The organism is Microlunatus antarcticus, assembly GCF_014193425.1.
Taxonomy (GTDB): domain Bacteria; phylum Actinomycetota; class Actinomycetes; order Propionibacteriales; family Propionibacteriaceae; genus Microlunatus; species Microlunatus antarcticus.
This window is the reverse complement of the sequence record NZ_JACHZG010000001.1, coordinates 2,331,145-2,388,815: the sequence shown is the minus strand read 5'-3', so window position 1 is coordinate 2,388,815 and position 57,671 is coordinate 2,331,145. Positions and strand designations below refer to the sequence as shown.

Genomic DNA, 57,671 nt, shown 5'->3' with positions numbered 1-57,671 from the left:
CCGAGGCCGTCCGCCTCGTCTCGGAGCTGTCGACCGACGAGTCGCCGTCCTTCGTGGGCGGCGTGCTCGGCGCGATCGTCAACAGCAAGTCCGCCGGGCCCGGGGCGTCGGTCGCCTCGTAGGCCGGGGAGGAAGTTCCCGGGCATTACTGAGGAAAGTCAAAGAGTTCACTTCTCACCCCGACAGGTGATTGTCACCTGTCACACCCCACCCGTACGTTTCGGACCCTGAAGCCAGTCAACAGGCCCGGTACAGGGCCAGGGGAGTGACGTGCGAAGAGAAGCAAGAGCAGTGCTGGGCCTCGGCCTGGCGACGGGCCTGATCCTGACCGGAGCGGTCACCTCGGCGACCGCAGCGCCGCCCGTCGGGGCCCCGTCGGCAGCGCCCGCGGCCGCACCGAAGGCCAAGGGCTCGGACGCCCTGCCGAACCCGCTCGACGAGAAGCAGCAGGCCCTGCGCAAGCAGGCGCTGAACCTGGTCCTCACGGGGCAGGCCAAGGTCCAGAAGATCAACGGCTCCTACGTCGTCAAGGTCGGCCAGAAGCAGGCCGGGCTCAGCGCGAGCCAGCGGTCGCGCGTGGCCTCCGGCGGCGCGGTCGCACCCAAGATGGTCGACCAGTACGTGGAGCTGGGCCGGGAGAAGACCGACAAGATCTTCGTCGTCCTCACCGAGTTCGGGAACAAGCGCGACCCGCGCTTCCCCGACCGCGACACCGACCCGCTCACCGAGGGCCCGACGACCTTCGAGGGCCCGCTGCACAACGCGATCCCCGAGCCCGACCGCGCGACCAACAACAGCACCGTGTGGCAGAAGGACTACTCGCCCGCCTACTTCAAGAAGCTCTACTTCGGCGAGGGTGCGGGCGTCGAGTCGCTCAAGACCTACTACGAGAAGCAGTCCTCGGGCCGCTACTCGGTCGACGGCACCGTCACCGGCTGGGTCAAGGTGCCCTACAACGAGGCGCGCTACGGCCGCTCGACCGACGACCCCCAGGACGCGAACGGCGACGACCCCAACGTCTGCGCCAGCAACGTCTGCGACAACAGCTGGGCCCTGATCCGCGACGGCGTCAGCCAGTGGGTCACCGACCAGAAGCGCCTCTTCGGCCGCACCGACGCGCAGATCAAGCGTCAGCTGGCCGAGTTCGACCAGCAGGACCGCTACGACTACGACGGCGACGGCAACTTCAACGAGCCCGACGGCTACATCGACCACTTCCAGGTCGTGCACTCGGGCGGCGACGAGGCGGACGGCGACCCGATCCAGGGCGAGGACGCCATCTGGTCGCACCGCTGGTACGCGTACGGCACGGACGCCGGCACGACCGGCCCCTCGGCCAACAAGCTCGGCGGCACCGAGATCGGTGACTCCGGCCTGTGGGTCGGCGACTACACGATGCAGCCGGAGAACGGCGGGCTCTCGGTCTTCACGCACGAGTACGGGCACGACCTCGGCCTGCCTGACCTGTACGACACGGTGGGCGGCGACCAGCCGATGGAGTTCTGGAGCCTGATGGCCCAGAGCCGGCTGTCGGCCCCGGGCGACCAGGGCATCGGCACCCGCCCCGGCGACCTCGGCGCGTGGGAGAAGCTCCAGCTCGGCTGGCTCGACTACGAGGTGGGCGTCGCCGGTGAGCGTCGCAACTTCAACCTCGGCCCGCACGAGTACAACTCCGCCAAGGCCCAGGCCCTGGTGACGGTCCTGCCGCCGAAGAAGGTCACCACCGCACTTCCGACGCCTCCCGAGGGCACGCAGCAGTTCTGGAGCGCGCAGGGCGACAACCTCGACAACACCCTCAGCCGACGGGTGACCCTGCCCGCCGGCAAGGCGACGCTGACCTTCAAGGCCAGCTGGAACATCGAGACCGGATACGACTACGGCTACGTCCAGGTCGACGACGGGTCCGGCTGGAAGGCCGTCCCCGGCAGCATCACGGACCCCGCGGTCGGCAACGGGATCACCGGGCTGTCCAAGGGCTACGTCCCGGCGACGTTCGACATGTCGGCCTACGCCGGCAAGACGGTCGGGCTCCGCTTCCGCTACGCCAGCGACGGCGGTGTCCAGGGTGACGACGCGTCGAAGCCCGCCGGGCTCTTCGTCGACGACGTCAAGCTCGTCTCGGGCACGACGACCGTCCTCGCCGACGGCGCCGAGAAGGGGCTGGACGGCTGGACCGCCGACGGCTTCAGCGTCGTCGGGGCCACCACCAGCTCGGCGTTCCCGCAGTACTACATCGCCAGCAACCGCACCTACACCTCGTTCGACCAGTACCTGAAGACCGGTCCGTACGACTTCGGGTACGGCTCGACGCTGCCGGACAAGGTGGACCACTTCCCGTACCAGGACGGTCTGCAGGTGAGCTACTGGGACGGCAGCTACACCGACAACAACGTGTCGGCCCACCCGGGCAACGGAGAGATCCTCGTGGTCGACGCGCACCCGACGCCGATCAACCGGATCGACGGCAAGCCGTGGCGCGCTCGTGTGCAGATCTACGACGCGACGTTCGGGCTGCAGAAGGCCGACTCGTTCACGCTCCACGTGAACGGCCAGCCGAGCTACGTCCGCGGCCAGGACGCCGTGCCGACCTTCGACGACACGAAGTCCTACTTCCGGGCGGCGACCCCGCTGGCCGGGGTCCGCGTGGCCAACGCGGGGGTGACCCTGACGGTCCAGCAGCAGGAGGGCACGTCGCTGCGGGTCGGCCTCGGGACCAGCACGTCGGTCTCGTCCGACGCCACCCTGGCCGCCGCGCGCAAGGCGGTGACCAGCCGGAGCTGACAACGCTCTGAGCAGCACCAGGGAGTGGCCCCGCACCGGACCGGTGCGGGGCCACTCCCGTCTCACCGACGAGTGCTCAGCGGGCGTCGGCGAGCCCGTGCGTCCGCCGCACCAGGCGGACGACCTGGCTCGCGGTGGCCCGGAGCGCGGCAGCCGTGACGATCGGGTCCATCGCCTCGAGCGGGGTCCGGGGGACCGGGTGGACGCCGAACGCGGCGTCGACGCGCTCGCCGACCGCACCGAGGGGGTGCTCCACCCGGCCGGCGAGGACGACGACGGGGACGCCGCGGGCGCGGGCCAGGTCGGCCACGCCGACCGGTCCCTTGCCCAGCGCGGACTGGGCGTCGAAGGAACCTTCGCCCGTCAGCACGAGGTCGGCTCCCACCAGGGCGTCGTCCAGGCCGACGAGCTCGGCCACGCGGGCGAAGCCGGGCACCAGGGTGGCCCCGCAGGCCAGCAGCGCCGCACCGAGACCGCCGGCCGCACCCGACCCCGGCGTGCCCACCACGGCGCTGACCTGTTGTCCGGAGGCGGCGGCCAGCAGCGGCGCCCAGCGGGTCAGGTGCGCCTCGAGCGCCTCGACCTGCGTCGGGTCGGCCCCCTTCTGCGGCCCGAACATCCGCGCCGCACCGGTCGGGCCGAGCAGCGGGCTGGTGACGTCGGTGAGCACCTCGACCCGGCTCAGGTCGGGCAGGTCGTGGACGGCCACCACGTGCGGCAGCAGGTTCCCCGCGCCGGCCGACCCCTCAGGGACCAGCTCGAGCCGCGCGCCGAGCGCGGCGAGCAGCCCGGTGCCGCCGTCGGTGGTCGCGCTTCCGCCGAGCCCCACGAGCACTCGCGGGGCACCGGAGGCGAGGGCGGCGGCGACCTGGAGGCCGAGCCCGGACGAGGACGCCCGGTAGGGGACCGTGGCGTCGACCGCGCCCACGAGGTCGAGCCCGATGGTGCGGGCGGCCTCGACGACCGCGGTCCCGTCGTCGAGCACGGCGTAGCCGGTCCGCAGCGGTCGGCCGAACGGGTCGACCGCGTCGACGAACGTCTCGTGGCCACCGCCGACGAGCAGCGCGTCGACCAGGCCCTCGCCGCCGTCGGCGACCCCGACGACGACGACCTCGGCGTCCGGGACCGCGGCGCGCACCCCCTCCGCCACCGCCTCGCCGGCCTCGCGGCTGCTCAGCGACCCCTTGAACGAGTCGAACGCGGCGACGACCTTCACCCCGTCAGCCTCCCTCACGCGCCTCCGGACGCAGAACGGGGAGGATCCAGCACCTCAGCGGTGCAGGATCCTCCCCGTTCGTACGCGGGTACGGAGTCAGGCGTCCGTGCGGACCTTCTCCGCCACCTGGCCGGCCAGGTCCGACTCGACCTGACGGAGGGTGGCGATGCGCTCCTCGAGCTCGGCGACCTGGGCCTCGGCGTCGGCGAGGACGCGCTCCGCCTCGGTCCGGGCCACGTGCGTGACCTTGTCGGCCGTCTGCTGGCTGTCGAGCAGGAGGCGGTACTCGTACGAGCGGAGGCTGTCGCCGCCCTCCCCGTCGAGCCCCAGCGAGGGCTGGACCTCCGGGTCGGTGAGGCGGCCGCGGATCTGGTCGAGCTGGCCGCGGAACTCCGCGGTCACCGCATCGATCCGCTTCTCCAGGCCGTCGACCAGGCTCACGAGCTCGGCCTGCGTCCGGTCGGACCCTGCCCGGTACGTCCGCGCCCGGTCCTGCGCGGCGGTCAGGACGTCGAGCGCCGCGACGGCCTGCCGGGTCACCGGGTCGTCCCAGGTCTCGACCTCGGTCTGCTCCGCCTTCGGGCCCTCCAGGCCACGCGCCTCGCGGCCCGTGTCCTCGGCCAGCGCCGCGGTGCCGTCGCCGGCCGCGGCGGGCTGCATCTCGATGGTGTTGCGCAGCGGCACCTCCTTCACCAGGAAGACGGTGACCAGCGTCAGGACGGCGGCGGCCGCGGCGATGAGGAACAGCTCGCCGAACGAGTCGCCGTACGCGGCCCGGACGACGGCCTCGACCGGGGCCGGGAGGTCGTTCAGGTCGAGCGACCCGTCGCCGGCGCCGGCGCCGCTGACGCCGATGGCGCTCAGGCCGGTCGCGGTCCGCCGGGCCACCTGGGTGGCGAGGATGGCGCCGAGGACGGCGACCCCCACCGCGCCGGCGAGCGAGCGGAAGAACGAGACCGCGGCCGAGGTGGCCCCGACCTGCGTCACGTCGACGGTGTTCTGCACGGCCAGGACGATGTTCTGAACCAGGGCACCGATGCCGACACCCATGATCGACATGAAGATCGCGATGTGCCAGTACGGGGTCGTGTGGCTGATCGTGCCCATCAGGAGCAGGCCGGCGAGCAGCGCGATCACGCCGACGACCATGAGCGGCTTCCACCGACCGGTGCGGCTGACCAGCTGGCCGCCGAGGGTCGAGACCAGCAGCTGGCTGATGATCAGCGGGATGGTCATCAGGCCCGCGCGGGTCGGGCTGTTGCCGCCGCCGAGCTGGAAGAACTGCGTGAGGAACGTGCTGCTGCCGAACATCGCCATGCCCACGCCGAGGCTGGCCAGGATCATCAGGATCGTGGTCCGGTTGTTGAGGATCCGGAGCGGCACCATCGGCTCGCTGACCCGGAGCTCGACGAGCACGAGGGCGACCACCGCGGCGAGGAACCCGACGAGGTAGGCGCCGGACTGCCAGGAGATCCAGGCGTAGTCGTTGCCGGCGAAGGTGATCCACAGCATCGGGAGCGCGGCGACGACGGCGACGAGGAGCGCGCCGACGTAGTCGATCTTGACGTGGCGACGGACGGTCGGGAGCTTCAGCGTGAGCTGCAGGACGACGAGCGAGATGACCGCCAGCGGCACGCAGACGAAGAAGCACCAGCGCCAGCCGACCGTGTCGGTCAGCACGCCGCCCAGCAGCGGGCCCGACACGGTGCTCACCGCGAGCACGGCACCCATGTAGCCGCTGTAGCGACCGCGCTGGCGCGGCGGGATGATCGAGCCCATGATCGCCTGGATGACGGCGATCATGCCGCCGAGGGCCAGGCCCTGCAGGGCGCGGAAGACCATCATCGGCGGGACCGTCTGGGACAGCCCGGCGCCGACGGAGCCGATCACGAACAGCACGATCGACAGCTGGATGAGGAACTTCTTGTTGAAGAGGTCCGACAGCTTGCCCCAGATCGGGGTGGTGACGGTCAGGGCCAGCAGCGAGGCCGTGATGACCCACGTGTACTGACGCTGCGTGCCGTGCAGGTCGGACATGATCGTCGGCAGCGCGGTGGAGACGATCGTGGTGCTGATCATGGCGGTGAACAGCGCGGCGAGCAGGCCCGCCATCACCTCGAGGATCTCGCGGTGGCTGTAGACCTTGGCCGCCCCGACCGGCGCGGGTGCGCTGGTCGAGGTGGTGGGGGAGGGCGCCGCGGCGCTGCTCCTCGTGGTGACGCTCATGCTGCTTCTCCTGCGGGTGCGGATTCGACCTGGTCGAGCAAGGTGATGGCGGTGGTCCCGGCGAGCACCTTGGGGGGTGTCAGCGGGTGGGCTGTCGGGGCGGCGGCGAGGCTGAGGTCCAGGCGGCTCAGCACCTGGGTGGCCAGGGCGGCCTCCTCGTCGTCCCAGTCCGGCAGCGCGGCGACGACGCGCTGGAGGGTGTAGCGGCGGTGCTCGGCAAGCCGCTCGCGGCCGAGGTCGGTGATGCCGATCCGGCTGGCGCGGGCGTCGTCGGGGTCGGTGTGGCGCTCGACCAGGCCGTCGGCCTCGAGGGCGGCGACGGCGCGGGAGGCGACCGAGGGGGCCACCATCAGGTGGGCGGCCAGGTCACCGGGGCGCTGGTCGGCGGCGGATACGGCCTTGAGGATGCCGGAAAGGGTGCCGGTCATCGTCTGGCCGTGGTCCTTGGCGGCGACGTAGCGGACCGTACGGACGACCGAGTCCAGGGCGGTCAGGAGCTGGGCCGCGCGGCGTTCGGAGAGACTCACTTCAAAACTTCCTTTAGTTGCTGTACGCAAGCATACGTCACAACTTATGGACCCTAAGCAATATTCCGAGCGCTGGGCGGTGTGCCGACCGTCACCTCTGCTCCTCCGTCCGGACCCTCCCGGTCCCGCCGCCTCTCCGCGACGCGGCAGCCGCGGACCGTGCGCACAGCCGCGTACGCCGCGACCTGCGCGGGTGTGCCGGAGGTGCGCGGCGAGGGTCCCGGAGCGGCCCGCGAGCGGCTGCGGACGAGTCGAGCGCGGGGGCGGCGCGCTGGTATCTTGACGTGACACCACCCTTTAAGACCTGTCCCGTGAGGCAGGAAAGGACGGTTGATGACCTCGACCCACGGCCCCACCCCTTCGACCCCCAGGCCCTCGGCCTCCAGCCCCCCACCCGGGGCTGCGCGGAGCTCGTCGAGGCGTCCGGCCCCCGTTCCCGCGCTCCTCGTCCTCGAGGACGGCGCGACGTTCACCGGTTCCGCGTTCGGTGCGGTGGGGGAGACCTTCGGCGAGGCGGTGTTCTCCACGGCCATGTCGGGCTACCAGGAGACGCTGACCGACCCCAGCTACCACCGCCAGGTCGTCGTCGCGACGGCCCCGCACATCGGCAACACCGGCTGGAACGACGAGGACGACGAGTCCTCCCGCATCTGGGTCGCCGGCTACGTCGTGCGCGACGCCGCCCGCGTCTCCTCGAGCTGGCGGTCGCGTCGCAGCCTGTCCGACGAGCTGGCCGCCCAGGGGATCGTCGGCATGGCCGACGTCGACACCCGGGCCCTCACCCGGCACCTGCGCGAGCGCGGAGCGATGCGGGTCGGCGTCTCCAGCGTCGAGACCGACCCGGCCGCCCTGCTGGCCCGGGTCCGTTCCGCGCCCGAGATGAGCGGCGCCCACTTGGCCGACGAGGTCAGCACGGACGAGGCGTACGTCGTGCCCGCGCAGGGCGAGACCCGCTTCCGCGTCGCGGCGGTCGACCTCGGCATCAAGTCCATGACGCCCTTCCGCCTCGCGGAACGCGGCATCGAGGTCCACGTCCTGCCGGCGACGTCGACCTGGGAGCAGGTCCAGGCGGTGCGCCCGGACGGCGTCTTCTTCTCCAACGGCCCCGGCGACCCGAGCGCGACCGAGGACGTCGTCGCGCTGCTGCGCTCGGTCCTCGAGGCGGAGGTGCCCTACTTCGGGATCTGCTTCGGCAACCAGCTCTTCGGGCGCGCGCTCGGCTTCGGCACGTACAAGCTCGGCTACGGCCACCGCGGGATCAACCAGCCCGTCATGGACCTCTCCACCCGCCGGGTCGAGATCACCGCGCACAACCACGGGTTCGCCGTGGACGCCCCGCTCACGGGCCGCACCGAGACGCCGTACGGCTGGGCCCGGGTCAGCCACGTCGGGCTCAACGACGACGTCGTCGAGGGTCTGGCGCTCGAGGACGAGAACGGCGCGCTGCTGTCCTTCTCGGTGCAGTACCACCCGGAGGCCGCGGCCGGTCCGCACGACGCCTCCTACCTCTTCGACCGCTTCGTCGAGCTCATGTCCGCCCGTTCGCAGACCCCCGAACACCCCAAGGGAGCGGTCGCCTGATGCCCCGCCGTACCGACATCAGCTCGATCCTCGTCATCGGGTCCGGACCGATCGTCATCGGCCAGGCCTGCGAGTTCGACTACTCCGGCACCCAGGCCTGCCGCGTCCTGCGGGCCGAGGGGTTCCGGGTGATCCTCGTGAACTCCAACCCGGCGACGATCATGACCGACCCCGAGTTCGCCGACGCGACCTACGTCGAGCCGATCACGCCCGAGTTCGTGGAGCAGGTCATCGCCCTCGAGCGGCCGGACGCGCTCCTGGCCACGCTCGGCGGGCAGACCGCCCTCAACGCCGCGATCGCCCTCCACGAGAACGGCGTCCTGGCCAAGTACGACGTCGAGCTCATCGGCGCGTCGGTCGAGGCCATCCAGCGCGGCGAGAACCGCGAGCAGTTCAAGGCGATCGTCGAGGGCCTCGCCCCGCCGACCGACCCGACCGACCCGGGCTTCGGGGTGGCCCGCAGCTACGTCTGCCACACGATCGACGACGTTCTCGGTGCGGCCGGCGAGCTCGGCTACCCGCTCGTCGTGCGGCCGAGCTTCACCATGGGCGGTGTCGGCTCGGGCTTCGCCCACGACGAGGCGGACCTGCGGCGCATCGCCGGCGCCGGCCTCGCGGCGAGCCCGACCACCGAGGTCCTCATCGAGGAGTCGATCCTCGGGTGGAAGGAGTACGAGCTCGAGGTCATGCGCGACCGCGCGGACAACGTGGTGATCGTCTGCTCCATCGAGAACTTCGACCCGATGGGCGTGCACACCGGCGACTCGATCACCGTGGCGCCGGCCATGACGCTGACCGACCGCGAGTACCAGCGGATGCGCGACCTCTCCATCGGCATCATCCGCGCCGTGGGCGTCGACACCGGCGGCTGCAACATCCAGTTCGCCGTGGACCCGGCCACCGGGCGCATGATCGTCATCGAGATGAACCCGCGCGTCTCGCGGAGCTCGGCGCTCGCGTCGAAGGCGACGGGCTTCCCGATCGCCAAGATCGCGGCCAAGGTCGCCATCGGCTACACCCTCGACGAGATCCCGAACGACATCACCGGCGTCACCCCGGCGAGCTTCGAGCCGACGCTCGACTACGTCGTGGTCAAGATCCCGCGGTTCGCGTTCGAGAAGTTCCCGCTCGCCGACACCACGCTCACCACCCACATGAAGAGCGTCGGCGAGGCCATGGCCATCGGCCGCAACTTCACCGAGGCCCTCGGCAAGGCTCTGCGGTCGCTCGAGGACCCCAAGGCGCCGTTCCTGTTCACCACGCCCGGCGCCTCGGCGGACGAGCTGCTCGCGATCGCCGCCCGCCCGCACGACGGGCGTCTCGGCGTGGTCATGCAGGCCATCCGGGCCGGCGCGACGCCCGAGCAGGTGAACGCGTCCACCCACATCGACCCGTGGTTCGTCGACCAGCTCTTTCTCGTCTCCGAGATCGCCGACGAGGTGCGCGACGCCCCCGAGCTCTCCGTCGACGTGCTTCGTACGGCCAAGCGCCACGGCCTGTCGGACGCCCAGGTCGCCCGCCTGCGGAACCTCTCCGAGGACGTCGTCCGCGGTGTCCGCTGGGCTCTCGGCGTGCGGCCGGTCTACAAGACCGTCGACACCTGCGCCGCCGAGTTCGCGGCGCGGACGCCGTACCACTACAGCTCGTACGACGTCGAGACCGAGGTCGTCCCCCGGACCCGGCCGGCGGTGCTGATCCTGGGCTCGGGCCCGAACCGCATCGGCCAGGGCATCGAGTTCGACTACTCGTGCGTGCACGCCGCGCTGGCGCTCTCCGGTGCGCCCGACAACGACGGCCTCGGCTACGAGACCGTCATGGTCAACTGCAACCCGGAGACGGTCTCGACCGACTACGACACCGCGGACCGGCTCTACTTCGAGCCGCTGACCTGCGAGGACGTCCTCGAGGTCGTGCACGCCGAGCAGCAGGCAGGCCCCGTCGCCGGCGTCATCGTCCAGCTCGGCGGGCAGACCCCGCTGCGGCTCGCTCAAGCGCTCAAGGACGCGGGCGTCCCGATCGTCGGCACCAGCCCCGAGGCAATCCACCTCGCCGAGGAGCGTGGCGCCTTCGGCGAGGTGCTCGACGCGGCCGGGCTCCCGTCGCCGAAGCACGGGCTGGCCCGCAGCTTCGCCGAGGCCAGCGCCATCGCCGCGGACATCGGCTACCCGGTGCTGGTGCGCCCGTCCTACGTGCTGGGCGGCCGCGGCATGGAGATCGTCTACGACGAGCCGACCCTGGCCTCCTACATCGACCGCGCGACGGAGGTGTCGCCCGCGCACCCGGTGCTGGTCGACCGCTTCCTCGACGACGCCGTCGAGATCGACGTCGACGCGCTCTACGACGGGACCGACCTCTACCTCGGCGGCGTCATGGAGCACATCGAGGAGGCCGGCGTGCACTCCGGCGACTCGGCGTGCGCGCTGCCGCCGATCACCCTCGGCAGCGAGGTGATCGACCGGATCCGCACCTCGACCGAGGCCATCGCCCGCGGGGTCGGCGTCCGCGGCCTGATCAACATCCAGTTCGCGCTGGCGGGGGACACCCTGTTCGTGCTCGAGGCCAACCCGCGGGCCAGCCGTACGGTGCCCTTCGTCTCCAAGGCCACGAACACGCCGCTGGCCAAGGCCGCTGCCCGCGTGATGCTCGGGACCCCGATCGCCGGGCTGCGGCGCGAGGGCCTGCTGCGCGCCGTCGGCGACGGCACCGACGAGCGTCCCGGCGCCCCGATGGCGGTGAAGGAGGCGGTCATGCCGTTCAACCGGTTCCGCACCGTCGAGGGCACGTCCGTCGACACGATCCTCGGCCCGGAGATGCGCTCGACGGGCGAGGTGATGGGCCTCGACGTCGGCTTCGGCACGGCGTTCGCCAAGAGCCAGGCCGCCGCGTTCGGCTCGCTGCCCACCGGCGGCACGGTCTTCGTCTCGGTCGCCAACCGCGACAAGCGCTCGATCATCTTCCCGGTCAAGCGGCTGGCCGACCTCGGCTTCCGGATCCTCGCCACCGCCGGCACCGCGTCGATGCTGCACCGCAACGGCGTCGAGGCGGAGAGCGTCCGCAAGTTCAGCCAGGGCCCCGGCCCGGCCGGCGAGCCCACCGTGGTCCAGCTGATCCTCGACGGGGGGATCGACCTGATCTTCAACACCCCGGCCGGGCTCAGCCCGGACGGGCGACCCCGCTTCGACGGGTACGAGATCCGTACGGCCGCGGTCCTGCGGAACATCCCGTGCATCACCACCGTGCAGGGACTCGCGGCGGCGGTCCAGGGCATCGAGGCCGTCCGCGCGGGCCACATCGGGGTCCGGTCGCTGCAGTCCTGGGCCCGCGGCACCGAGGAGCTCGAGCGGGCGGCGGACCAGGCCGCGACAGCGGCACCCTCGCTGGCCGGGGCCGACCGCTGAGCGTGCGCGGCGCGGCGCTCGGGCCGGGCTACGAGCGGGTGCTGCGGCCGGTGATGTTCCGCGCGTACGCGGGGGACCCCGAGCGCGTGCACCACACGACGCTGCGCTCGCTCGAGGTGCTGGAGCGCCGCCCGGCGGCGCTGGCGGCCCTGCGGCTACTGACTCGCGGTCCGCGGCGGCCGGTCGAGGCCTTCGGGCTGACCTTCCCCGGGGTCGTCGGGCTCGCGGCTGGCATGGACAAGGACGGGGTCGCCCCGCACGCCTGGGCCGCGCTCGGCTTCTCCCACGTGGAGCTCGGCACGGTGACCGCGTCCGCGCAGCCGGGCAACCCGCGCCCGCGGCTGTTCCGGCTGCCGGCCAGCGGGGGCCTGGTCAACCGGATGGGCTTCAACAACGCCGGGGCACCGGCCCTCGCCGCCCGGCTCGAGGCCGCCGGCGTCCGCCGGGGGGCAGCGGCGCCGGGCATCCCGGTCGGGGTGTCGCTCGGCAAGACCAAGACCACGGCGCTCGCCGACGCGGCGCAGGACTACCTCACCTCGTTCGCCGCCGTCGCCCCGCACGCCGACTACGTCGCGGTGAACGTCTCCAGCCCGAACACCCCCGGCCTGCGGACCCTCCAGGAGGCCGGGGTGCTGCGCGACCTCGTCGCGGCTCTCGTGGCGGCGGCCCGGGTGCAGGACCCGGTTCGGCCGGTCCCCGTGCTGGTCAAGGTGGCCCCGGACCTGTCCTTCGACGCCCTCGAGGACGTCCTGGGCGTCTGCCTCGAGAGCGGCGCCGCCGGCCTGGTCGCCACGAACACGACGCTCACCCGCGAGGGCCTGGCCGACTCGGACCGGTGGCGGGCGTCCGAGGCGGGCGGGCTGTCGGGGTCCCCGCTGACGGCCCGGGCCCGCGAGGTCGTCGCCTTCCTCGCCGGCCGGACCGAGCTCCCCGTGATCGGGGTCGGCGGCCTCCGGACGGCGGACGACGCCCGCGCGCTGCTCGACGCCGGCTCCCGGCTGCTGCAGGTCTACACGGGCTTCGTCTACCGCGGCCCGGCGCTGCTCCGCGAGATCGAGGAGGTCCACGCATGAGGGAGTCCTACGGGGTTCGGCTGGCCCGCGTCGTGGCCGAGCGCGGCCCGCTGTGCGTCGGCATCGACCCGCACCCGGGGGTGCTGCGCGCCTGGGGCCTGGACGCCGACGTCGCCGGCCTCGAGCGGTGCGCCCGCGGCATGGTCGAGGCCCTGGCCGGGACGGTCGCCGTGCTCAAGCCGCAGTCCGCGTTCTTCGAGGCGTACGGCTCGGCCGGCGTGGCCGTCCTCGAGCGCACGCTCGCCGACGTCGCGCAGGCCGGCGCCCTGTCCCTGCTGGACGTCAAGCGCGGCGACATCGGCTCGACCATGGACGCGTACGCCGCGGCCTACCTCACCGACGGCTCGCCGCTGGCGGCCGACGCCGTCACCCTGTCGCCGTACCTCGGCTTCGGCTCGCTCGACGGCGCGATCACCGCCGCGCAGGCCCACGGCCGGGGCGTCTACGTGCTCGCCCTGACCAGCAACCCCGAGGGTCGGCAGGTGCAGCACGCGACCGCGTCCGACGGCCGGAGCGTCGGGCAGGTCGTCGTCGACGAGGCCGCCCGTCGCAACGCCGGCCCGGGACCGGGCGACGTGGGTGTCGTCGTCGGCGCGACCATCGGGCGTACGGGCACCCGCTTCGATGCGCTGAACGGCTCGATCCTCGCGCCCGGGCTGGGTGCGCAGGGCGCGACGGCCGGCGACCTGACGGACGTCTTCGGCGCCGCGCTGCCCCTCGTGCTGCCCACGACGAGCCGTGAGGTGATGGGGGCCGGACCCGACCCGGACCGGCTGCGCGACGCGGCCGCCGCCGTGGTGGCGTCGGTCACCGGCGTGCTCGGCCCGCGTTGAGGCCGGTCGCCGGAGCGGTGCGCGGGCTGAGATAGGTTCTGATCCGCTGGGCCGCAGGCGCGCGCCCGCAGACCGTGGTGAGCCCGACGAGGACGTGAAGGACGCTGGTGAGCATCCCCCCGCTGAGCGACGAGCAGCGCCAGCAGGCGCGGCACGCGGCCACCGAGGCCCGCCGCCGCCGAGCCGAGGCGAAGCAGGCGCTGCGTACCGGCGAGCAGACCCTCGCGCAGGTCCTCGCCGCCGCCGAGCAGGACGACGTCATCGCCCACACCAAGGTCGTCGACGTCCTGAAGGCTCTCCCGCGCGTGGGCGCCGTCCGCGCCGCCAAGGTCATGGAACGTCTCGAGATCGCGCCGAACCGCCGGCTCCGCGGGCTGGGCAAGCACCAGACGGCCGCCCTGGTCAGCGAGTTCGCCCGCTCCGACGCGCCCGCTTCAACAGCCGTCCCGCCGGCTGCCGAGTGAGCCGCGCCGACCTGACCGTCCTGTCCGGCCCGACCGCCGTCGGCAAGGGCACGGTCACCGCGGCGCTCGCCGCGCAGCACCCCGAGATCTTCGTGTCCGTGTCGGCGACGACCCGGGCGCCGCGCCCCGGTGAGGTCGACGGGAAGCACTACCTCTTCGTCTCCGACGCCGAGTTCGACAGGATGGTCGCGCAGCACCTGCTGCTCGAGTGGGCGGTCGTGCACGGCACCCACCGCTACGGCACCCCGCGCGCGCCGGTCGTCGCGGCGACCGAGGCGGGCCGGCCGGCGCTGCTGGAGATCGACCTGCAGGGTGCCCGCCAGGTCCGGCCGTCGTGGCCCGAGGCCCGGTTCGTCTTCCTCGCCCCGCCCAGCTGGGAGGAGCTCCAGCGTCGTCTGGTCGGCCGCGGCACCGAGACGGCCGCCCAGCGCGAGCGGCGGCTGCAGACCGCCCAGGCCGAGATGGACGCGGTGTCGGAGTTCGACGCGACGGTGGTCAACGTGAGCGTCGAGCAGGCGGTCGCGGACTTGGTAGAGTTGATAGGTCTGTGAACGAGCAGACGCTCAGCAGGCAGCACGACTGATCTCCGGCCGGAGCCGGTCCTCACGAGGGACGGACTTCTTCACGGGACGGCGCAGCCTGCGCAACCGACGAGAAGGACTCCTGTGCCCCAGAACACGTCAGCCGCCGAAGGCATCACCAACCCCCCGATCGACGAGCTCCTGACGCAGTCGGACAGCAAGTACCGCCTCGTCCTGTTCGCCGCCAAGCGTGCGCGTCAGATCAACGCCTACTACTCCCAGCTCGGCGAGGGCCTGCTCGACCACGTCGGTCCGCTGGTCGAGACCGCCGTCCAGGAGAAGCCGCTCTCGATCGCGCTGCGCGAGCTCAACGAGGGCAAGCTCCGCGCCATCGACATCGACCCGGACGCCGAGGCCGAGCCGACCGCGACCGACCCCTTCGCCTCCGCCTGATCTACCGACCCGTCTGAGCCCGCGCCCATGAAGGTGGTCCTCGGGGTCGCGGGCGGCATCGCGGCCTACAAGGCCTGCGAGCTGCTCCGCCGGCTGCGCGACGACGGTCACGACGTGACCGTCGTCCCCACCGAGGCGGCGCTCACCTTCGTCGGCCGGGCGACCTGGGAGGCCCTCTCGGGCCGCCCGGTCAGCACAGAGGTCTGGACCGACGCGTACGAGGTCCCGCACGTCCGTCTCGGACGTGAGGCCGACCTCGTCCTCGTCGCCCCGGCGACCGCCGACCTGCTCGCCCGGGCCGCGTCCGGCCGGGCCGACGACCTGCTCACCAACGTCCTGCTCACCGCGACCTGCCCGGTCGTGCTGGCGCCGGCCATGCACACCGAGATGTGGCTGCACGCGGCCACCCGCGCGAACGTCGCCACGTTGCGCTCGCGCGGCACGGTCGTCGTCGACCCCGCCGTCGGTCGTCTGACCGGCGCCGACTCGGGTCCGGGCCGCCTGCCGGAGCCGGCCGAGATCCTGGCTGTCGCCCGCACGGTCCTCGCCGCCCCCGACCTCGTGCCCGCGCTCGCCGCGCAGGACCTCGCCGGCCTGCGCGTCGCGGTCAGCGTCGGTGGCACCCGCGAGCACCTCGACCCGGTGCGGTTCCTGGGCAACTCGTCGTCGGGGCGGATGGGCTGGGCCCTCGCCCGGGCCGCCCGCCTGCGCGGCGCCTCCGTGCACGCCGTGGTCGCGCACACCGAGGTCGACGGACCGTCGGGGATCGAGGTCGAGCGAGTCGGCAGCACCGCCGAGCTCGGCGCCGCGATGCGCCGGGCGTCCCGCGACGCCGACGTCGTCGTCATGGCGGCAGCACCCGCCGACTTCACTCCGGCCACGGCCAGCGACGTGAAGATCAAGAAGACCGGGGACGCCGGCACCACGCTCACCCTCGTGCAGACGCCCGACGTGCTGCGCAGCCTCGTCGAGGCGCGCGAGGACCCTCGCCAGGTCGTGGTCGGCTTCGCGGCCGAGACGGCGGCCGACCAGGCCGCCCTGGTGGAGCTGGGCCGGGGCAAGCTCGCCCGCAAGGGCTGCGACCTGCTCGTGCTCAACGCCGTCGGGCGCGACCTCGTCTTCGGCAGCCCGGACAACGAGATCACGCTGCTCGCCTGCGACGGGGGCGCGACCACCGTCGACGGCCCGTACGCCGGCACGAAGGACGTGCTGGCTCACCGGATCCTGGACGCGGCGGTTGCGGCACCCCGCCGTGGGTAACGTGTCGGGGTGACCGGCCGACTCTTCACCTCGGAGTCCGTGACCGAGGGCCACCCGGACAAGATCGCCGACCAGATCAGCGACTCCGTCCTCGACGCCATCCTCGCGGAGGACCCCCACGGCCGGATCGCGGTCGAGACGCTCGTGACCACCGGGCTCGTCGTCGTGGCGGGCGAGGTGACCACGAACGCGTACGTGGAGATCCCCTCGATCGTGCGGTCCCGCATCCTCGAGATCGGCTACGACTCCTCGACCAAGGGCTTCGACGGCGCCTCGTGCGGCGTCCAGGTCGCGATCGGGCAGCAGTCGCCCGACATCGCAGGGGGCGTGGACTCGTCCCTCGAGGCCCGGTCGGGTCAGTCGGTCGACCTGCTCGACGCGCAGGGGGCCGGCGACCAGGGCCTGATGTTCGGGTACGCGTCCGACGAGACGCCCAACCTGATGCCGCTGCCGATCGACCTGGCCCACCGCCTCGCCGAGCAGCTCTCGGCCGTGCGCAAGGACGGCCGCATCCCGTACCTGCGCCCCGACGGCAAGACCCAGGTGACCGTCGAGTACGACGGCGACCGACCGGTCCGCGTCGACACCGTCGTCCTGTCCAGCCAGCACGCGGCCGACATCGACCTCGACGCCCTGCTCACCCCCGACGTGCGCAAGCACGTCGTCGACCCCGTGCTCGAGCGCTTCGAGATCGACAGCCGCGGCTACCGCCTGCTCGTCAACCCCACCGGGCGGTTCGAGGTGGGCGGGCCGATGGGCGACGCAGGCCTCACCGGCCGCAAGATCATCGTCGACACGTACGGCGGCATGGCCCGCCACGGCGGAGGCGCGTTCTCGGGCAAGGACCCGTCGAAGGTCGACCGTTCCGCGGCGTACGCGATGCGCTGGGTGGCCAAGAACGTTGTCGCCGCCGGCCTCGCCCACCGCTGCGAGGTGCAGGTCGCGTACGCGATCGGGCGCGCGCACCCGGTCGGCTTCTACGTCGAGACGTTCGGCACCGAGGAGGTCCCGGTGGCGCAGATCCAGGATGCGGTGCTCTCGGTCTTCGACCTGCGGCCCGCCGCGATCATCGCCGACCTCGACCTGCTGCGCCCCGTCTACGCACCCACCGCGGCGTACGGGCACTTCGGCCGCGACCTCCCGGGCATGACCTGGGAGCGCACCGACCGCGCCGACGCCCTGGCCGCCGCCGTCCGCGGCTGAGCCGTGGGGGGCCGACCCCCCACACCCCCGCGTGGGTTCCACTCGCTGGCGCTGGCGGAAGCCCCCGCTCGCGAGGACCGATCGCTCCTAGGGTGACGGCGTGATCGTCGGCTTCGACTACTGGAACGTCCTCAGCCACTACCCGCGGCAGGTCGCGCACCTGATGGCGATCCACGAGGCGGCGGGCGACGAGGTGCACGTGATCTCGGCGATCGGCCGGGGCCGGATCGGCACCGTCGAGGCAGAGGTCCGCGAGGTCACCGACGTACCGGTCGTGCACGAGGTCGTCTTCTCCCACACCCGCGAGTCGCCCGAGCTCAAGCTCGCGAAGTGCGTCGAGCTCGGCATCGAGATCTTCTACGACGACCGCGAGGACGTGTGCCGCCTGCTGTCGGAGAACGGCATCCTCGCGCTCCGCGTCCCGCGCGGCGGCCAGGCCGGCGACGAGGCGGCCGAGCGGGTCTGAGGCGGCACACCTTCCTCTCCCCGGCACACCCTGTTCGCCTCGGCGCACCCTGCAGGGTGTGCCGTCGGGAGCAGGGTGTGCCCGGGTGACCAAGGTGTGCCTGAGCGAGCCGGCTGTGCTGAGCTGGGGTCGACACGGGTGGGAGTCTTGCCGGGCGTACGCCGCTAGTGGCTCGTGTCGGAGGTGTCGACGGGCTCGCGGTGGTCGAGCTGGAGCTGCCCGTGCGGCCGCCGGCGCCGGGCCCGCCGGAGCGCGCCACGGGCCGACTGGGCGATCGCCGTGCCGACGAGCAGGCCGAGGGCGAGGGCGCTGACGACGGTGACCACGCCGACGACGGTCGCGGTCGCGCCGCCCGGGTCGAGGGCGAGCTGCGTGGCCGACAGCACACCGAGGCTGCCGGGCACGAGGAGCCAGAAGGACGGCAGGAAGACGACGAGCCGGGGGAGGTCCGGCACGAAGGCCTCCACGAGGTACGACCCGGTGCTGGCGGCGACCGCCCCGAGGAAGCTCCCGAGCACGGGCCCGGAGTAGTGCTGGCCGAGCGCCTGGGCGCCGAAGGCGAGCACGAGGACCAGCAGGATCCAGGGCAGCAGGCGTACGGGCGGCGACTCCAGCAGGCCGATGCCGAGGCAGATCAGGACGAGCCCGACGGGCGCGGCCCACCAGCCCAGCTCGGCGACGCGGACGTTCCGCAGGGCCTCGGCCGGCAGGTCGAAGAGCCGGCTCGCGCTGACGACGCCGAGGGTGAAGAGCAGCACCTGGACGAGGCCGAAGGTGAGGCGCGACGAACCGGCGATCATGTCCCCGGCGGCCAGCTCGGACATCGCCGTGACGATCAGGGCGCCGGGCAGCAGGACCGCCAGCGGGGGCAGCAGCGTCCGCAGCGGTCCCTCGACGAGGCCGAGGTCCGCGGCGGCGAAGACGAGGCAGGCCACGACGAACGCGGCCACCACCGGCAGCAGGGTCGACAGCAGCCGGAAGCGCTGCGCCAGGCGGAAGAGCCCGACGACCACGACCGAGGCGACGCCCGCGAGGGCCACGTTCCGCCAGCCGGGCTGAAGGATCAGGGCGATGCCGACGGCGGTGGACACCCAGCCCAGGTTCGCCAGCCAGACGGGGTAGCGCGGCGGCTGGCTCCGCAGCGCGAGCAGGAGCCCGAGCGCGGTCGGACCGTCCACCCCGCCGCGCAGCAGGTCGCGCCGGATCCCACGGACCTGGGCCGACTGGTCCAGGCGGAGCGAACCGGTGACGCCCTCGTACGTGGCGGGTGCACCGCTCGCCAGCGCGAGCGTGACGCCGGTGGGCCCGGCCGCGATCTGGGCGTCGGGGTGGCCGAGCGCGAGGGCGACCTCGGCCAGCTCGTCCTCGACCTCGTTGATCGGCTGGCCGGTCGCCACCATCGCCGTGCCGAGGTGCACGAGCAGCGTCCGGACCTCCTGCGCCGCCCGCTCGTCCACAGGCCCACCCTCTCATCGCCCGGAACGTCGGACCGGTCTGCCTAGGATCACCTGTGCCCGCGCCCGACCCAGCCCCCGAGACGCCACCGGCGCTGCCGGTGGCGCGGGTCGCGGTCGACGTGCCGCTGGCCCACCTCGACCGGCTCTTCGACTACCGCGTCACCGCCGATCAGGACGAGGCAGCGGTCGCCGGGTCCCGGGTCCGGGTGCGCTTCGCCGGACGCCTGCGCGACGGGTTCGTGCTCGAGCGGGTCGCCGTCTCCGACACCGACCGGACGCTCGCCCCGCTGCACAAGGTCGTGTCCGCCGAGCCCGTCCTCACCCCGGCGGGCGCCGCACTCGTCCGCGGGGTGGCGGACCACTACGCGGGGACGTTCGCCGACGTCGTCCGGCTGGCGGTCCCGCCCCGGCACGCCGCGTCGGAGAAGGCGGCGGCGCTCAAGCCCGACGCCGACGAGCCGCCCTGGCCCGAGCCCGTACCCGGACCGCTGGGGGCCTACCGCGACGGGGCGGCGTACGCGACCGCGCTGCGGGCTGGACGCTCGCCGCGGGCGCTGTGGCAGGTCACCCCGAGCGCGGCGCCCGAGGCCGACTGGGCCGCGGGCTTCGCCGAGGCCGCCCGGGCCTGCGTCGAGGGTGGCCGCAGCGCGGTGCTGCTCGCGCCCGACCAGCGCGACGTCGCCCGGCTCGAGGCCGCCTGCGTCGCGGTGCTCGGACGGGCTCGGGTGGTGGCGCTGGTCGCGGAGACCGGTCCGGCCGCCCGGTACCGCGCGTTCCTGGCCGCCCTGCACGGCCGGGCCCGCGTCGTGGTGGGCAACCGCGCCGCGGCGTACGCCCCGGTCCGCGACCTCGGCCTCGTCGCGCTGTGGGACGACGGCGACGACCTGTGGGCCGAGCCCCGCGCGCCCTACCCCCACACCCGCGAGGTGCTGGCGGTCCGGGCGGCGCAGAGCGGTGCGGCGGCGCTCTTCGCCTCGTACGCGCGCACGGCCGAGCTCCAGGCCTACCTCGAGCGGGGGTGGTTACGCCCGATCGCGCAGGACCGGGTCGCCGTGCGCCACGCCGCGCCGCGGGTGCGGGTGAACGGGGACGACGACCGCGCGCTGGCCCGCGACCCCGCGGCCCGGGCCGCCCGGCTGCCGCACGAGGTCTTCGAGCTGGTCCGGGCCGCGCTGCCCGCCGGACCCGTCCTGGTCCAGGTGCCGCGGGCCGGCGGGCGGCTGGCGCTGGTCTGCCAGGACTGCCGCGAGCCCGTGCGCTGCCGCTTCTGCCAGGGCCCGACCACGCTCGGCTCCGGGCTGGGCCACGAGCAGCTGACGTGCCGCTGGTGCGGGCGGCCCCAGGTCGACTGGGAGTGCCCGATCTGCGGCGGGCGGCACGTGCGCTCGCCCGTCGTCGGCGCCTCCCGCACGGCGGCCGAGCTCGGCCGGGCCTTCCCCGGCGTCGTCGTGCTGCAGTCCAACGGCGAGGCGCGCCTCGAGGACTTGCCCGCCACCGGGGCCATCGTCGTCACCACGCCGGGTGCCGAGCCCCCCGCGCAGGGCGGCTACGCCGCGGCGATCCTGCTCGACACGGCGCTGCTGCTCCTGCGGCCCGACCTGCGGGCGTCGGAGGAGGCGCTGCGGCGCTGGTTCGCCGTCGTCGCGCTGGTCCGCGGCGGCGCCGACGGCGGGTCCGTCTTGGCCGTGGGGGACAGCACCGGCCGCGCGCTGCAGGCGCTCGTCCGGGTCGACCCGGCCGGGTTCGCGGTCCGCGAGCTCGCCGACCGCGCCGACGCGCACTTCCCGCCGGCGGCGAAGGTCGTGACCATCGACGGGTCGGCGCCGGTGCTGCAGGAGTACGTCGGCCTCGTCCACACCCCGACCGGCACCGAGACGCTCGGCCCGGTCCCGCTCCCGGCGCGCGAGCAGCTGCCCGGCAGCGACGGCGAACCGCTGCTCCGCCTCACCCTCCGCGCCCCCGTCCGCGAGGGGAACGCGCTCGTCCGTGCGGCCAAGGAGGTCGCCGGCGTCCGCAGCGCGCGCAAGAGCGAGGGCGCCGTCCGCGTCCGCGTCGACCCGATCACGCTGGGCTAGACCCGAAGCCGCAAAGCCGCGTACCCCGGGCACAGCCGCGTACCTCGCACTCAGCCGCGCAAGCTGGGGCCTCGGCGGGTGAGTGGACGGTGCGCGGCTGTTCGCCAGGCGCGACCGGGGGCCGTCTCGCGGGCAGGGTGGCGCGACACCCGCTCGGTAGAGTTCAGAGGTGCGCATCGTCTTCTGCGGGACCCCGGAGGTCGCGGTGCCGGCTCTCGACGCCCTCGTGGCCTCCGACCACGAGGTGGTCGCGGTCGTCACGCGCCCGGACGCGCCGAGCGGGCGGGGCAAGCGGCTGACCGCCAGCCCCGTCGCCCTTCGGGCGGAAGAGCTCGAGCTCGAGGTGCTCAAGCCGCAGCGCCCGCGCGACGAGGACTTCGTCGCCCGGCTCACCGAGATCGCGCCCGACTGCTGCCCGGTCGTCGCGTACGGGGCCCTGCTCCCGCAGCGCGTGCTCGACATCCCGCGGCACGGCTTCGTGAACCTGCACTTCTCCGTCCTGCCGCGCTGGCGCGGGGCCGCCCCGGTCCAGCACGCGGTGCTGGCCGGCGACACCGAGACGGGCGCGACGACCTTCCGGCTCGTGCTCGAGATGGACGCGGGTCCCACGTACGGGGTGATCACCGAGCCGATCGGGCCCGCCGACACGTCCGGCGACCTGCTCACCCGCCTCTCGTACGCCGGCAGCGCGCTGCTGGTCGAGACCCTCGACGCCGTCGAGGCCGGGGTCGAGCCGGTCGTGCAGCCGGCTGAGGGCGTGACGCTGGCGCCCAAGATCAGCGTCGAGCACGCCAGGATCGACTGGACCCGGTCCGCCGACGAGATCGACCGGCTGGTCCGGGGCTGCCAGCCCAACCCGGGCGCGTGGACGACGTTCCGCGGCGAACGGTTCAAGATCAGCTCCGCGGCCCCCGACCCTGCGCCCGAGGGGGTCGCCGTCCCCGCTCCCGGCGTGCTGCTCGTGGGTCGGCGCGACGTCCACGTCGGCACGGCTGCCGGGCTGCTCCGGCTCGGCCAGGTGCAGGCGCAGGGCAAGCGGCCGATGGACGCCGCGGACTGGGCCCGTGGCCTCGGTGGCGCCGTCGACCTCCGGCTCGGCGACTGAGTGCCGACCCGCTCGCCGGACCGCTCCCGCCGGGTCGCCTTCGACGCGCTGCGCCTGGTGACGGGCGCGGACGCGTACGCCAACCTCGTCCTGCCCGGGATGCTGGCCGACCGGGGGATCACCGGGCGTGACGCCGGCTTCGCCACCGAGCTGCTGAACGGCACCTGCCGCTGGCTCGGCACCTACGACGCGATCCTCGCGGCCGCCTCCGGCCGGGCGCTCTCGACGCTGCAGCCCGCGGTCGTCGACCTGCTGCGGCTCGGGGCCCACCAGGTCCTCGGCATGCGCGTCGGCACGCACGCGGCGGTGAGCGAGACCGTCGACCTCGCCGCCGCGACCGTGGGCCGCCGGGTGACCGGCCTGGTCAACGCGGTCCTGCGCAAGGTGGCCGCGCACGACCGCGAGACGTGGGTCGAGCGGCTCGGCGCCGAACTCGACGCCGGCGACCGGCTCGCGCTGGAGCACGCCCACCCTCGCTGGGTCGTCGACGCCTACGCCGACCTGCTGCCGGCCGACGAGCTCGTCCCCGCGCTGGCCGCGGACAACGTCAGTCCGGAGGTCTCGCTCGTCGTGCGGCCGGGCCTGGTCGAGGTGGCCGAGCTCGCCGCCGAGGCCGGGGGAGCCGAGCGGGCGCGCTGGTCTCCGTACGCGGTCCGCGGCCCGGGCGGCAACCCGGCCGACCTCCCGCTGGTCCGCACGGGTCGGGCGGGCGTGCAGGACGAGGGCTCGCAGCTCGTGGCCTGGGGCGCGACCCGGCCGCCGGCGGCCCCGGGCTGGTGGCTCGACCTCTCCGCCGGCCCCGGCGGCAAGACCGCGCTGCTCACCGGGCTCGCGGTCGCCGACGGCAGCCGCGTGCTGGCCGGCGAGCTCGCGCCGCACCGCGCCGCGCTGGTCGCCTCCGCGGTCCGGGCGTACCCGCTCGACGAGCGGCCCGTCGTGGTCGTCACCGACGCGACGCGCCCGCCCTGGCGTCCCGGGGTGTTCACGCGCGTGCTGGCCGACGTCCCGTGCACCGGCCTGGGCGCGCTGCGCCGCCGGCCCGAGGCCCGCTGGCGGCGGCAGCCGGCCGACGTCGAGGCCCTGCACCCGCTGCAGCTCGCCCTGCTCTCCTCAGCCCTGGACGCCGCGGCGCCGGGCGGGCTGGTCGCGTACGTCACCTGCTCGCCCCATCGGCGCGAGACCGCGGACGTGGTCCACGAGACGCTGGCGGGCCGGGACGACGTCGACGTGGTCCCCTTCGCCGACGTGCTTCCCGAGCTCGCGGGCGACCAGGTCGGGGCGGCGGCGTCGACCGACGGCGACTTCCTGCAGCTGTGGCCCCACCGTCACGGCACGGACGCGATGTTCGCGGCGTACCTGCGCCGCCGCTGACCGCACGCCTCAGCCCGATCGCTAAGGTCGAGCCGTGCCCAGACCGACCCGCGTCATGCCCAGCCTCCTGTCGGCCGACTTCGCCAACCTGCAGCGCGACATCGAGCGGATCCCGAGCGCCGACGCCCTGCACGTGGACGTCATGGACAACCACTTCGTGCCCAACCTGACCCTCGGGCTGCCCGTCGTCGAGGCGATCCGCGCGGTCACGCCGACGATGCTCGACCTCCACCTGATGATCGAGGACCCCGACCGCTGGGCCCCGGCCTACGCCGAGGCCGGGGCCGAGTCGGTGACGTTCCACGCCGAGGCGGCGGCAGCACCCGTACGCCTCTCCCGCGAGCTGCGCGCCCGGGGCGCCCGGGCCGGTCTCGCCCTGCGCCCGGCCACGCCGGTCGAGCCGTACGCGGACCTGCTCGACGAGGTCGACATGCTGCTGCTGATGACGGTGGAGCCGGGCTTCGGCGGGCAGAAGTTCCTCGACCTGTGCCTGCCGAAGATCCGACGCGCCCGCGCCCTGATCGGCGCCCACGGCGGCGACATCTGGCTCCAGGTCGACGGCGGCGTCTCGCTCGAGACCGTGGAGCGGTGCGTCGAGGCCGGCGCGGACGCCCTGGTCGCCGGATCGGCCGTGTTCGGGGCCGACGACCCCGACGCGATGGTCGCCCGGCTCCGCGCCCTGGGCGACGCGGCGCAGGACGACGAGTCCGGGGACGACCCCGCGCGCTAGGCGCGGGGCCGCCCGCACCCTAGGCCTTGGCGGGCTGCTGCTCGGCCGGCTTCGCCGGCCCGCCGCGAGGGGCGCGTGGCTTCTTCGGCTGGTCCTTCCCCGGCGAGCTGCTGATCAGCGCGCTGACCCAGCCGGCGGGCTGGGAGTTGTCGAGCAGCGTCGACTTGAGGAAGAGCGTCGCCGGGATGGCGAGCAGCGCGCCCAGCGGGCCGAGCACGAACGCCCAGAAGATCAGCGAGATGAAGGCGACGGTGCCGGAGATGCCCACCGCGTCGCCGGTGAACCGCGGCTGGATGATCGTCTGCACGATGACGTTCAGCGCGGCGTAGACCGCGACCACGGCGATGGCGCTGCCGACCCCGCCGTCGAGCAGGGCGATCAGCGCGGGCGGGATGACCCCGATGACGAAGCCGATGTTGGGGATGTAGTTGGTGACGAAGGCCAGCACGCCCCAGGTGAAGGCCAGCGGCACCCCGATGATGAAGAGCCCGATCGTGTCGAGCACGGCGACGGCGAGACCGAAGACGGTCGTGACGATCCAGTACTTGCGCACGCGCACACCGAAGTTCTGCAGCCCGACGGCGATGTGCGGCCGCGTGCGGGAGATGATGTCGAGCCGCTGACCGATGTCGGCCTGGTCGAAGGCCATGAAGATCACGACCGCGACGATCAGCACGAGCAGCGAGCCGAAGCCGGTGATCCCGCTCAGGAGCGTCTGCGCCGGCGCGGCCAGGCTGCTGAGCTGGAACGAGCTGGCCAGCTGCTGGATCTGCTCCTGGCCGTAGCCGAGCCGGTTCGCCAGGGCGAGCAGCGACTGGAAGATCCGGTTGAAGGCGTTCGCGTAGTCCGGCAGCTTCTCCACCAGCTTGAAGATCGACCACACGACCGAGCCGAGGATCACGAGCAGCAGCAGGTAGATCGCCAGCAGGCTGACCAGGCTGGCCAGGGCGGAGGGCCACCGGTGCTTGATCAGGAACCGGCGCAGGGGCGCGACGGTGATCACCAGGGTCAGGACCAGGAAGACCGGCCCGACGATGTTCGCGGTGCTCTTCAGCCCGACGCCGATGATCACGAGCGCGGCGACGAGCAGCAGCCCGAAGAACGGCGGGCCCTGCGGCTGGCCGGCGATCGGGGGTGTGTCCGGTTCGGCCTGGGCCGGGGTTCTGTCCTGGACGGGGGTCTTCCGGGGCATGGTGCTCCTCGTGGTGGGGGCGCCGCTCGCCTCGGCGAGCGGGCTAGTTGCCCCTGCGGCGGCGCAGGTAGCGCTCGAACTCGGCGGCGATGGCGTCGCCGCTGGCCTCGGGCAGCTCGGTGGCGTCCTGCTGCTCCTCGAGGGTGGACACGTACTCCGCGACCTCCGTGTCGTCCGCGGCCAGCTCGTCGACGCCGCGCTCCCAGGCCCGGGAGAGCTCGGGGAGGTCGCCCTGGTCCAGGGCGGTGTCGACCAGCTCCTCGAGCGACGACAGCAGCGCCAGCGTCGCCTTCGGGCAGGGCGGGTGGGAGACGTAGTGCGGGACCGCGGCCCAGAGCGAGAGCACCTCGAGGCCGCCGCGGGTCAGGGTGTCGGCGAGGACGCCGACGATGCCGGTCGGTCCCTCGTACGTCGACGGCGCGAGCCCGAGCGTGGTCATCAGCTCGCGGTCGTACGTCGACGTCGACACCGGGATCGGCCGGGTGTGCGGGGTGTCCGCGAGCAGCGCGCCGAGCACGTGCACGCGCCGGGCGTTCGCCGACTGCAGCGCCGAGGCGATGGTCGTCGTGAACTGGCGCCAGCGCAGGTTGGGCTCGAGACCCTGGACCAGCACGAGGTCACGCCCGCCGGCGAGCTTGCCGACGCGGATCTCGGTGGTGGGCCAGGTGAGGACGCGCTCGTCCTCGTCGGTGAGGCTGACCATCGGGCGGTTGACCTGGTAGTCGTAGAAGTCGTCCGGGTCGAGCGCGAAGGCGAGCTCGGCGCCGTACGCCTCGCCCAGGTGGTCGACCACGCCGGTGGCGGCGTTGCCCGCGTCGTTCCAGCCGCCGAAGGCGACGACGACCACCGGGTCGTGCAGGTCGCGGAGGTCTCGGCCGGGACCCTCGAACCCGCCGGTGGCGTTCGGCATGGGCTCACTGTAGCCACCGCCCGGCGCGCCGTAGGGTGAGCGAACCGGGTCGAGACGATGATGTTTACGCCGTAAGGGTGGGTAAGCCCCCCTGCGAACGAGCCCCACCACTCAGGAAGAACCACATGGCAGCCCCATCGACCGCCGAGACCGACCGCGTGCCCGGCGAACAGGCCGAGAAGCCCCAGGAGATCCCCGCCCAGGGGTGGCTCCAGATCGTCAAGCGCGGCTGGGCCGAGGCCAAGACCGACAACGTGCCGCTCATGGCGGCCGGGATGGCGTACTACGCCTTCCTCGCGATCTTCCCCGCGATCATCGCGGCCGTCCTGCTCTTCAGCTTCTTCGCCGACCCGGGGACGATCACGACCCAGCTCGACGCGCTCGGTTCGGCGATCCCGAGCGACATCAAGGACATCATCACCGCCCAGATCGCGACCGCGTCGGGCAACGGCAAGGTCGGGATCGGCGCCGTCGTCGCCATCCTGCTGGCCCTGTTCAGCGCGTCCGGCGGCATGGGGAACCTCATGACCGCGGTCAACCTCTGCTACGACGAGGAGGAGACCCGCGGCCTGGTCAAGAAGCGCCTGGTCGCCCTGGCGCTGACCCTCGGCGCCATCGTCTTCTTCCTGGTCGTCGTCGGCCTCGTCGCCGTGCTGCCGATCGTGCTCGGCTTCCTCGGGACCAGCACGCTCGTCACGGTCGGCATCCAGGTCGTCCGGTGGGTGCTGATCGTCGTCGTGATCAGTGCGGCGCTCGCCGTCCTCTACCGCGTCGCGCCCGACCGGGACGCGCCCAAGCTGCGCTGGGTCTCGGTCGGCGCCGCCATCGCGACGCTGCTCTGGATCGTCGCCTCGGTCGGCTTCTCGGTGTACGTCTCGCTCGCCGCGAACTACGCCAAGACGTACGGGACCATCGCCGGCATCGTCATCCTGCTGCTCTGGCTCTTCATCACCGCGTACGCGATCCTGCTGGGCGCGGAGATCAACGCCGAGTCCGAGCAGCAGACGATCAAGGACACGACCAAGGGCGCCGCGATGCCCATCGGCGACCGCAACGCCGTCAAGGCCGACTCGGTGCCCGAGGGCGGGTCCGACCACGCTTCCGACTCCTCCTCCGGCTCCGGCAGGACCAGCACCACCGCGACCACGAACCGCTCCAGCAAGGACAGCGCCATGACCGAGAACACCCCGTCCACCACCACGCCGGTGGCGCACGTCGACCCGGCCGACGCCTCCGTCGGCGACCTCATCCGCAACATGTCCGCCGACCTCAGCACCCTGGTCCGCGACGAGATCCGCCTCGCCCAGGCCGAGGTCGGCGAGAAGGCCAAGAAGGCCGGCATCGGGATCGGCGCCTTCGGTGGCGCCGGGGTCGTCGCCCTGTACGGGCTGGGCGTCCTGATCTCGGCCGCGGTGCTGGCGCTCGCCGGCCCGCTGCCGAACTGGTTGGCCGCGCTGATCGTCGCCGTGGTTCTCTTCATCGTCGCCGGGATCGCCGCGCTCGTCGGCAAGAAGAAGCTGAGCCAGGCGGCGCCCCCCGTTCCCACCCAGGCCATCGCGAGCGTCAAGACCGACGTGGCCGAGATCAAGGAGTCGATCAAGCGATGAGCGACAGCACCCCCAGCACGGACGAGAAGCAGCCGGCCGAGAAGCAGACGGCCGACGAGATCCAGGCCAACATCGAGGCCACCCGCGACCGCCTGGCCGCCAACGTCGACGCGCTGAGCGAGAAGCTCGACGTGAAGGCGCACGCCCAGGAGGCCGTGCACGACGCGGGCGCGAAGGTCCAGGACGCCGTCGCCGACGCGCGCGAGTCGGTGGCCTCGGCCGCCGGTTCGGCCGCGGCGCAGTCCCGTACGCTCGTGGACAAGTTCAGGGCGCTCCCGCTGGCCGCCCAGGCCGCCATCGGCGCCGGGGCAGCGGCGCTGGTCGTCACGTTGATCGTCCGTAGCGCTCGCTCGTGAGCCGGACGAAGAAGGAGGCACGTACATGGTGAACGCAGCACGGCTGGCCTACCGCCCCGTGGGGCTCATCTCCGGCCTCGCGGCCGGCGCGGTGGCCGGCGCGATCTTCAAGCAGGTCTGGAAGCGCGTCGCCCGTCAGGACGACGCCCCCGACGCCCTGCAGGCCGAGTACACCCTGGCCCGCGTGGTCATCGCGGCGACCATCCAGGGCGCGATCTTCGCGGCCGTCAAGGCGCTCGTCGACCGCCTCGGCGCCCAGGGGTTCCAGAAGCTGACGGGGGAGTGGCCGGGGGACTAGCAGCTCCTCGTCGTGCTCGGGTCCGGCCCGGCTTTGCTGCCGGCTGGCCCGCGTACGGCGGCGCTTCGCAACCATCCGCCCGGGATGGCCTTCGGGCCTCCCGGGCTTTGGCGTCCCGGGCTCCCGCCAGACCCACCCAGGCTCAGCGCCGCCGTACGCGGGCCAGCCTTCAGGGTGCGGGGCGGCCCGCTTCTCGCCGACTCGCTTCGGGGGGTGCGGTAGGGGGTGGGTCAGGCGGCGGTGTCGTCGCGGGTGGCGCGGCGGTCGTCCTGGCCGTTCCAGCGGCCCTCGCGGACGAGGCGGCGCTCGTGGGCGGTGAGGCCGCCGAAGATGCCGAACTCGGGGCTCGTGCGGAGGGCCCAGGCGCGGCAGGTGGTCATCACGGGGCAGCGGGCGCAGACCTGCTTGGCCTGGTTGCTGAGCGCGTGGTGGGTGGCCTGGTCACCGAGGGGGAAGAAGATGTCGAGGTTCTCGCCGACGCAGGCGGCCTCGGCCCGCCAGTCCGCGTGCCAGCTCTCGCCACCGCCGGCCGGGATGCGGCCGCGGCGGGGCTCGTCGGGGTTGAGCGGGGAGACGGACTTCACGAAGTCAGAGGTACCCGTGTCCTGCGGTGCGAAACACGCCGCTCGGGGTAGGAGAACCGTGGTCCACCCAGGGTTCGCGGGCAGGGGTCCTGGAGCGCCGGTGTGGAATAGTGGTGGAGGTCCGGCGCGGGTTCTTGCGCTGGTCAGAAGGTGTTCGCGGAGCCGGTCAGGGGCGCCGCGCCGAGAGGGTGAAGGTCGGGGAATGACAGGCAACGCGAGCTACCGGTTGAAGGACACCGCGGTGCTGTCCGTGTGCGCCGTCGAGGCGCCCGAGGTGGTGACGTCGGCGGAGCTCGACGAGCGCTTGATGCGGACGTACGAGCGCACGGGGATGAAGCCGGGCATGGTCGAGCAGCTCGCCGGGGTGACCGAGCGGCGCTGGTGGCCCGAGGACGTGACGTTCGTCGACGCGGCCGCGATGGCCGGGGCGAAGGCGCTGGCCGAGGCCGGGGTCGACCCGTCGCAGGTCGGGCTGCTGATCAACACCTCCGTGTGCCGGACCGGCATCGAGCCGGCGAACGCGGTCGGCGTGCACGACCAGCTCGGCCTCTCGACGAGCTGCCTCAACTTCGACGTCACGAACGCCTGCCTCGGCTTCCTCAACGGCATCCAGCTCGCGGGCTCGCTCATCGACGCCGGGCAGGTCGACTACGCGCTGCTCGTCGACGCCGAGGGCATGCGTGGCCTGCAGGGCGACACCGTCGAGCGCCTCGCCGGGGACGACGCCACCGCCGAGGACCTCAAGCTGCAGTTCGCGACGCTGACGCTCGGCTCCGGTGCGGCCGCCATGGTGCTCGGCCGGGCGAGCGAGCACTCCGAGGGCCACCGGGTGACCGGCGGCGTCAGCCGTTCGGGCAGCCAGCACAAGGACCTCTGCATCGGCAGCATGTCGCTGATGACCACCGACTCCCGCGCGCTCTTCAACGCCGGCATCGAGCTCGCCGGGCAGACCTGGCACGACGCGATCGCCGAGGGCTGGGACTGGGCGGACGCCGACTGGTTCGTCGCGCACCAGACCTCCGTGGTCCACCTCAAGGCGCTGGCCCAGGTCATCGGTGCGGAGGTCGAGCAGCTGCCGATGACCGTGCCGACGTTCGGCAACCTGGCCTCGGCCGCGGTGCCCTTCACGCTCGCCAAGCAGGTCCCGCTGCTCAAGCCGGGCCAGCAGGTGGTGCTGCTCGGCATCGGGTCGGGCCTCAACACGTCCTTCGCCGAGATCATCTGGTGACCTCGCCCCAGAGCGACTCGCTCGACGGGCTGCCGGGCCTGGACCCGGCCTGGTCGCGCTTCCTCACGGTCGAGGACGCCGCCGGGCAGCCGCGGCGCTGGCACGTCCTCGACAACGGCGTCGAGCCGACCGAGGGCACGCTGCTCTGCGTCCACGGCAACCCGACCTGGTCCTACCTGTGGCGCCGGTTCCTGGCCGAGGCACGGCCGGGCTGGCGCGTGGTCGCGGTCGACCAGCTGGGCATGGGCTGGTCGACCCGGCAGGTGCCGACCCGCCGTCTGGCGGGTCGCGTCGACGACCTGGGCCGGGTGACCGAGGCCCTCGGCGTACGGGGTCCCGTCGTCGTCGCCGCGCACGACTGGGGCGGCCTCGTCTCCACGGGTTGGGCCCTCGAGCACCGCGACCTCGTCGTCGGGCTGGTGCTCACCAACACCGCGCTGTTCCAGCCGCTGGACCAGCCCTTCTCCGCCCTCATCCGGCTCGCCCGGACACCCGCGCTCAACCGGCTCCTCTGCGTCACCACGCCGACCTTCGTCCGCGGCGCGGCCGCGCTGTCCCGCCCGCCGCTCGACCTCGGGGTGCGCCGCGCGCTGGCCGGCCCGTACGCCGACGCCTCCGAGCGTGCGGCGATCGGGGACTTCGTGGCCGACGTCCCGCTCGAGACCGAGCACCCGAGCCGCGCGGACATGGAGCGGATCGCCGAGGGCGCCCGCGGCCTCGACGTCCCCGTGCTGCTCCTGTGGGGGGCGCGCGACCCCGTGTTCACCGACCTGCACCTCGCCGACCTGCGCGACCGCTTCCCGCACGCCGACGTGCACCGCTTCGGCCGGGCGTCGCACCTCGTCACCGAGGACGTCCCGGAGACCGCGGGCATCGCGTGGGAGTGGATCGCCGAGAACATCCACCCCGCCGGTGACGACGTGGACGACGACGCGCGACCGCCGCAGCGGATCGAGCCGGGCTTCCTCTGGGCGCCGCTGACGGCACGTTCCGAGGACCCGGCGCCCGCCGTCGTCGAGCTGCACGACGGGAAGGTCAGCTCGACCAGCTTCGCCGAGCTGGAACGGGGCATCGCCGACCTCGCCCTCGGGCTCGCCGACGCCGGGGTCCGCGCCGGTGACCGGGTCGCCGTCCTCGTGACCCCGGGCGCCGCGCTGACCACCGCCGTGTTCGCCTGCTGGCGGGTCGGCGCCGTCATCGTCGTCGCCGACGCGGGTCTCGGCCTGCGCGGCCTGGCCCACGCCCTGCGCAGTGCCCGGCCCGATCACGTCATCGGCATCCCCAAGGCCCTCGTCGCCCTGGACGTGCTGCGCGTGCCGGGTCGTCGGTTCGTCAGCGGGACGCTCCCAGGGCCTGTGGCCCGGGCGCTGCACCACCCGCCGTCGATCGCCGCCCTGACGGCGCGCGGTGCGGAGCTGCGTACGGCCGGGACGACCCTGCCGCCGCTGCCCGAGCTCGACGCCGACGCGGCGGTGCTCTTCACCTCCGGCGCGACCGGCCCGGCCAAGGGCGTCGTCTACCGCGGCACCCAGCTGCGCGGCCAGGTCGACCGGCTGGCCGGGATCTACGGGCTCGACCCGAGTGACGCGTGGGTGGCGGCGTTCGCGCCGTTCGCCCTCTACGGCCCGGCTCTCGGCACCGCCGCCGCCGTGCCCGACATGGACGTCACCGCCCCGGCCACGCTGACCGCCGCGGCGCTCGGCGACGCCGCGGCCGCCGTCGACGCACGCATCGTCTTCGCCTCGCCGGCCGCCCTGCGGAACGTGGTCGCGACCGCCGACGGGCTGACCGAGCGGCACCGCACGGCCCTCGGCCGGGTCCGGGTGCTCATGTCGGCTGGCGCGCCCGTGCCGGTCGGGCTGCTGCGGCGCGTGCAGGAGCTGGTGCCCGCCGCCGAGCTGCACACCCCGTACGGGATGACCGAGGTCCTGCCCGTCGCCGACATCACGCTGGCCGGGATCGAGGCCGCCGGCCCGGGCGACGGCGTCTGCGTCGGTCGGCCCGTCGAGGGCGTCCAGATCGCCCTCGCGCCGCTCGACGCGGAGGGCCGGGCGACCGGCGCGCTGACCGACGCGGTCGGCGTGACCGGCGAGATCCTCGTGGCCGCGGACCACCGCAAGCAGCGCTACGACCGCCTCTGGGCGACCGAGCGCGCGAGCAGCCGCGACCCGGGCCACCACCGCACCGGCGACGTCGGCCACCTCGACGCCAAGGGTCGGCTGTGGGTCGAGGGTCGGCTCGTGCACGTGCTGTCGACCGCGCAGGGCCCGCTCACCCCGGTCGGGGTCGAGCAGCGGGTCGAGACCCTGCCCGACGTCGTCGCCGCCGCCGTGGTCGGGGTCGGCCCGGCCGGCACCCAGCAGGTCGTCGTCGTGGTCGTTCCGGTCGCGGGGGCGTCGCGGAAACGCCCGCTCGCCGACGCCGACCTGACCTCCGTCGTGAGGCAGGTCGCCGGCGTCGACGTGGCCGCCGTGCTGGCGGTCCCGAAGCTGCCGACCGACATCCGGCACAACTCCAAGATCGACCGGGCCGCGGTCTCCGCCTGGGCTTCGCGGGTGCTGACCGGCGTACGCCCGGGGAAGCTCGCGTGAAGGTCCTCGTCACCGGGGCCAGCGGCATGCTCGGCGGCGCGGTCGCGCGGGCCCTCGTGGCGCGCGGGGACGACGTCACCGTGATGCAGCGGCGTCCGTCGACGCTCGGGCTGCGCGAGGCGCTGGGCGACGTCGCCGACGCCGACGCCGTCCGGGCGGCGGTCGCCGGCCAGGACGGGGTCGTCCACCTCGCGGCCAAGGTCGACATCACCGGTCCCGAGGCCGACTACGTCCGGGCCAACGTCGTCGGCACCCGGAACGTCCTCGCCGCCTGCACCGCGCTCGGCGTCCAGCGCCTGGTCCAGGTCTCCTCGCCGTCGGTCAGCCACACCGGTTCCTCGCTGGTCGGGGCGCCCGCCGGGCCGGCCGACCCGCAGCACGCGCGCGGCCCGTACGCTCGGACCAAGGCGCAGTCGGAGGTCGAGGCGCTGGCCGCGGACCAGACCGGGGAGGTTCCGCTGGCCGTGGTCGCCGTACGCCCGCACATCGTCTGGGGACCCGGCGACACCCAGCTCGTGGAACGCATCGTCGAACGCGGCCGCGCCGGCCGGCTCCCGCTGCTCGGCACCGGCGCCGCGCTGATCGACACCACGTACGTCGACAACGCCGCCGCCGCGCTCGTCGCCGCGCTGGACCGCGCCCCGGAGGTGCACGGCGAGGCCTTCGTGGTCAGCAACGGCGAGCCGCGTCCGGTCGGGGAGATCTTCGGCGACTTCTGCGCCGCGGCCGGCGTCCCGCGCCCCTCGCGCCACGTCCCCGCCCGCCTCGCCGTCGCCGCCGGCGGGGTCGTCGAGCGGGTCTGGGGCCTCCGCCACCCGGACGGCAGCGCCCAGCCGCCGATGACGCGGTTCCTGGCCGAGCAGCTGTCGACCGCCCACTGGTTCGACCAGCGCCGCACGCGCGAGGCCCTCGCCTGGACCCCGGCCGTCAGCATCGCGGAAGGCCTCGAGCGCCTCGCCGCCCACTACCGGGGAACTTCTGACCGCGACTGACCGGTCAGAACTTCCCCGCTACCGCCAGCTGCTGCTCGGACAGCGTCGACACGGGACGAACGGTCCGGGCCAGCCCCGCTGACCGAGCAGCTGAGCGACCTCCCAGGCCACGTCGCACGGGCTGCCGGCCACGTCGCCGAAGCCGTAGCGCACGGTCGAGAGCCGAGCGAGGAGCGCGGCGTTGTCCCGCCGCATGTCACGGAACTTCCCCTCGCCCTCGTGGCCCTTGCGCCCGTCGAGCTCGACGATGAACGCGTAGGCCTCGTACAGCACGTCCCTCAGGGCGGGGCGGTCGGCACTCGGTCGTTGCCGAGCTCCTGGTGGCAGACCGTGCGGCCGCTCCACGTCGCGGAGGTAGCGCAGCTCCAGCGGTGACTCGGCACCGACGTCGACGTCCGCGAGAAGCTCGGTGAGCAGCACCCGGCGGGTGTGTCGGCCTCGTCCGGACAAGGCCCGCAGCACCTGCTGCGGTGTGACGAGCCGCCGTTGGGCGGCTCGGGTGACCAGGTCCTCGATCGTGCGAGCCGACGCCGACTCGCAGAGGTCGAGGACGGTGTCCGCCAGCAGGGTCCTCGGCGGGGACCCAGTGGTCCGGGCGCTCCGTGCTCCCGGACGTTCTCTGACGAAGACCCAGTGCGGCCGGCGTCGCAGGATCACGTCGTGCGGCACGAAGACGTGGACCGGGTCGGGAGCCTCGTCGACCAGCTTCTGGGCGTAGGCCGCAGCGCTCCCGCCGAGGCGGGCGTCCTCGCCGCCCAGCAGCACACCTGCCCACGCCAGGCTCGGCCAGGAGACGGTTGCGTTGTGGGTGACGTAGAGCCCGGGAGCCAGGCGCTGCCACCGTCCCTGCGTCACCAGCCGGGCCAGGGTGTGCCGCGAGAGGTCCAGACCCAGGGCCTGCTCGCGGGTCACCACGTCCTCCTGGGCGGCGGCGAGCCGCATCAGGGCCCGACCGGGCTCTCCTCGCTCCTGCACCAGCCCATGCTGGAGGTGGTTCGACCTCGCAGAACCGGTTCTCCACAGGCCAGTTCGCCCGACGTCGACAACGGGAAAGTCTTGACCGCGTAGTCGCGGTCGGAACTTCCCCAGTGTCAGCGGGAGAGGCGCAGGCGGTCCCACCAGAGGGCCGCGCGGGCGGCGTTCGCGCCGCAGGCGCCGTGGACGCTGCCGCCCGGGTGCGCCGAGGCGGAGGCGAGGTAGAGCCCCTTGACGGGGGTCTCGCTCCGCCCCGTGCCCGCGAACGGGCGGAACACGAGCTGCTGGTCGACCGCGGAGCTGCCGCCGTTGAGCGAGCCGCCGACCAGGTTGGCGTCGCGGTGCTCGAGGTCGCCGGGGGTGAGGATGCGCCGCGACCGCACCCGGGAGCCGAAGCCGGGCGCGAACACCTCGAGCCGGGCCTGCAGCCGGTCGGCGAAGCGTTCCGCCTCGCTCGGGTCCCAGCTCCCCGTGAGCCCGTCCTCGCCCGCGTCGCCGAGCACCTCCTGGGGGACGTGCGTGTACGCCCACAGCGCCTCGGTGCCGGCGGGGGAGCGCGACGGGTCGGTCGTGGTCATCTGCCCGACCAGCAGGTACGGGTCCGCCGGCACGTAGCCCGAGTCGAGCTGCGAGGTGTAGGTCGCCATCGCGCCCACGGAGTCGGCGAGGTGCACGGTCCCGGGGGCGTACGCGGGGGTCCCGGACCACGGAACCGGCCCGTCGAGGGCGTAGTCGACCTTGAACGTCGCGGGGTCGCGCCGGAACCCGTCCATCTTGCGCAACGTCTTCGCCGGCAGGTCGTCGGCCGCGACGAGGCCGCCGTAGAGCTGCTCGGCGCCGACGTCGGCCAGCACCGAGCGGCGTACGCGCACCTCGCCGTCCGCGGTCTGCACCGCGACCGCGCGACCGCCCGCGACCCGGATGCCGGTCACCGGCGTCGAGGTGGCGACCGTCCCGCCGGCGGCGACGAACCGGTCCTTCATCGCCTGCGCGAGCGCCCCCGCCCCGCCGGTCGGCGCCGGGAACCCGACCGTCTGGCCGAGCATGGTCAGCAGCAGCCCGATGAAGCCCGAGCCCGCGGCGTCGACCGGGATGTCGGCGTGGCAGGCGTTGCCCGCGACCAGGAGCGACGGGCCGTCGCCGCCGAAGCGACGTTCGACCAGGTGCGACGCGGGGACGAGCAGCTCGCGGAGGTAGCCGAGGCCGCCCACCTTCGGCAGCTGCGAGAGCAGCCGGAGCCCGCCGCGCACCGGCGGGATCGGCGTCAGCAGGGTCTCCATGAGCCCGCGCTCGACGGTCCGCCAGGACGCCACCAGCTCGTGCCAGGCGTCGCCGTCCCCGGGGTGCGCGGCCTCGAAGAGACCGGCGGTCACGTCCTCGTCGCGGTGCAGCAGCGCCCAGGAACCGTCGCGCCGGGGGTGCCCGAGCACCGCGGGCGCGTGCGACCACTCAAGGCCGAACCGCTCCAGCCCGAGCGAGGTGATCGCGGGGGAGACCGCCGCCATCGGGTAGAACGCGCTGAACGTGTCGCTGACGAACTCCGGGTCGACCTCCCGGTCGCTCCGCACCGCCCCGCCCACGTCCGGCTGGGCCTCCAGGAGCAGCACGTCCCACCCGGCGTCGGCCAGCCGGTTCGCGCCGACGAGGCCGTTCGGGCCGGCTCCTACGACGACGGCATCGACCTCGGTTGGCAGCGGCACGTGCCCAGTGTCTCCTCTCCTCCCAGCCGCGCCGCCGGACCGTGCCGCGCCGCGCGCCGGATTGGTGTCATAGCCAGGGCCCAGGAATGATGGAAGCGCCATGACACCCACGCCCCCGCACGTCCCCGCCCGGCCGGCCGCCCTCCTGTGGGACTTCGACGGGACGCTCGCCGACACCGAGCCGCTGTGGATCGCCGCCGAGTACGACCTCATCGGCCGCCTCGGCGGGGAGTGGTCCGACGAGCACGCCCACCAGCTCGTCGGCAACTCGCTGATCGACTCGGGCAGCTACATCCTCAACGCGATCGGCCGCCACGACCTGACGGCGGAGTGGGTCGTCGACCAGCTCGTCTCCCGGGTCATCGAGGACCTGCGGACGGGGGACATCCCCTGGCGCCCGGGCGCCCTCGACCTGCTCGAGGCCAGCCGGCAGGCGGGGATCCCCTGCGCCCTCGTGTCCGCGTCCTACCGGGTGCAGCTCGACGCGGCCATCGGCGCGCTGCCCGCCGGGTCCTTCACCACCTCGGTGGCCGGCGACGAGGTCGAGCGCGGCAAGCCGCACCCGGAGCCGTACGAGCGCGCCTGCGCCGAGCTGGGCGTCGACGCCCGCGACTGCATCGTCTTCGAGGACAGCGAGACGGGTGCCCGGTCCGGGAACGCCGCCGGTGCCCTGGTCGTGGCCATCCCCAACCGGGTGCCGATCCCCGACGCACCCCGGCGCGTCCAGGTCGCCTCGCTCGCCGACGTGGACCTCGACGGGCTCGCCCGGCTGCTGGACGAGGCCGATGCGCACGTCTGAGTCCCGGCCGGCCCGCGGCCGGCGCCTGCTCGCCGCGACCCTGGGCGCCGCCGTGCTGGCGCTCGCCGGCTGCCACAACCCCGCCGCTCCGCCGCCCGACCCGAGCACGCCGGGGGCGCCGCCGCGGCCGTTCACCGTGATGTCGACCGACGAGGTCACGGTCACCGACCCGGCCGCCGTCACCGACCAGGCGTCGAGCATGTTCACGCTGAACGTCTTCCAGCGCCTCATGACCTCCGCCCCCGGCGACGACGTGCTCAAGCCCGACGCCGCGCGCGACTGCATCTTCACCGCGACCACGACGTACACCTGCACGCTGCAGAAGGACCTGACCTTCGCCGGCGGTGACCCGCTGACGTCCTCCGACGTGAAGTTCAGCATCGAGCGCGCGCTGCGGCTCGACGTGGCCGGCAGCTCCACCTCTCTGCTGTCCACGCTGCGCCGCATCGAGACCCCGGACGACCTGACCGTCCGCTTCGTGCTGAGCCGCGAGGACACCCAGTTCGGCTGGGCGCTCGCCTCCCCGGCGGCCTCGATCGTCGACGAGCAGGTGTACGACGCCGACAAGGTCCGCAGCCCCAAGGACCCGGCCGTCGGCTCGGGCCCGTTCGTCGTCACCGCCGACGACGAGAGCGGCTCGAGCAAGAGCATCGTGTTCAACCGGTTTCCCGCCTACAAGGGCTTCAGCCCGGCCCAGATGGACACGCTCACGTACAAGACGGTGGCGGACTCCGCGACGATCGAGGACGCGATGGAGAAGGGCGAGGTCGACGTGGTGTCCCGCGGCCTGAACTCCGCGGCCGTCACCCGGCTCAGCCAGCAGGTCGGCGGGAGTCCCGACCGGGTCACCGCGAGCGGCTTCAGCCAGAAGACCCTCGCCGGTGCCCGGGTGGAGCAGCTCGTGTGGTCACCCAGCTCCCCGGCGCGGGCGAACAAGGGTCTGCGCACGGCCATCACGCTCGCGCTGCAGGGCGACCGCACGCTCGACTCCGTCGTCCCGAACGGGGTCGTCGGCCACGTCGCCTCCTTCCCGCAGGGCGGGAAGACGAGGCCCAAGGTCACCTGGAAGAACCGCATCAACCTCACGCTGGCGTACGACGAGACCGCCCCCAACTCCGGCGACCTCGCCGACCAGGTGCGCAACCGGCTCGAGGACACCGGCGGCCTCAGCGTGCGGCTGGCCCCGGGCTCGGCCGACGCCGACCTCGTCCTGGTCGACCGCAAGGCCTGGACCTCGACCGCGCTGTCGTGGCTGCAGCCGTACGTGGACGACCCGCTGCCGGCGTCGACGCCGACCGTCGACGCCACCACGACGGCCTTCCGCGCCAGCACCGACGACGCGAGCTCGCTGCGGCTGCTGTCGACGATCCAGCGCCAGGCGGTCAGCGACGCGGTGCTGCTGCCCATCACCCAGTCCGACGAGACCGTCTGGGTGCGGGCCGGCGCGGACGTCGCCGACGGCTCGTACGGCCCCGGCTGGCAGCTCGGCCTGTTCGGGATGACGGCATGACCGCCGACGAGCGTCCGGTCGAGGCCGTTCCGTCGGTCCCGTCGGGCGTGCGCATCGGCCCGCTGCAGGCCGGGGAGCGGGTGACCCTGACCGACAACAAGAACCGGCGCCACTCGGTGCTCCTGGCCGTGGGCGGCACGTTCCACACGACCAAGGGCGGGGTCAGCCACGACGAGCTGATCGGCGGCCCGGAGGGCGTCGTCGTGTCCTCGGTCGGCGGGACGGCCTACCTCGCGCTGCGGCCGCTGCTGAACGAGTACACCGTCACGATGCCGCGCCAGGCCGCCGTGATCTACCCCAAGGACGCGGCGCAGATCCTGATGGCCTGCGACGTCTTCCCCGGAGCCCGGGTCGTGGAGGCGGGGGCCGGTTCCGGCGCCCTGACCTGCAGCCTGCTGCGCGCCGTCGGGCCGACCGGGCGGGTGCGCTCGTACGAGCGGCGCGACGAGTTCGCCGCGCAGGCGCGGAAGAACGTCGAGAACTTCTTCGGCACCGCCCCGGCCACCTGGGACCTGACCGTGGGAGACCTCGTCGAGAGCCTCGACGACGAGCCGATCGACCGCGTGGTGCTGGACATGCTCGCCCCCTGGGAGTGCGTCGAGGCCCTCGCGGAACGTCTGGTGCCCGGCGGCGTGCTGCTCGCCTACGTGGCCACGACGACCCAGCTCGCCCGGACGGTCGAGACGCTGCGGGTGCACGGCGGCTTCACCGAGCCGGAGGCGAGCGAGACGCTGCTGCGCGCCTGGCACGCCGAGGGCCTCGCCGTACGCCCCCGCCACGACATGGTCGGCCACACGGGCTTCCTGGTCAGCGCCCGGCGGATGGCGCCGGGCTTCACGGCCCCGGCCCGCAAGCGCCGCCCGGCCCCCGGGGCCTATGGCGAGGATTACACCGGCCCGCGTGCCGCGACCCCAGAGGCGGGCGAGACGCGCGGGTAGGTTCTCTGCAAGGAGGTGCGCGATGACCGGTCCCAGCTTCAACTCCAGCTCAGACAGCGCTCCGAACGAGGAGCGCGAGTACCTGCTCGTCCAGATCGGGGCGCTCCGCGAGGAGCTCTCCCGGTTGCGCGAGCGCGTGTCGGCCCACCCGCACGACCTCGCGGTCCTGGAGCGTCGGCTGACCGACGCCCGGGCGGAGGCGCGCACCACGACCGCGAACAACGAGCGCCTGGCGGCGACGTTGCGCGAGGCGCGGGACCAGATCGTCACGCTCAAGGGCGAGGTCGACCGGCTGGCGCAGCCCCCGGCGAGCTTCGGCGTCTTCATCGCCGCGGCCGAGGAGCGCACCGCCGACATCTTCACGTCCGGGCGCAAGATGCGCGTGAGCGTCAGCCCGGACGTCGACCTCGAGGGACTGACCCCGGGCCGCGAGGTCATGGTCAACGAGGCCATGAACGTCGTGAAGGCCCTGGAGTTCGACGAGGTCGGCGAGGTCGCCACGCTCAAGGAGCGGCTCGAGGACGGCACCCGCGCGCTCATCGTCGGGCACGGGGACGAGGAGAGCGTCGTCCGCCTCACCACCGCGCTGCAGGAGGGTCCGCTGCGCGCCGGCGACTCGCTGCTGATCGACCGTCGCGTGCACTTCGCGTACGAGCGCGTCCCCAAGCTCGAGGTCGAGGAGCTGGTCCTCGAAGAGGTTCCCGACATCGACTACTCGGTGATCGGCGGTCTCGGCTCCCAGATCGAGGCGATCCGTGACGCCGTGGAGCTGCCGTTCCTGCACAAGGACCTGTTCCTGGAGCACGAGCTCAAGGCGCCGAAGGGGATCCTGCTCTACGGTCCGCCCGGCTGCGGCAAGACGTTGATCGCCAAGGCGGTCGCGAACTCGCTGGCCAAGCGCGTGACGGAGAAGACCGGCGTCGAGGGGCGCAGCTTCTTCCTCAACATCAAGGGCCCCGAGCTGCTGAACAAGTACGTCGGCGAGACCGAGCGCCACATCCGGCTCGTGTTCCAGCGGGCGCGCGAGAAGGCCTCCGACGGCATGCCGGTGATCGTCTTCTTCGACGAGATGGACTCCCTGTTCCGCACCCGCGGGTCGGGCGTGTCCTCCGACGTTGAGAACACGATCGTCCCGCAGCTGCTCAGCGAGATCGACGGCGTCGAGGGCCTCGAGAACGTGATCATCATCGGCGCCTCGAACCGCGAGGACATGATCGACCCGGCGATCCTGCGGCCCGGCCGCCTGGACGTCAAGATCAAGATCGAGCGGCCCGACGCCGAGGCGGCGCGCGACATCTTCAGCAAGTACCTGACCCAGGGGCTCCCGCTGCACAGCGAGGACCTCGCCGAGTTCGCTGGCGACCGTGCGGCCACGGTCAAGGGCATGATCGAGCGCACCGTCGAGCGGATGTACGAGGACACCGAGGAAAACCAGTTCCTCGAGGTCACGTACGCGGGCGGCGACAAGGAGATCCTCTACTTCCGGGACTTCAACTCCGGCGCGATGGTGCAGAACATCGTCGACCGGGCGAAGAAGATGGCGATCAAGGACCTGCTCGACACGGGCGTGAAGGGCATCCGGATCGGCCACCTGCTGCAGGCCTGCGTCGACGAGTTCGCCGAGAACGAGGACCTGCCCAACACGACGAACCCCGACGACTGGGCCAAGATCAGCGGCAAGAAGGGCGAGCGCATCGTCTTCATCCGCACCCTGATCAGCTCGAAGAAGGGCACCCAGCCCGGCCGTTCCATCGACACCGTCTCCAACACCGGGCAGTACCTCTAGCCCAACCCGGGGTCGTAGGTCTGGCCCCACGAGTCACAGGACTTTCACGTTCACGTGAAAAACTGGCGCTGACCGCGGCGGATCTGCCGTGGTGAGCGCCAGTTTCTCGTGGTCACCTTCGTCGGCTGGTGGCGGCGCAGGCCGCAGCCGCCTCAGGCCTGGCTGCTTGCGTACCGTTGCTGGACGTTCGCGCAGGCCTCGCACGTGTCGGCGGGGATCACGCCGAGGCGCATCAGGTGGCCGAAGAGCCAGCAGCCGGCGCAGAAGCCGAGCACCGACTCGAGCAGGGCGAAGAGCAGCAGCACGGCGACCAGGAGCGTGGGCAGCAGGAGCGCGCCGAACCGGTACGCCGCCACGGCCGCCACCGTCGTGAGCACGAGGCCGATGCTCTGGGCGAAGCGCTTGGGCGGGCCCGGCACGAACTTCGGCATCCCCAGCCGCGGGGCGACGACCTGGGTGGCGAGACGACCCAGCAGGCTGAACCGCGGCCCGGCCGCCGTCCGCGCCGCGAAGCCGACGGCCAGCAGCACGACCAACCAGGTCCAGCCGGTGGCCAGCGCGAGCCCCGCCAGCACGGCCACGCCCGCCGCGACCGTACGGGCGGCGTGCTCGTCGACCGGGTTCGGGAAGCTGAACAGCTCGCGCGTCGTCACCTGAGCCCGAACCGGGCCCGTGCGACGCCTATTCCCGGGCCAACCCGTCGACGAACTCGAGCAGGGCGGCGTTGAACGCGTCCGGCTGGTCGAAGCTCACGGTGTGGCCCGCGTCCTCGATCACGACCGCGCGCCCCAGCGGCTGGTCGACGACGGCCGCGGCCGCGTGCTCGCACGGCCGCACCTGGCTCTGGCGGCCGGCGACCATGAGGACCGGGCACGTCGCCCGGGCCACGACGTCGCGGTAGTCCTGCATCGCGTGGTCCTGCAGCAGCGCCAGCGTCTGGGGCGCGGTGCCGTCGCGGAACGCGGGCGGGCCGCCCAGCCGGCCCACGAGCCGGCCCATCTCCGTCGCCGACGCGTCGAGGGCCCGCCCGCGCCCGGTCTGCGGGACGCCGTCCGCGAAGAGGGTGCCAGCGTTCTCGGGCACGAGCCCGTAGAAGCCGTACGGCCAGCCGGCGTCGTTGATCATCTTTGGCGTCTGGTCGACGACGACGATCCCGCCCAGGGACGCCGTGCCCTGCTGGTCGGCGTACGCCCAGATCACGTTCCCGCCCATCGAGGCGCCGACGAGCACGGCGCCGGTGAGGTCGAGGTGCTCCAGCAGCTCGGCCAGGTCGCGGCCGTGCCGGGCCATCCGCTGCCCGAAGGCCGGGGTGTCGGACTCGCCGTGCGACCGCCGGTCGAACGCGACGACGCGGTGGCGGGCCTCGAGCAGGGCGTCCTCGGTGAGCGCCCACGCGGTGGCGGGTGCGGTGTAGCCGTGCACCAGGACGACCGGGCGACCGCTGCCCGCGTCCGTGTAGTGCAGGCCGACTCCGTCCGACGTCTGGAAGCGGGCCACGTCAGACCTCCTGCTCGGGCTCGGCGACGACCTTGCCCGGGTTGAGGATGCCGGCCGGGTCGAGCGCGACACGGATCGCGTGGTGCATCGCGATCACGGCCGGGGCCACCTCGGCCACGAGCCCGCCCCGCTTGAGCAGCCCGACCCCGTGCTCGCCGGTGACCGTGCCGCCGAGGGCGAGGGCGGTCGCGTGGATCTCCTCGAACGCGGCCTGCGCCCGGGCGCGTGCGGCCTCGTCGCCGGGCGGGGTGATGAGCAGCGGGTGCAGGTTGCCGTCGCCGGCGTGGGCGAGGTTGGCGATGTGGACGTCGTACCGGGCGGCCACGTCCTCGATGCTGGCCAGCATCGCCGGCACGGCGCCGAGGGGGACGCAGACGTCCTCGGTCAGCACGGGTCCGAGACGTTCGAGCGCCGGGTAGGCGAGTCGGCGGGCGGCGAAGAGCGCCTCGGCCTCCTGCGGGTCCTCCGAGCGGGCCGACCAGACGGCGCCGCCCTCGTCGAAGGCGGCACGGATGGTCTCGGCCTCCGCGTCACCGGCCACGCCGGGGGAGTCGACCCGGGCGAGCAGGATCGCCGCGGCGTCGGCCTCGAGGCCCAGGTGCTTCCAGTCGTCCACCGCGCGCAGGCAGTGCCGGTCGAGCAGCTCGAGCGCGGACGGGACGACGCCGCTGCGGGTGACGGCGGCCACCGCCTCGCCGGCGCTCACGAGCGAGGCGAAGTGGCCGACGACGGTCTGCTCCGGTGGCCGGGCGGGTCGCAGCCGCACGGTGATCTCGGTGACGACGCCGAGCGTGCCCTCCGAGCCGACCAGCAGCGCGGTGAGGTCGTAGCCGGCCACGCCCTTGGCCGTCTTCCGTCCTACGCGGACCAGCTCGCCGGTCCCGGTCACGACCTGCAGCCCGAGCACGTAGTCCCCGGTCACGCCGTACTTGACGCAGCACACGCCGCCGGCGTTCGTGGCGACGTTCCCGCCGAGGGTGGACCACGGCGAGCTGGCTGGGTCCGGGGGATACCAGAGGCCCTGCTCGGCGACGGCGGCGCGGAGGTCGTCGTTGATCACGCCGGGCTGGACGACCGCGTACCGCTCGACCGTGTTGATCTCGAGCACGGCGTCCATGGCCTCGAGGCTCACGACCACCGACGCGGCCGTCGCGTTCGCGCCGCCCGAGAGACCGGTGCCGGCACCACGCGGGACGAGCGGGACGCCGTGCTCGAGGCAGACCCGCACCACGGCCTGCACCTGCTCGGCGGTGCGGGGCCGCACGACGGCGAGCGCGGGGGCGTACGGGGCCCACTCCGCCTCGTCGTGGCTGTAGCGCTCGACCGACGCCGGCGTGGTCACCAGCGCACCCTCGGGCAGGACGGCGGCAAGAGCCCGGCGGACGCGGTCGGCGCGGTCGGGGTGCTCGTCGGCGGCACGGAGGTCCCGGTCTTCGCCCGGCAGGGTGATCACCGACCCATCGTGCACCGCCGACGACCGGTCGCCGCCGAGGGTCAACGGACCGCCTTGATGGGGATCACCGCGAGGGCGCCGAGCAGGACGAAGACGATCCCGGCCACGAACACCACCGGGTAGCCGCCCGTGAGCGAGACCAGCCCGGCCGCGATGGACGGGCTGAGGGCCTGCGGCAGCGTCGTGGCGAGGCCGAGGATCGCGAGGTCGCGGCCCGCCGAGCTGGCCGACGAGGTCATCGACGAGGGCAGCACCTCGGTCATCAGCGCGAGGTCGATCGAGATGTAGGCGCCGAAGCCGAGCCCGAGCAGGAAGCTGTAGACGAGGATCCCGGTGGTGGTCGGGAACGCGAGCGGCACGGCCAGGCCGAGGGCCATGACGACCGAGGCCCAGACGATGAAGGGCTTGCGCCGACCGATCCGGTCCGACAGCACGCCGCTGGTGAGGGCCGAGAGCAGCACGCCGCCCAGCAGCACGACGCCGATCTTGGCCGCGAACGCGTTGGACGCCTCGTCGCTGAGCCCGATGTAGTCCCGGAGGATGTAGAGGCTGTAGGTCTGGGCGCCGTAGAAGCCGATGACCATGAGGAACCGCGCCGCGAAGGCCCAGCCGAAGTCCGGGTGCTGGCGCGGGTCGACCCAGAAGCCGCGCAGGAACGCACCGATCCCGACCCGGGCGGCGACCACGTCGTCGCGGCTCGAACGGTCGCGGTTGAGCACGACGAAGCCCGCGACCACGACGAGGACGAGGCTGCCGAGGAGGACGTACGGCAGCATCCCGCGGCCCGCGAGCGACCCGGCGACCACGGTGCCGACGGCGTTGCCCACGGTGATGCCGACGCCGATGAGCCCGGAGACGCCACCGCGCTGCTGCGCCGGGTAGCGGTCCGGCACGAGCGCGGTCGCCGCGGCCTGCAGGGCGTTGACGCCGAGCTGGACGACGAGCCAGACGATCGCGATGGTGACGACCGAGCCGGCCAGCGGCAGCCCGACCATGAACCCGCTGGCAAGGAGCGCCCCGGCGACCATCCACGGCGTACGGCGGCCGAAGCGTGAGCGGGTCGCGTCGGAGAGCGCACCGGCGACGGGCTGGGCGAAGACGTTCGCGAGGAACGCCACCGTCGTCACGATCGCCAGGTTGGCGACCTTGCGGTCCGGGTCGATCTCGGAGACGAGGTTGGGGATGAGGATGCCCAGCCCGCCCGAGTTGATGGCGAGGATCGCCACGTAGACCAGGGCGAGCCCGATCGAGAGCCGGCGGAGCTTAAGCGGGCCGCCGGCGGCCGGGACGACCTCGACGACCGCGGCGGGACCGGTCGACGCGGGGGGCGGCGGGACGGCGCCCGTGTCGTACGTGGGGGTGTGGACGTCGCTCACTGAGGTGCTCCTGGGCTGATGGCGTCGCTGCCGGCGGGGACGTCCCATCGTCGACCGACGACCGTCCGGAGGGCAATGGCGGAACCGTCCTACGCTGAGCCCGACCGATGGAGGGATCGCCCATGACCACCAGATGGGTGAAGCTGCTCGCGGCGCAGGCCGGTCTGGCCGAGCTCGAGGCGCACCGGCGCGACCTGCTTGCCGCCGGCGCCGCCCGGGAACGGGTGGACGCGGAGGCGCGGGCCGCGGTCGAGGTCAGCGACCTGCTCCGCCAGCGGCAGCAGCGGGTCGTGGAGCTGGCCGCCCTCAACGACATCGCCAGCCGGCTGGCCGCGGTTCCCGACCCGGCCGACCTGCTCGTCGAGGTGGTCGACCAGGCTCGGCGGCTCCTCGGCGTCGACCTCACCTACCTGGCGCTGCTGGACGACGGCGACCTGGAGATCGAGGTGGCCAGCGGGGCCCGCTCGCCCCACCTGGTCGGCACCCGGCTGCGCGCGTGGGCCGGTCTGGTGGGGACGGTCGTCACCTCGCGCGAGCCACGCTGGACGCCGGACTACCGCTCCGACACCACGCTCGTCCACGAGTCCAGCGCCGACCGTGCCGCCGAGGCCGAGGCGATCCGTGGGCTGCTGGGCGTGCCGCTGGCCGTCCGCGGTCGCGTCCTCGGCGTGCTGCTGGCGGCCAAGCGGGAGGAGCGGCGGTTCGCCCGCGAGGAGGTCAGCCTGCTCGAGGGTCTCGCGGCGCACGCGGCCGTCGCGCTCGACAACGCCCGGTCCGCGGGCGAGCTGCGCGACGCACGCGACGCTCTCGAGTCGACGCTGCGCCTGGACGGCGAGCTCACCCGGGTGGTGCTCGCCGGGGGCGACCCCGCGACGCTCGTCGAGCGGGTGCAGGCGATGAGCGAGGTCCCGCTGCGGTGGACGGACAGCCCGGACGACGTCGAGACCGAGGCCGGGCTCGCGGGTGCCGGGCGCCTCGTGCAGCCCGTCGTCGCCGGCGGGGAGGTCCTCGGCGCGCTCGTCCTGGACCCCACCGGAGCGGGGTCCGGCACGGTGCCGGACGCCGCGCGTCTGCTCGCCGAACGCGCCGCGCCGCTCATCGCCCTCACCCTCGTCGGGGCCCGGGCGACGGCGCGGGCCGCGCAGCTGGGGCGCGACATCGCGACCATCGACCTGCTCAGCCGGGTCGAGCCCGACCCGGCCGCCGACCGCCGCCGGTGGCGCGGGGCCGGCCTCGACCCCCGCCGCGAGCACCTGGTCGTCGTCGCCGAGGGCGACCCGGCCCATTCGCGGCGGTTCGTGGCCGGGCTCGGCCTCGACCAGCGGACCGCGAGCGCGGTACACCGGGACCAGGTCGTGCTCGTCGTGCCGGCCGACGTCGAGCTGCGGTCCCGCTGGGTCGGGCCCGACGCGCCGACCGCGGGGCTGGCGGGGCCGGTCCACGAGCCGGGGGACCTGCGCGCGGCGTACGCCTCGGCGAGCCGGACGGCGCGGGCCCTCGTGGCGCTCGGACGGCAGGGTGCGCTCGGCGCCGCGGACGAGCTGGGCGTCTTCGCCGTGCTGCTCAGCCGGACGGGCCGGCGCGAGCTGGCCGACCAGGTGCGCCGCGAGCTCGGCGCCGTGCTGCGGGAGGAGGAGGTGCGCGGGGTTCCGCTGCTGGTGACGCTGGAGACGTTCCTCGAGCAGGGCCGGCGCCCGACGGCCACCGCGGGCGCGCTGCGGGTGCACGTGAACACCGTCTACCAGCGCCTCGCGACCCTCGACCGGCTGCTCGGACCCGGCTGGCGCGACCGCGCCCTGGAGCTGCAGGTCGTCCTGCGGCTCCACCGGGCCGCGCAGGGCTGGGACGACGGCTGAGAGGCGCGCCGGGGACGTCCGGGCATGACGAGAGCCAAGGCTCGCCTGCTCGGGGGTTCAGGTGGACCTTGGCTCTCGACGGCTACATCGCCCCTGCTCCGGCGATCGTTACCGGTCCCCCGGTGCGACGTGCGTCACACCGGAAGTGCGAGCGTCAGGCCTTGTCCTTGACCACGAACACGGGGATGTCGGCCTGCAGGATGAGGGTCTGGGTGACGCTGCCGAGGAAGAACTTGCCCACGGGCGACCGGCGCCGGGCGCCGATGACCAGGATGTCGGCGTCGACGTCGTCGACGAGGCTGAGGATGGCGCTGGCGACGTTCTCCTCGCCGGTCGCCAGGTGCAGCTCCCAGGTGACGTCGAGCCCGGCCTCGGCCAGGGCGCGTTCCACCTCGTCGGAGATCCCGGAACGGTTGGCGGCGGCGATGTCGAGGTCGAGCGACTCGACGACGTGCAGGACCGCGAGGTCGGTCTGGCGCATCGAGGCCTCGCGCGCCGCCTCCGCGAGCGCGATGCGGCTGGTCGACGAGACCTGGTGGGCGACGGCGACGGTCACGGGCTGACCTCCGGTTCGGGGCTTCGGGGTCGGGACCGCTCAGCCGGACGGGTTTGTCCGGTCAATGTAGCGAAGCGGGCCGGGGAATCACACCCCGACGTGCGTCCGGTTCTCACGCCTCGACCGGGTCAGCAGCGCCGCCACCCCGCGCCAGCCCAGCAGGAACACGGCCAGCACGATCGTGGTGGTCACGACGAACGAGGTCTGCACGCCGTCACCGAGCGCGCTCCGCACGAGCATCCCGACGACGACCGTCGGCACCCACACCAGGACCCCGGCCAGCAGGCTGCGCGGCCGGAGCCGGGTCGCGGGGACGAGGGCGACGAGCACCCAGCCGACGAGCCAGCCGACCATGAACGGGCCGGCGGTCCGGGCCAGACCGGCGCCGAGGTCCTCGCCGTGGCTCACGCGTCCGACGGCGGCGAAGACGACCACGAGGACGAGGTCGACGAGGGCGACCCAGGCGGCGGGCGCGACGCGGCTGTTCTTCATGACCGGGTCCTCATGACCGGGTCTTCGTGAGCTGGGCCTTCATGCGTCGAGATTACGCTGGCGCCATGCCCGAGCCCGTACGTCGACAGGTCGTCATGGGTATCGAGACCGAGTACGGGATCAGCTCGTCGCCCACGCGGGCCGGCGAGGAGGAGCTGCACCCGATGCAGCTGTCCAACCACGTCGTCAAGGCGTACGGCGCCGGTGGTGGCGGCGCGGCGACCGACGGCCGCCCGGCGGGCTGGGACTACGAGACCGAGACCCCGCTGCGCGACATCCGCGGCTACGAGGTGGCGCGTTCCAGCGCGCACCCCGACCAGCTGACCGACAGCGACCTCGGCATGGCCAACGTCATCCTCACCAACGGGGCGCGGCTCTACGTCGACCACGCGCACCCCGAGTACTCCAGCCCCGAGGTGACGACGGCGCTCGACGTCGTCCGCTACGACAAGGCCGGCGACAAGGTGATGGCGATCGCCGCCCAGCGCGCCTCGCTCTACGCGGGCCGCCAGATCCGCCTCTACAAGAACAACACCGACGGCAAGGGCGCGTCGTACGGGACCCACGAGAACTTCCTGCTCCAGCGGAGCACGCCCTTCGACCGGGTCGTCACGCAGTTCACCGCGTTCCTGGTCACGCGCCAGGTGTTCACCGGTGCGGGCCGGGTCGGCATCGGGCAGGCGAGCCAGACGTCGGGTTTCCAGATCAGTCAGCGCGCCGACTTCTTCGAGGCCGAGGTCGGGCTGGAGACCACGCTCAACCGGCCGATCATCAACACGCGCGACGAGCCGCACGCCGACGCGGCCAAGCACCGTCGGCTGCACGTGATCACCGGCGACGCGAACCTGTCGGAGACGTCGACCTGGCTCAAGGTCGGCACCGCCGCGTGGGTGCTGCGCGTGGTCGAGTCCGGGACGCTCGGCACGGACCTGCGCCTCGCCGCCCCGGTGAGCGCGATGCGGGCGGTCAGCCACGACCTGACCTGCCGGGCCCCGCTCGAGCTGGCCGACGGGCGCCGGATGACGGCGGTCGAGATCCAGCGCGTCTACCTGGACCGCTGCCGGGCGCTGCTGGCCTCCGCGGCGGCGGACGAGCTGCCCGCCGTGGCGCGCACCGAGGCCGAGGCGCTCTTCGCGGCCTGGCAGGAGACCCTGGACCAGCTCGCGACCGACGTGACGCTGCTCGCCGACCGGCTCGACTGGGTGGCCAAGCTGGCGCTGATGGAGTCCTACCGGGCGCGCGACGGCCTGGGCTGGGGCGCGCCCAAGCTCGCGGCGATCGACCTGCAGTACGCCGACGTCGACCCGGCCCGCAGCCTCTACGCCGCTCTCGCGGCCAAGGGCCGGATCCGGCGTCTGGTCACCGACGACGAGATCGAGCACGCCCGGACCCACCCGCCGCGGGACACCCGCGCGTACTTCCGCGGACGGGTGATGGAGATGTTCGGCCCCTCCGTCGTCGCGGCGTCGTGGGACTCGGTGATCTTCGACGTCCCCGACCGGCCGGCCCTGCAGCGCGTCCCCCTGCTCGACCCGCTGCGCGGCACCGCCGAGCAGGTGGGCGACATGCTCGACGCCTGCACCGACGTGAGCGACCTGTTCGCGGCCCTGGGTCGCTGACCCCGTACGGCGCTCGTACCACGGGTCGCACGAGTCCCTCGTTTTTCACGTTCACGTGAAAAACTTCAGCCGACCACACCAGATCTGCCGTGGTCAGCAGCAGTTTCTCGTGCAGAGCCGACCACGGCTCAGGACCGGCCGACGGGCCCCGCGCGGGACAGCCAGGAACTGTCTGCCCCGCTGACTAGGCTGGCCGCAGCCCATCAGAGGAGTGCTCATGCCCGAGTCCGAGCAGACTCACCGCCGTACGCGGAAGTCCGACGACGAGGAGACGGTCGAGGAGCTGCCCGCCGTCGACACCGCGCACAAGGCCGAGCTCGACTCCGACGTCGACTCGCTCCTCGACGCGATCGACGACGTCCTCGAGGTCAACGCCGAGGAGTTCGTCCGCTCGTTCGTGCAGAAGGGCGGCCAGTGAGCGACAGCTCCACCGTCCACGGCCGCGGAGGCCTGCCGGCCGCCTACCTGCGGGCCGGCACCTCGTCCTTCGTCGAGCTGGCGACGGCCGTCGCGCCGGAGGTCCTGCCGACGTCCCGCTCGGGCGGGCCGGGCGTCACGGCCGTCCCGCTCGGTGACCTGGCGCCGCACGGCACCACCATCGTCGCGGCGACCTTCCCGGGCGGTGTGGTCATGGCCGGTGACCGGCGCGCCACGATGGGCAACATGATCGCCCAGCGCGACATCGAGAAGGTCTTCCCGGCCGACGAGTACTCGCTGGTCGGCATCGCCGGCGCGGCCGGCCTGGCCGTCGAGATGGTCGGGCTGTTCCAGGTCGAGCTCGAGCACTACGAGAAGATCGAGGGCGCCCCGCTGTCCCTCGTCGGCAAGGCCAACCGCCTCGCGACGATGATCCGCGGCAACCTCCCGCTCGCCATGCAGGGCCTCGCCGTCGTGCCGCTCTTCGCCGGGTGGGACGAGGCCGCGGCGATGGGCCGCATCTTCTCCTACGACGCGACCGGCGGCCGCTACGAGGAGCACTCCTTCTTCTCGGTCGGCTCCGGCTCGGTCTTCGCCCGCGGGTCGCTGAAGAAGCTCTACTCGCCCGACCTGGCCGTCGCGGACACGACGATGGCCGTGCTCCAGGCGCTGTACGACGCGGCGGACGACGACTCGGCGACCGGCGGTCCCGACCTGGCCCGCCGCATCTTCCCCGTCGTCATGATCGCTGGGCCCGACGGCGTGCAGCGCGTCGGCGACGACCAGATCGGCGCGATGGTCGACCGGCTGGTCGCCGCGCGCCGGATCCGACCCGACGGACCGGGGGCCCACGTTGTCTGACCTCGACCCGTCCAGCTGGGAGGCACCGCGTGTCTAGCCCGTTCTACGTCGCCCCCGAGCAGCAGATGAAGGACCGGGCCGACTTCGCGCGCAAGGGCATCGGCCGCGGCCGCGCGGTCGTGGTCCTGCACTACGCCGACGGCATCGTCTTCGTCGCCGAGAACCGCTCGCAGGCGCTGCACAAGGTCGGCGAGATCTACGACCGGATCGGCTTTGCCGCGGTCGGGCGCTACAACGAGTTCGACACGCTGCGGCAGGCGGGCATCCGCTACGCCGACCTGCGCGGCTACAGCTACGACCGCACCGACGTCACCGCCCGCGGTCTGGCCAACGCGTACGCGCAGCTGCTCGGCGGCATCTTCTCCTCCGGCGGGGAGAAGCCGTACGAGGTGGAGATCATCGTGGCCGAGCTCGGGGCGACGGCGCCCGACGACCAGATCTACCGGCTGACCTACGACGGGTCGATCGGCGACGAGGAGCACTACGCCGTCATGGGCGGCTCGGCCGAGGCGATCGCCGAGGTCGTCCGCTCCGGGTACGCCGACGCGCTCGACCTCGCGGCGGCCGTCCAGCTCGCCGTCCGGGCGCTCGGCTCCGACGGCGGGCCCGGCGCGCCGGTCCGTCCGCTGGGCGTCGAGGCCCTCGAGGTCGCCGTGCTCGACCGCACCCGGGCCCTGCCGCGCAAGTTCCGCCGCGTGGCCGGTCCCCGGCTCGCAGCCGTGCTGGGTGGCCGGCCCGCACCCGCCGCGGCCGACGCGGGCGCGGCCACGGGTCAGGCCACCGCCTCGACCACCTCGCCCGCCGCCCCCGAGGTGGCGCTGCCCGAGCCGCCGACCTCCGGGGCATGAGCACGCCGGCCGGCCCGCCGGTCACCGTGATCGTCGGGGCCGGCCTGGTGGGTGCCTCCATCGGGCACGCCCTGAGCGGCGTGGGGTGGCGGGTGCACCTGGTCGACGCGGTGCCCAGCCACGCCGCGGTGGCCGCCGGGCTCGGCGCGGGCACGGCCGAACCGGCCGACCCGGCCGAGGTGGGCCTCGTCGTCGTGGCCGTGCCGCCGCGCGCGATCGCCGACGTGGTGGGGGAGAGCCTCCAGACCTACCCGGGCGCGACGGTGACCGACGTCGGGTCGGTCAAGGCCGGGGTGCTCGACGCCCTCTGGGACCGTCCCGTCGACCTGACCCGCTACGTCGGGTCGCACCCCATGGCCGGCTCGCACCATTCCGGGCCGGTGACCGCCGACGGCGAGCTCTTCGTCGACCGGACCTGGGTGGTCACGCCGCACCGCAAGAGCTCCGACGCCGCCACGGCCCGTGTGGTCGAGCTCGTCCGCGCCTGCCGCGCCCGGCTCGTCACCCTCGACGTCGACGACCACGACGCCGCCGTCGCCCGCGTCTCGCACCTGCCGCACCTCGTGTCCGTGCTGATGGCGGGCCATCTGACCAACGTCCCCGACGAGGACCTCGTCCTCGCCGGGCAGGGCCTGCGCGACGTGACCCGCATCGCCGGCGGCGACCCGGGCTTGTGGCAGCAGATCGTGCGGGCCAACTCCACCGCCGTGCTCCGCGAGCTGCGTCAGGTCGCGGTCTCGCTCGACCGCCTCATCACCGCGGTGGAGACCCCGGCCGACACCGCGCTGGGCCTCGAGCTCGAGCGCGGCGTCGAGGGGACGCACCGCATCCCGGGCAAGCACGGGGCCGCACCGGTGCCGTACGAGCAGGTCGTCGTCGCCATCCCCGACGAGCCCGGCGCGCTGGCGCGGTTGTTCGGCGACGTGGAGGCTGCGGGCGTCAACGTCGAGGACGTCGCGATCGAGCACGACGCGAGTCGGCAGGTCGGTTACCTCACGCTGTCGGTCCGGCCCGAACGGGCCGAGGGCCTCGCCGTCGCCATGCGCGACGGCGGCTGGACGGTCGTCTGACCCGGACGACGCCGGGTCGGTCCGCTTCCGCTGGATAAGGTGACGAGATGTCCGACTCCCCGAGCCCGTCCGGGACCCCCGGCCACCCCGTCCTCAGCAGCACCCCTCTGGTGGTCGCGATCGACGGGCCCAGCGGGTCCGGCAAGTCCAGCACCTCGCGCGGGGTGGCAGCCCGGCTCGGGCTCGCCTACCTCGACACGGGCGCCATGTACCGGGCGGCCACCTGGCTCGCCGTGCACGAGGGTGTCGACCTCGCCGACGTCGACGCGGTCGCCGACCTCGTCGCCCGGGCGCAGCTCGTGCTCGAGCTCGCCCCCGAGCACCACAGCGTCACGATCGACGGTCACGACGTCACCACGGCGATCCGCGACCCCGACGTCTCGGCCGCCGTCAGCGCGGTCGCCACGAACCTGGCCGTCCGGGCCGACCTCGTCGCCCGGCAGAAGCAGGTCATCGCCGAGGCCACCGGCGGGATCGTGGCCGAGGGCCGCGACATCACCACCGTGGTGGCGCCCGAGGCACCCGTCCGCGTCCTGCTCGTGGCCGACGCGTCGGCCCGCGTGGCCCGCCGCCACGCCGAGCTCGGCGAGCACGTCGACGCCGAGGCGGTGCACGACCAGGTGGTCCGCCGCGACCGCGACGACTCGACCGTGGCCGCGTTCCACGACGCGGCCCCCGGCGTCACCGTCCTGGACTCGACCGAGCTCACGCTCGAGCAGGTCGTCGACGCCATCTGCGCGCTCGTGCCGGCCGCGTACGACCCCGCCGTCGCCCGCTAGAGCGCGAGATCGGGCGACGTCGCCCGCTCCGACTACCCTGGAGGATCGTGCGTCGCCCCGGTAAGGGGTGGCGAAACACCTCAGCCCCACCGGAGCACCCATGACCGAGACCGCGGTTCCCGCCGTCCCCACCCCCACCCGCACCCTTCCCGTCGTCGCGGTGGTCGGCCGCCCGAACGTCGGCAAGTCCACGCTGGTCAACCGCATCCTCGGCCGGCGCGAGGCCGTCGTCCAGGACGTCCCCGGCGTCACGCGCGACCGGGTCTCGTACGACGCCGACTGGAACGGCCGCTCGTTCGTCCTCGTCGACACCGGCGGCTGGGCCCCCGACGCCAAGGGCCTCGCGCAGCAGATCGCCGAGCAGGCCGAGATGGCCATCGCCATGGCCGACGCCGTCCTGCTCGTGGTCGACGGCACCGTCGGCACCCTCGACAGCGACCAGGCCGTCGTGCGGGTGTTGCGCAAGAGCAAGAAGCCGGTCGTCCTCGCCGTCAACAAGGTCGACGACCAGCGCACCGAGGCCGAGGCGTCGAGCATGTGGAACCTGGGGCTCGGCGAGCCGTACCCGGTGTCCGCGCTGCACGGCCGGGGGAGCGGCGACCTGCTCGACGCCATCCTCGACACGCTGCCGCCCGCACCCCCGATCGACTACGAGGCCGAGCGCGGCCCCCGCCGCATCGCCATCGTCGGCAAGCCCAACGTCGGCAAGTCCAGCCTGCTGAACAAGCTCGCCAAGCAGCAGCGCGTCGTCGTGGACAACGTCGCCGGCACCACCGTGGACCCGGTGGACGAGCTCGTCGAGGTCGACGGCCAGACGTACACCTTCATCGACACGGCCGGCATCCGCCGCCGGGTCAAGGAGGCGTCGGGCCACGAGTACTACGCCAGCCTGCGCACGCAGGGCGCCATCGAGCGCGCCGAGGTGTGCGTCGCGGTCCTCGACGCCAGCCAGCCGCTGACCGAGCAGGACGTCCGCATCATGACGTCGGTCGAGGAGACCGGCCGAGCGCTGGTCATCGCCTACAACAAGTGGGACCTGACCGACGAGGAGCGCCGCAAGTACCTGAGCCGCGAGGTCGAGCAGGAGGTCGCACCCTTCGCCTGGGCCTCGCACGTGAACATCTCGGCCATGACCGGTCGGCACGTCGACCGGCTCGGCCCGGCGCTGCAGGAGGCGCTGGCCAGCTGGGAGACCCGGATCTCCACCGGCAAGCTCAACGCGTTCCTCGGTCGGATCGTCGCGGCGCACCCGCACCCGGTCCGCAGCGGCAAGCAGCCGCGGATCCTCTTCGGGACGCAGGCCCAGACCAGCCCGCCGACGTTCGTGCTCTTCACCTCGGGCCAGCTCGAGCCCGGCTACCTCCGCTTCGTCGAGCGTCGGCTCCGGGAGGAGTTCGGCTTCGTCGGCACCCCGGTGCACGTCGAGGTCCGCGCGCGGGAGAAGCGCGGCAAGCGCTGACCCACCCGTACGCGGTGTCGGTCGGGCGGAAGCCCGCCCGACCGATGCCTCGTGCATGAACGGTTGAAAGTTTTTCGACATCCGGCGTGACGGTTGGCCGGGCGGCGGCGTCCTCCTTCATGTAAGTCCACACAAACTCTTGAAGGAGTTCGCATGTCGCAGTCCGTCGTTCCCAGCACCGGCGAAGAGCGTCGCCAGGCCGAGGCCCAGGCGGCCAAGAACGCCGAGCGTCACGAGCCCAAGGAGCTCGACGCCCTCCACACCGAGCACGGCGACACCACGATCGCCGACGGCGTGGTCGCCAAGATCGCCGGCATCGCCGCGCGCGAGGTGTCCGGCGTGTACGCGATGGGCAACGCCGCGCGCCGCGCCATCGGCAACCTGGCCCAGCGCCTCCCCGGCAGCACCCAGCCCAGCGTCTCGGGCGGCGTGTCCGTCGAGAAGGGCGAGCGCGAGACCGCCATCGAGATCACCGTCGTCGTCGACTACGGCGTCTCGATCGTCACGGTGAGCGACCAGATCCGCGAGAACGTCATCGCCGCCGTCGAGTACGGCACCGGCCTCGACGTCGTCTCGGTCGACGTCAGCGTCACCGACGTCCACCTGCCCGACGAGGACGACGACACGACCTCCGGCACCTCGAGCGACTCGCTCCGCTGACCCCCGACCGGAGCCCGGGCCGACCCACGCGGGTCGGCCCGGGTCACCCGGTCATCGCTCACTCCCACCAGAGGAACCTCCTGATGTCACGCACCACCATCGCCCTGTTCGTGGGCCTGATCCTCGGTCTGACCGCCGCCTTCGGGACGTTCGGCTCGTTCGTGATCGTCCTGGTCTTCGGGGCCCTCGGCCTCGTCATCGGCCTCGTCCTCGACGGCCGTCTGGACCTCGCCGGCCTGCTCGGCCGCACCACCGAGAAGCGATGAGCACCGGGCTCGCCCCGGCCCCGAGCTCTGCCGTCACCCCGCGTCGCAGCGCGACGCACCGTGAGCAGCCGGCCCGCCGCGGCCGGCTGGTGATCGCCGACTCGGTGGTCGAGAAGATCGCCGGCCAGGCCGCTGCCGAGATCGGCACCGTCCACGGCCGTACGGGCGGTGTCCTCGGTCTCGGGGCCCACGACGACCGTTCCGCCCGCCCGGACGTCGACGTCGACGTGCGCGGCAGCTTCGCCGACGTGTCCGT

General features: G+C 73.4%; 51 protein-coding genes and 1 pseudogene (2 of these 52 only partly in view). 37 read left to right on the top strand and 15 right to left on the bottom strand.

Translation table 11 applies throughout. The features are described 5' to 3' along the window. Positions 1-122, top strand: partial view of a transcription antitermination factor NusB gene (nusB, locus tag FHX39_RS11165; protein WP_183338446.1) — the 3' end only. 361 nt of this gene lie to the left of the window's left edge; only the last 122 of its 483 coding nucleotides appear in the window; the start codon falls outside the window, past its left edge; its stop codon occupies positions 120-122. Positions 123-291: 169 nt separating this feature from the next. After that, the gene (locus FHX39_RS11160) at positions 292-2,781 is read left to right on the top strand and encodes an immune inhibitor A domain-containing protein (protein WP_332836780.1); all 2,490 of its coding nucleotides are present in this window, start codon (positions 292-294) and stop codon (positions 2,779-2,781) included. 76 nt (positions 2,782-2,857) lie between these two features. On the opposite strand, the gene FHX39_RS11155 is transcribed toward FHX39_RS11160, so the two are convergent. The 3 genes from FHX39_RS11155 to FHX39_RS11145 all read right to left on the bottom strand — a co-directional run bounded on the left by FHX39_RS11155 (position 2,858) and on the right by FHX39_RS11145 (position 6,750). Beyond that, complete coding sequence (locus tag FHX39_RS11155) at positions 2,858-3,997, bottom strand: glycerate kinase family protein (protein WP_183338442.1); 1,140 nt, start codon at positions 3,995-3,997, stop codon at positions 2,858-2,860. A 96-nt stretch (positions 3,998-4,093) separates the two neighbouring features. Beyond that, positions 4,094-6,223 (bottom strand): MDR family MFS transporter, encoded by a 2,130-nt coding sequence (locus FHX39_RS11150; protein ID WP_198423361.1) that lies wholly within the window; start codon positions 6,221-6,223, stop codon positions 4,094-4,096. Next, a complete protein-coding gene (locus FHX39_RS11145) occupies positions 6,220-6,750 on the bottom strand; it encodes a MarR family winged helix-turn-helix transcriptional regulator (protein WP_183338440.1) in 531 nt (176 codons plus the stop codon). Before FHX39_RS11145 ends, FHX39_RS11150 begins: the two co-directional genes overlap by 4 nt. A 333-nt stretch (positions 6,751-7,083) precedes the next feature. Here FHX39_RS11145 and carA point away from each other — a divergent pair, with 333 nt between their 5' ends. From carA to FHX39_RS11095, 10 genes are all read left to right on the top strand, one after another. Further along, positions 7,084-8,331 (top strand): glutamine-hydrolyzing carbamoyl-phosphate synthase small subunit, encoded by a 1,248-nt coding sequence (carA, locus tag FHX39_RS11140; protein ID WP_183338438.1) that lies wholly within the window; start codon positions 7,084-7,086, stop codon positions 8,329-8,331. Continuing rightward, the gene (gene carB, locus FHX39_RS11135; protein WP_183338436.1) at positions 8,331-11,729 is read left to right on the top strand and encodes a carbamoyl-phosphate synthase large subunit; all 3,399 of its coding nucleotides are present in this window, start codon (positions 8,331-8,333) and stop codon (positions 11,727-11,729) included. Before carA ends, carB begins: the two co-directional genes overlap by 1 nt. Before the next feature lie 2 nt (positions 11,730-11,731). Further along, positions 11,732-12,802 carry a quinone-dependent dihydroorotate dehydrogenase gene (locus FHX39_RS11130; protein WP_332836779.1) on the top strand — a complete coding sequence of 357 codons (1,071 nt, stop codon included), beginning with the start codon at positions 11,732-11,734 and terminating at the stop codon, positions 12,800-12,802. Next, positions 12,799-13,635: an orotidine-5'-phosphate decarboxylase gene (gene pyrF, locus FHX39_RS11125; RefSeq protein WP_183338428.1), complete on the top strand. Its 837-nt coding sequence runs from the start codon at positions 12,799-12,801 to the stop codon at positions 13,633-13,635. The genes FHX39_RS11130 and pyrF overlap by 4 nt, the downstream gene beginning before the upstream one ends. 107 nt (positions 13,636-13,742) lie before the next feature. Beyond that, positions 13,743-14,099 carry an integration host factor, actinobacterial type gene (gene mihF / locus FHX39_RS11120; protein WP_183338426.1) on the top strand — a complete coding sequence of 119 codons (357 nt, stop codon included), beginning with the start codon at positions 13,743-13,745 and terminating at the stop codon, positions 14,097-14,099. Then, a complete protein-coding gene (gmk, locus tag FHX39_RS11115; protein WP_183338425.1) occupies positions 14,096-14,650 on the top strand; it encodes a guanylate kinase in 555 nt (184 codons plus the stop codon). Before mihF ends, gmk begins: the two co-directional genes overlap by 4 nt. A 114-nt stretch (positions 14,651-14,764) precedes the next feature. After that, on the top strand, positions 14,765-15,073 hold the full coding sequence (gene rpoZ, locus FHX39_RS11110) for a DNA-directed RNA polymerase subunit omega (protein ID WP_183338424.1): 309 nt from the start codon (positions 14,765-14,767) through the stop codon (positions 15,071-15,073). A gap of 27 nt (positions 15,074-15,100) precedes the next feature. After that, the gene (gene coaBC, locus FHX39_RS11105) at positions 15,101-16,333 is read left to right on the top strand and encodes a bifunctional phosphopantothenoylcysteine decarboxylase/phosphopantothenate--cysteine ligase CoaBC (RefSeq protein WP_183338423.1); all 1,233 of its coding nucleotides are present in this window, start codon (positions 15,101-15,103) and stop codon (positions 16,331-16,333) included. Positions 16,334-16,342: 9 nt separating this feature from the next. Continuing rightward, positions 16,343-17,536 (top strand): methionine adenosyltransferase, encoded by a 1,194-nt coding sequence (gene metK, locus FHX39_RS11100; protein WP_183338422.1) that lies wholly within the window; start codon positions 16,343-16,345, stop codon positions 17,534-17,536. A 100-nt stretch (positions 17,537-17,636) separates the two neighbouring features. Further along, positions 17,637-18,002 carry an HAD family hydrolase gene (locus tag FHX39_RS11095; protein ID WP_183338421.1) on the top strand — a complete coding sequence of 122 codons (366 nt, stop codon included), beginning with the start codon at positions 17,637-17,639 and terminating at the stop codon, positions 18,000-18,002. 164 nt (positions 18,003-18,166) lie between these two features. On the opposite strand, the gene FHX39_RS11090 is transcribed toward FHX39_RS11095, so the two are convergent. Further along, a complete protein-coding gene (locus FHX39_RS11090; protein WP_332836778.1) occupies positions 18,167-19,459 on the bottom strand; it encodes a threonine/serine exporter family protein in 1,293 nt (430 codons plus the stop codon). Positions 19,460-19,512: 53 nt separating this feature from the next. On the opposite strand from FHX39_RS11090, the gene FHX39_RS11085 reads away from it, so the two are divergent. The 4 genes from FHX39_RS11085 (at position 19,513) to rpe (ending at position 24,740) form a co-directional block, all read left to right on the top strand. Then, positions 19,513-21,534, top strand: a complete 2,022-nt coding sequence (locus FHX39_RS11085; protein ID WP_183338420.1) for a primosomal protein N' family DNA-binding protein — start codon at positions 19,513-19,515, stop codon at positions 21,532-21,534. 169 nt (positions 21,535-21,703) lie between these two features. Beyond that, entirely contained in the window at positions 21,704-22,639 is a 936-nt protein-coding gene (fmt, locus tag FHX39_RS11080) for a methionyl-tRNA formyltransferase (RefSeq protein WP_183338418.1), read from the top strand. Then, the gene (locus tag FHX39_RS11075; RefSeq protein WP_183338417.1) at positions 22,640-24,010 is read left to right on the top strand and encodes an RsmB/NOP family class I SAM-dependent RNA methyltransferase; all 1,371 of its coding nucleotides are present in this window, start codon (positions 22,640-22,642) and stop codon (positions 24,008-24,010) included. 55 nt (positions 24,011-24,065) lie between these two features. Next, a complete protein-coding gene (gene rpe, locus FHX39_RS11070) occupies positions 24,066-24,740 on the top strand; it encodes a ribulose-phosphate 3-epimerase (RefSeq protein WP_183341265.1) in 675 nt (224 codons plus the stop codon). 19 nt (positions 24,741-24,759) lie between these two features. On the opposite strand, the gene FHX39_RS11065 is transcribed toward rpe, so the two are convergent. Both FHX39_RS11065 and FHX39_RS11060 read right to left on the bottom strand, forming a co-directional pair. Beyond that, complete coding sequence (locus FHX39_RS11065) at positions 24,760-25,932, bottom strand: AI-2E family transporter (RefSeq protein ID WP_183338415.1); 1,173 nt, start codon at positions 25,930-25,932, stop codon at positions 24,760-24,762. A gap of 43 nt (positions 25,933-25,975) precedes the next feature. Further along, positions 25,976-26,842, bottom strand: a complete 867-nt coding sequence (locus tag FHX39_RS11060) for a PAC2 family protein (RefSeq protein ID WP_183338413.1) — start codon at positions 26,840-26,842, stop codon at positions 25,976-25,978. 125 nt (positions 26,843-26,967) lie between these two features. Between FHX39_RS11060 and FHX39_RS21160 the strand changes: the two genes are divergently transcribed. From FHX39_RS21160 to FHX39_RS11045, 3 genes are read left to right on the top strand one after another with little or no spacing between them, the layout of a single operon-like run. After that, positions 26,968-28,449, top strand: a complete 1,482-nt coding sequence (locus tag FHX39_RS21160) for a YhjD/YihY/BrkB family envelope integrity protein (protein WP_183338411.1) — start codon at positions 26,968-26,970, stop codon at positions 28,447-28,449. Next, the gene (locus FHX39_RS11050; RefSeq protein ID WP_183338409.1) at positions 28,446-28,805 is read left to right on the top strand and encodes a DUF3618 domain-containing protein; all 360 of its coding nucleotides are present in this window, start codon (positions 28,446-28,448) and stop codon (positions 28,803-28,805) included. Before FHX39_RS21160 ends, FHX39_RS11050 begins: the two co-directional genes overlap by 4 nt. Positions 28,806-28,830: 25 nt before the next feature. Further along, positions 28,831-29,103, top strand: a complete 273-nt coding sequence (locus FHX39_RS11045) for a DUF4235 domain-containing protein (RefSeq protein ID WP_183338407.1) — start codon at positions 28,831-28,833, stop codon at positions 29,101-29,103. A gap of 230 nt (positions 29,104-29,333) precedes the next feature. On the opposite strand, the gene FHX39_RS22125 is transcribed toward FHX39_RS11045, so the two are convergent. Further along, positions 29,334-29,687: a WhiB family transcriptional regulator gene (locus FHX39_RS22125; RefSeq protein WP_198423360.1), complete on the bottom strand. Its 354-nt coding sequence runs from the start codon at positions 29,685-29,687 to the stop codon at positions 29,334-29,336. Between the two features lie 202 nt (positions 29,688-29,889). On the opposite strand from FHX39_RS22125, the gene FHX39_RS11035 reads away from it, so the two are divergent. From FHX39_RS11035 to FHX39_RS11025, 3 genes are read left to right on the top strand one after another with little or no spacing between them, the layout of a single operon-like run. Continuing rightward, positions 29,890-30,915, top strand: a complete 1,026-nt coding sequence (locus FHX39_RS11035; protein WP_183338405.1) for a 3-oxoacyl-ACP synthase III — start codon at positions 29,890-29,892, stop codon at positions 30,913-30,915. Further along, a complete protein-coding gene (locus FHX39_RS11030; protein WP_332836777.1) occupies positions 30,912-33,506 on the top strand; it encodes an alpha/beta fold hydrolase in 2,595 nt (864 codons plus the stop codon). Before FHX39_RS11035 ends, FHX39_RS11030 begins: the two co-directional genes overlap by 4 nt. Next, positions 33,503-34,498, top strand: coding sequence for an NAD-dependent epimerase/dehydratase family protein (locus tag FHX39_RS11025; protein ID WP_183338403.1), 996 nt, complete (start codon positions 33,503-33,505; stop codon positions 34,496-34,498). The genes FHX39_RS11030 and FHX39_RS11025 overlap by 4 nt, the downstream gene beginning before the upstream one ends. 18 nt (positions 34,499-34,516) lie before the next feature. Here the strand turns inward: FHX39_RS11025 and FHX39_RS11020 are convergent, their stop codons facing one another. Both FHX39_RS11020 and FHX39_RS11015 read right to left on the bottom strand, forming a co-directional pair. Further along, positions 34,517-35,473, bottom strand: coding sequence for a type IV toxin-antitoxin system AbiEi family antitoxin domain-containing protein (locus tag FHX39_RS11020; RefSeq protein ID WP_183338401.1), 957 nt, complete (start codon positions 35,471-35,473; stop codon positions 34,517-34,519). Between the two features lie 116 nt (positions 35,474-35,589). After that, entirely contained in the window at positions 35,590-37,173 is a 1,584-nt protein-coding gene (locus FHX39_RS11015) for a phytoene desaturase family protein (protein WP_332836776.1), read from the bottom strand. A 100-nt stretch (positions 37,174-37,273) separates the two neighbouring features. Between FHX39_RS11015 and FHX39_RS11010 the strand changes: the two genes are divergently transcribed. The 4 genes and pseudogenes from FHX39_RS11010 (at position 37,274) to arc (ending at position 42,206) form a co-directional block, all read left to right on the top strand. Further along, positions 37,274-37,972 (top strand): HAD family hydrolase, encoded by a 699-nt coding sequence (locus FHX39_RS11010; RefSeq protein ID WP_183338397.1) that lies wholly within the window; start codon positions 37,274-37,276, stop codon positions 37,970-37,972. Then, on the top strand, positions 37,959-39,482 hold the full coding sequence (locus FHX39_RS11005) for an ABC transporter substrate-binding protein (protein WP_183338395.1): 1,524 nt from the start codon (positions 37,959-37,961) through the stop codon (positions 39,480-39,482). The genes FHX39_RS11010 and FHX39_RS11005 overlap by 14 nt, the downstream gene beginning before the upstream one ends. 56 nt (positions 39,483-39,538) lie before the next feature. Beyond that, positions 39,539-40,420: pseudogene (locus FHX39_RS11000) on the top strand (tRNA (adenine-N1)-methyltransferase); the annotation flags it as partial. A 22-nt stretch (positions 40,421-40,442) separates the two neighbouring features. Further along, entirely contained in the window at positions 40,443-42,206 is a 1,764-nt protein-coding gene (gene arc, locus FHX39_RS10995; RefSeq protein ID WP_183338391.1) for a proteasome ATPase, read from the top strand. 152 nt (positions 42,207-42,358) lie between these two features. Here arc and FHX39_RS10990 read toward each other — a convergent pair whose 3' ends face one another. Genes FHX39_RS10990 through FHX39_RS10975 form a run of 4 tightly spaced genes read right to left on the bottom strand, consistent with a single transcriptional unit; the run spans position 42,359 to position 46,532 of the window. Next, complete coding sequence (locus tag FHX39_RS10990; protein WP_183338389.1) at positions 42,359-42,859, bottom strand: DUF4395 domain-containing protein; 501 nt, start codon at positions 42,857-42,859, stop codon at positions 42,359-42,361. Between the two features lie 28 nt (positions 42,860-42,887). After that, positions 42,888-43,703: an alpha/beta fold hydrolase gene (locus tag FHX39_RS10985; RefSeq protein ID WP_183338387.1), complete on the bottom strand. Its 816-nt coding sequence runs from the start codon at positions 43,701-43,703 to the stop codon at positions 42,888-42,890. Position 43,704: 1 nt separating this feature from the next. After that, complete coding sequence (locus FHX39_RS10980) at positions 43,705-45,156, bottom strand: FAD-binding oxidoreductase (protein ID WP_332836775.1); 1,452 nt, start codon at positions 45,154-45,156, stop codon at positions 43,705-43,707. Between the two features lie 41 nt (positions 45,157-45,197). Beyond that, positions 45,198-46,532 carry an MFS transporter gene (locus tag FHX39_RS10975; RefSeq protein ID WP_183338385.1) on the bottom strand — a complete coding sequence of 445 codons (1,335 nt, stop codon included), beginning with the start codon at positions 46,530-46,532 and terminating at the stop codon, positions 45,198-45,200. Positions 46,533-46,654: 122 nt separating this feature from the next. Here FHX39_RS10975 and FHX39_RS10970 point away from each other — a divergent pair, with 122 nt between their 5' ends. After that, on the top strand, positions 46,655-48,388 hold the full coding sequence (locus FHX39_RS10970; protein ID WP_183338383.1) for a helix-turn-helix domain-containing protein: 1,734 nt from the start codon (positions 46,655-46,657) through the stop codon (positions 48,386-48,388). Positions 48,389-48,542: 154 nt separating this feature from the next. On the opposite strand, the gene FHX39_RS10965 is transcribed toward FHX39_RS10970, so the two are convergent. Together FHX39_RS10965 and FHX39_RS10960 are read right to left on the bottom strand one after the other, a co-directional pair. Continuing rightward, positions 48,543-48,944, bottom strand: a complete 402-nt coding sequence (locus FHX39_RS10965) for a universal stress protein (protein ID WP_183338381.1) — start codon at positions 48,942-48,944, stop codon at positions 48,543-48,545. 87 nt (positions 48,945-49,031) lie between these two features. Continuing rightward, positions 49,032-49,436: a DUF3054 domain-containing protein gene (locus tag FHX39_RS10960; protein ID WP_183338379.1), complete on the bottom strand. Its 405-nt coding sequence runs from the start codon at positions 49,434-49,436 to the stop codon at positions 49,032-49,034. 65 nt (positions 49,437-49,501) lie between these two features. On the opposite strand from FHX39_RS10960, the gene dop reads away from it, so the two are divergent. The 10 genes from dop to FHX39_RS10910 all read left to right on the top strand — a co-directional run. Beyond that, positions 49,502-51,055, top strand: a complete 1,554-nt coding sequence (dop, locus tag FHX39_RS10955; RefSeq protein WP_232530612.1) for a depupylase/deamidase Dop — start codon at positions 49,502-49,504, stop codon at positions 51,053-51,055. A 217-nt stretch (positions 51,056-51,272) separates the two neighbouring features. Continuing rightward, positions 51,273-51,473 carry a ubiquitin-like protein Pup gene (locus tag FHX39_RS10950; protein WP_183338377.1) on the top strand — a complete coding sequence of 67 codons (201 nt, stop codon included), beginning with the start codon at positions 51,273-51,275 and terminating at the stop codon, positions 51,471-51,473. Next, a complete protein-coding gene (prcB, locus tag FHX39_RS10945; protein ID WP_183338375.1) occupies positions 51,470-52,333 on the top strand; it encodes a proteasome subunit beta in 864 nt (287 codons plus the stop codon). Before FHX39_RS10950 ends, prcB begins: the two co-directional genes overlap by 4 nt. A 29-nt stretch (positions 52,334-52,362) precedes the next feature. After that, complete coding sequence (prcA, locus tag FHX39_RS10940; RefSeq protein WP_183338373.1) at positions 52,363-53,181, top strand: proteasome subunit alpha; 819 nt, start codon at positions 52,363-52,365, stop codon at positions 53,179-53,181. Next, on the top strand, positions 53,178-54,251 hold the full coding sequence (locus tag FHX39_RS10935; protein ID WP_183338370.1) for a prephenate dehydrogenase: 1,074 nt from the start codon (positions 53,178-53,180) through the stop codon (positions 54,249-54,251). Before prcA ends, FHX39_RS10935 begins: the two co-directional genes overlap by 4 nt. A 47-nt stretch (positions 54,252-54,298) precedes the next feature. Then, positions 54,299-55,030: a (d)CMP kinase gene (gene cmk, locus FHX39_RS10930; RefSeq protein ID WP_183338368.1), complete on the top strand. Its 732-nt coding sequence runs from the start codon at positions 54,299-54,301 to the stop codon at positions 55,028-55,030. Positions 55,031-55,130: 100 nt separating this feature from the next. Then, on the top strand, positions 55,131-56,489 hold the full coding sequence (der, locus tag FHX39_RS10925; RefSeq protein WP_183338366.1) for a ribosome biogenesis GTPase Der: 1,359 nt from the start codon (positions 55,131-55,133) through the stop codon (positions 56,487-56,489). A gap of 153 nt (positions 56,490-56,642) precedes the next feature. Next, positions 56,643-57,149: an Asp23/Gls24 family envelope stress response protein gene (locus FHX39_RS10920; protein ID WP_183338364.1), complete on the top strand. Its 507-nt coding sequence runs from the start codon at positions 56,643-56,645 to the stop codon at positions 57,147-57,149. Between the two features lie 83 nt (positions 57,150-57,232). Next, positions 57,233-57,415 carry a hypothetical protein gene (locus FHX39_RS10915; protein WP_183338362.1) on the top strand — a complete coding sequence of 61 codons (183 nt, stop codon included), beginning with the start codon at positions 57,233-57,235 and terminating at the stop codon, positions 57,413-57,415. Beyond that, positions 57,412-57,671: the 5' portion of an Asp23/Gls24 family envelope stress response protein gene (locus FHX39_RS10910; RefSeq protein ID WP_183338359.1), read on the top strand. 178 nt of this gene lie beyond the right edge of the window; the window shows 260 of its 438 coding nt (coding positions 1-260); its start codon is at positions 57,412-57,414; its stop codon lies off the right edge, out of view. The genes FHX39_RS10915 and FHX39_RS10910 overlap by 4 nt, the downstream gene beginning before the upstream one ends.

Excerpts from the sequence above, each read along its gene's own strand:
- coaBC (WP_183338423.1), top strand. The coding sequence starts at position 15,101 with ATGAAGGTGGTCCTCGGGGTCGCGGGCGGCATCGCGGCCTACAAGGCC.
- FHX39_RS10915 (WP_183338362.1), top strand. The coding sequence starts at position 57,233 with ATGTCACGCACCACCATCGCCCTGTTCGTGGGCCTGATCCTCGGTCTG.
- arc (WP_183338391.1), top strand. The coding sequence starts at position 40,443 with ATGACCGGTCCCAGCTTCAACTCCAGCTCAGACAGCGCTCCGAACGAG.
- dop (WP_232530612.1), top strand. The coding sequence starts at position 49,502 with ATGCCCGAGCCCGTACGTCGACAGGTCGTCATGGGTATCGAGACCGAG.
- FHX39_RS11045 (WP_183338407.1), top strand. The coding sequence starts at position 28,831 with ATGGTGAACGCAGCACGGCTGGCCTACCGCCCCGTGGGGCTCATCTCC.
- FHX39_RS11060 (WP_183338413.1), bottom strand. The coding sequence starts at position 26,842 with ATGCCGAACGCCACCGGCGGGTTCGAGGGTCCCGGCCGAGACCTCCGC.
- FHX39_RS11050 (WP_183338409.1), top strand. The coding sequence starts at position 28,446 with ATGAGCGACAGCACCCCCAGCACGGACGAGAAGCAGCCGGCCGAGAAG.
- FHX39_RS11150 (WP_198423361.1), bottom strand. The coding sequence starts at position 6,223 with ATGAGCGTCACCACGAGGAGCAGCGCCGCGGCGCCCTCCCCCACCACC.
- pyrF (WP_183338428.1), top strand. The coding sequence starts at position 12,799 with ATGAGGGAGTCCTACGGGGTTCGGCTGGCCCGCGTCGTGGCCGAGCGC.
- rpe (WP_183341265.1), top strand. The coding sequence starts at position 24,066 with ATGCCCAGCCTCCTGTCGGCCGACTTCGCCAACCTGCAGCGCGACATC.
- carA (WP_183338438.1), top strand. The coding sequence starts at position 7,084 with ATGACCTCGACCCACGGCCCCACCCCTTCGACCCCCAGGCCCTCGGCC.
- FHX39_RS10935 (WP_183338370.1), top strand. The coding sequence starts at position 53,178 with ATGAGCACGCCGGCCGGCCCGCCGGTCACCGTGATCGTCGGGGCCGGC.
- cmk (WP_183338368.1), top strand. The coding sequence starts at position 54,299 with ATGTCCGACTCCCCGAGCCCGTCCGGGACCCCCGGCCACCCCGTCCTC.
- FHX39_RS21160 (WP_183338411.1), top strand. The coding sequence starts at position 26,968 with ATGGCAGCCCCATCGACCGCCGAGACCGACCGCGTGCCCGGCGAACAG.
- FHX39_RS11005 (WP_183338395.1), top strand. The coding sequence starts at position 37,959 with ATGCGCACGTCTGAGTCCCGGCCGGCCCGCGGCCGGCGCCTGCTCGCC.
- FHX39_RS11010 (WP_183338397.1), top strand. The coding sequence starts at position 37,274 with ATGACACCCACGCCCCCGCACGTCCCCGCCCGGCCGGCCGCCCTCCTG.
- der (WP_183338366.1), top strand. The coding sequence starts at position 55,131 with ATGACCGAGACCGCGGTTCCCGCCGTCCCCACCCCCACCCGCACCCTT.
- FHX39_RS10950 (WP_183338377.1), top strand. The coding sequence starts at position 51,273 with ATGCCCGAGTCCGAGCAGACTCACCGCCGTACGCGGAAGTCCGACGAC.
- FHX39_RS11065 (WP_183338415.1), bottom strand. The coding sequence starts at position 25,932 with ATGCCCCGGAAGACCCCCGTCCAGGACAGAACCCCGGCCCAGGCCGAA.
- FHX39_RS10960 (WP_183338379.1), bottom strand. The coding sequence starts at position 49,436 with ATGAAGAACAGCCGCGTCGCGCCCGCCGCCTGGGTCGCCCTCGTCGAC.
- FHX39_RS10920 (WP_183338364.1), top strand. The coding sequence starts at position 56,643 with ATGTCGCAGTCCGTCGTTCCCAGCACCGGCGAAGAGCGTCGCCAGGCC.
- FHX39_RS11035 (WP_183338405.1), top strand. The coding sequence starts at position 29,890 with ATGACAGGCAACGCGAGCTACCGGTTGAAGGACACCGCGGTGCTGTCC.
- FHX39_RS10970 (WP_183338383.1), top strand. The coding sequence starts at position 46,655 with ATGACCACCAGATGGGTGAAGCTGCTCGCGGCGCAGGCCGGTCTGGCC.
- carB (WP_183338436.1), top strand. The coding sequence starts at position 8,331 with ATGCCCCGCCGTACCGACATCAGCTCGATCCTCGTCATCGGGTCCGGA.